At 41.4% G+C, this 57,671-nt stretch carries 52 protein-coding genes (1 of these 52 running past the window's edge); 33 read left to right on the forward strand and 19 right to left on the reverse strand.

Annotated elements, in window-relative coordinates; all coding sequences use genetic code 11:
* Positions 1 to 886 precede the first annotated feature (886 nt).
* From AB4128_RS04095 to AB4128_RS04160, 14 genes are all read left to right on the forward strand, one after another.
* Positions 887 to 1,342, forward strand: a complete 456-nt coding sequence (locus tag AB4128_RS04095; protein ID WP_055024974.1) for a hypothetical protein — start codon at positions 887 to 889, stop codon at positions 1,340 to 1,342.
* Positions 1,343 to 1,513: 171 nt separating this feature from the next.
* Complete coding sequence (gene tsaE / locus AB4128_RS04100) at positions 1,514 to 1,972, forward strand: tRNA (adenosine(37)-N6)-threonylcarbamoyltransferase complex ATPase subunit type 1 TsaE (RefSeq protein WP_192021586.1); 459 nt, start codon at positions 1,514 to 1,516, stop codon at positions 1,970 to 1,972.
* A gap of 16 nt (positions 1,973 to 1,988) precedes the next feature.
* The gene (locus AB4128_RS04105; RefSeq protein ID WP_055024964.1) at positions 1,989 to 3,296 is read left to right on the forward strand and encodes an N-acetylmuramoyl-L-alanine amidase; all 1,308 of its coding nucleotides are present in this window, start codon (positions 1,989 to 1,991) and stop codon (positions 3,294 to 3,296) included.
* Position 3,297: 1 nt separating this feature from the next.
* Complete coding sequence (gene mutL / locus AB4128_RS04110) at positions 3,298 to 5,241, forward strand: DNA mismatch repair endonuclease MutL (protein ID WP_372036983.1); 1,944 nt, start codon at positions 3,298 to 3,300, stop codon at positions 5,239 to 5,241.
* Positions 5,228 to 6,154: a tRNA (adenosine(37)-N6)-dimethylallyltransferase MiaA gene (miaA, locus tag AB4128_RS04115; RefSeq protein WP_082420008.1), complete on the forward strand. Its 927-nt coding sequence runs from the start codon at positions 5,228 to 5,230 to the stop codon at positions 6,152 to 6,154. The genes mutL and miaA overlap by 14 nt, the downstream gene beginning before the upstream one ends.
* Positions 6,155 to 6,242: 88 nt before the next feature.
* On the forward strand, positions 6,243 to 6,512 hold the full coding sequence (hfq, locus tag AB4128_RS04120; protein ID WP_055024962.1) for an RNA chaperone Hfq: 270 nt from the start codon (positions 6,243 to 6,245) through the stop codon (positions 6,510 to 6,512).
* 19 nt (positions 6,513 to 6,531) lie between these two features.
* Complete coding sequence (gene hflX, locus AB4128_RS04125; protein ID WP_080916805.1) at positions 6,532 to 7,851, forward strand: ribosome rescue GTPase HflX; 1,320 nt, start codon at positions 6,532 to 6,534, stop codon at positions 7,849 to 7,851.
* A gap of 33 nt (positions 7,852 to 7,884) precedes the next feature.
* Positions 7,885 to 9,042, forward strand: a complete 1,158-nt coding sequence (gene hflK, locus AB4128_RS04130; protein ID WP_055024960.1) for an FtsH protease activity modulator HflK — start codon at positions 7,885 to 7,887, stop codon at positions 9,040 to 9,042.
* A 3-nt stretch (positions 9,043 to 9,045) separates the two neighbouring features.
* Positions 9,046 to 9,936 carry a protease modulator HflC gene (gene hflC, locus AB4128_RS04135; protein WP_055024959.1) on the forward strand — a complete coding sequence of 297 codons (891 nt, stop codon included), beginning with the start codon at positions 9,046 to 9,048 and terminating at the stop codon, positions 9,934 to 9,936.
* 396 nt (positions 9,937 to 10,332) lie between these two features.
* Positions 10,333 to 10,923, forward strand: a complete 591-nt coding sequence (petA, locus tag AB4128_RS04140; protein WP_055024958.1) for a ubiquinol-cytochrome c reductase iron-sulfur subunit — start codon at positions 10,333 to 10,335, stop codon at positions 10,921 to 10,923.
* The gene (locus AB4128_RS04145; protein ID WP_055024957.1) at positions 10,923 to 12,137 is read left to right on the forward strand and encodes a cytochrome bc complex cytochrome b subunit; all 1,215 of its coding nucleotides are present in this window, start codon (positions 10,923 to 10,925) and stop codon (positions 12,135 to 12,137) included. Before petA ends, AB4128_RS04145 begins: the two co-directional genes overlap by 1 nt.
* Positions 12,137 to 12,880, forward strand: a complete 744-nt coding sequence (locus AB4128_RS04150; RefSeq protein WP_055024956.1) for a cytochrome c1 — start codon at positions 12,137 to 12,139, stop codon at positions 12,878 to 12,880. The genes AB4128_RS04145 and AB4128_RS04150 overlap by 1 nt, the downstream gene beginning before the upstream one ends.
* A gap of 95 nt (positions 12,881 to 12,975) precedes the next feature.
* Positions 12,976 to 13,605 carry a stringent starvation protein SspA gene (gene sspA / locus AB4128_RS04155; protein WP_055024955.1) on the forward strand — a complete coding sequence of 210 codons (630 nt, stop codon included), beginning with the start codon at positions 12,976 to 12,978 and terminating at the stop codon, positions 13,603 to 13,605.
* Positions 13,605 to 14,078 carry a ClpXP protease specificity-enhancing factor gene (locus tag AB4128_RS04160; RefSeq protein WP_055024954.1) on the forward strand — a complete coding sequence of 158 codons (474 nt, stop codon included), beginning with the start codon at positions 13,605 to 13,607 and terminating at the stop codon, positions 14,076 to 14,078. Before sspA ends, AB4128_RS04160 begins: the two co-directional genes overlap by 1 nt.
* Before the next feature lie 136 nt (positions 14,079 to 14,214).
* Here the strand turns inward: AB4128_RS04160 and AB4128_RS04165 are convergent, their stop codons facing one another.
* Complete coding sequence (locus AB4128_RS04165; protein WP_372036987.1) at positions 14,215 to 15,477, reverse strand: hypothetical protein; 1,263 nt, start codon at positions 15,475 to 15,477, stop codon at positions 14,215 to 14,217.
* Positions 15,478 to 15,658: 181 nt separating this feature from the next.
* Here AB4128_RS04165 and AB4128_RS04170 point away from each other — a divergent pair, with 181 nt between their 5' ends.
* From AB4128_RS04170 to AB4128_RS04200, 7 genes are all read left to right on the forward strand, one after another.
* Positions 15,659 to 16,231 (forward strand): aminodeoxychorismate/anthranilate synthase component II, encoded by a 573-nt coding sequence (locus AB4128_RS04170; protein ID WP_192023083.1) that lies wholly within the window; start codon positions 15,659 to 15,661, stop codon positions 16,229 to 16,231.
* A gap of 142 nt (positions 16,232 to 16,373) precedes the next feature.
* Positions 16,374 to 18,857, forward strand: coding sequence for a prolyl oligopeptidase family serine peptidase (locus AB4128_RS04175; RefSeq protein ID WP_192021583.1), 2,484 nt, complete (start codon positions 16,374 to 16,376; stop codon positions 18,855 to 18,857).
* Between the two features lie 144 nt (positions 18,858 to 19,001).
* Positions 19,002 to 20,144, forward strand: coding sequence for an HDOD domain-containing protein (locus AB4128_RS04180; protein ID WP_055024950.1), 1,143 nt, complete (start codon positions 19,002 to 19,004; stop codon positions 20,142 to 20,144).
* A gap of 337 nt (positions 20,145 to 20,481) precedes the next feature.
* A complete protein-coding gene (locus tag AB4128_RS04185) occupies positions 20,482 to 21,699 on the forward strand; it encodes an aspartate aminotransferase family protein (protein ID WP_055024949.1) in 1,218 nt (405 codons plus the stop codon).
* A 109-nt stretch (positions 21,700 to 21,808) separates the two neighbouring features.
* Entirely contained in the window at positions 21,809 to 22,828 is a 1,020-nt protein-coding gene (astA, locus tag AB4128_RS04190) for an arginine N-succinyltransferase (protein WP_055024948.1), read from the forward strand.
* A gap of 11 nt (positions 22,829 to 22,839) precedes the next feature.
* A complete protein-coding gene (gene astD, locus AB4128_RS04195; RefSeq protein WP_080916796.1) occupies positions 22,840 to 24,300 on the forward strand; it encodes a succinylglutamate-semialdehyde dehydrogenase in 1,461 nt (486 codons plus the stop codon).
* 66 nt (positions 24,301 to 24,366) lie between these two features.
* Entirely contained in the window at positions 24,367 to 25,167 is an 801-nt protein-coding gene (locus tag AB4128_RS04200; protein ID WP_372036990.1) for a DUF1338 domain-containing protein, read from the forward strand.
* A gap of 117 nt (positions 25,168 to 25,284) precedes the next feature.
* Here the strand turns inward: AB4128_RS04200 and AB4128_RS04205 are convergent, their stop codons facing one another.
* From AB4128_RS04205 to crp, 4 genes are all read right to left on the reverse strand, one after another.
* On the reverse strand, positions 25,285 to 26,637 hold the full coding sequence (locus AB4128_RS04205; protein WP_372036992.1) for an ATP-binding protein: 1,353 nt from the start codon (positions 26,635 to 26,637) through the stop codon (positions 25,285 to 25,287).
* Complete coding sequence (locus AB4128_RS04210; RefSeq protein ID WP_055024944.1) at positions 26,634 to 27,308, reverse strand: response regulator transcription factor; 675 nt, start codon at positions 27,306 to 27,308, stop codon at positions 26,634 to 26,636. Before AB4128_RS04210 ends, AB4128_RS04205 begins: the two co-directional genes overlap by 4 nt.
* Positions 27,289 to 27,636 (reverse strand): PepSY domain-containing protein, encoded by a 348-nt coding sequence (locus tag AB4128_RS04215; protein ID WP_055024943.1) that lies wholly within the window; start codon positions 27,634 to 27,636, stop codon positions 27,289 to 27,291. Before AB4128_RS04215 ends, AB4128_RS04210 begins: the two co-directional genes overlap by 20 nt.
* 86 nt (positions 27,637 to 27,722) lie before the next feature.
* On the reverse strand, positions 27,723 to 28,358 hold the full coding sequence (crp, locus tag AB4128_RS04220; protein WP_055024942.1) for a cAMP-activated global transcriptional regulator CRP: 636 nt from the start codon (positions 28,356 to 28,358) through the stop codon (positions 27,723 to 27,725).
* Between the two features lie 378 nt (positions 28,359 to 28,736).
* Between crp and AB4128_RS04225 the strand changes: the two genes are divergently transcribed.
* Together AB4128_RS04225 and AB4128_RS04230 are read left to right on the forward strand one after the other, a co-directional pair.
* Positions 28,737 to 29,528 (forward strand): tetratricopeptide repeat protein, encoded by a 792-nt coding sequence (locus AB4128_RS04225; protein WP_080916792.1) that lies wholly within the window; start codon positions 28,737 to 28,739, stop codon positions 29,526 to 29,528.
* A 255-nt stretch (positions 29,529 to 29,783) separates the two neighbouring features.
* The gene (locus tag AB4128_RS04230) at positions 29,784 to 30,203 is read left to right on the forward strand and encodes a hypothetical protein (protein ID WP_055024940.1); all 420 of its coding nucleotides are present in this window, start codon (positions 29,784 to 29,786) and stop codon (positions 30,201 to 30,203) included.
* Positions 30,204 to 30,431: 228 nt separating this feature from the next.
* Here the strand turns inward: AB4128_RS04230 and AB4128_RS04235 are convergent, their stop codons facing one another.
* The 3 genes from AB4128_RS04235 to AB4128_RS04245 all read right to left on the reverse strand — a co-directional run bounded on the left by AB4128_RS04235 (position 30,432) and on the right by AB4128_RS04245 (position 32,785).
* Positions 30,432 to 31,307: a phosphoribulokinase gene (locus AB4128_RS04235; RefSeq protein ID WP_055024939.1), complete on the reverse strand. Its 876-nt coding sequence runs from the start codon at positions 31,305 to 31,307 to the stop codon at positions 30,432 to 30,434.
* A 256-nt stretch (positions 31,308 to 31,563) separates the two neighbouring features.
* The gene (locus AB4128_RS04240; protein WP_055024938.1) at positions 31,564 to 31,818 is read right to left on the reverse strand and encodes a YheU family protein; all 255 of its coding nucleotides are present in this window, start codon (positions 31,816 to 31,818) and stop codon (positions 31,564 to 31,566) included.
* Positions 31,819 to 31,822: 4 nt separating this feature from the next.
* Positions 31,823 to 32,785: a hydrolase gene (locus AB4128_RS04245; protein WP_372036996.1), complete on the reverse strand. Its 963-nt coding sequence runs from the start codon at positions 32,783 to 32,785 to the stop codon at positions 31,823 to 31,825.
* A 180-nt stretch (positions 32,786 to 32,965) separates the two neighbouring features.
* Here AB4128_RS04245 and AB4128_RS04250 point away from each other — a divergent pair, with 180 nt between their 5' ends.
* The 5 genes from AB4128_RS04250 (at position 32,966) to arsJ (ending at position 38,068) form a co-directional block, all read left to right on the forward strand.
* Positions 32,966 to 33,466 (forward strand): TAT leader-containing periplasmic protein, encoded by a 501-nt coding sequence (locus AB4128_RS04250; RefSeq protein WP_372036997.1) that lies wholly within the window; start codon positions 32,966 to 32,968, stop codon positions 33,464 to 33,466.
* A gap of 45 nt (positions 33,467 to 33,511) precedes the next feature.
* Positions 33,512 to 35,101 carry a GMC family oxidoreductase N-terminal domain-containing protein gene (locus AB4128_RS04255; RefSeq protein ID WP_372036998.1) on the forward strand — a complete coding sequence of 530 codons (1,590 nt, stop codon included), beginning with the start codon at positions 33,512 to 33,514 and terminating at the stop codon, positions 35,099 to 35,101.
* A gap of 242 nt (positions 35,102 to 35,343) precedes the next feature.
* Entirely contained in the window at positions 35,344 to 35,682 is a 339-nt protein-coding gene (locus AB4128_RS04260) for a metalloregulator ArsR/SmtB family transcription factor (RefSeq protein ID WP_372037000.1), read from the forward strand.
* A 92-nt stretch (positions 35,683 to 35,774) separates the two neighbouring features.
* Positions 35,775 to 36,791 carry an ArsJ-associated glyceraldehyde-3-phosphate dehydrogenase gene (locus AB4128_RS04265; protein WP_372037002.1) on the forward strand — a complete coding sequence of 339 codons (1,017 nt, stop codon included), beginning with the start codon at positions 35,775 to 35,777 and terminating at the stop codon, positions 36,789 to 36,791.
* A gap of 47 nt (positions 36,792 to 36,838) precedes the next feature.
* The gene (gene arsJ, locus AB4128_RS04270; RefSeq protein WP_372037173.1) at positions 36,839 to 38,068 is read left to right on the forward strand and encodes an organoarsenical effux MFS transporter ArsJ; all 1,230 of its coding nucleotides are present in this window, start codon (positions 36,839 to 36,841) and stop codon (positions 38,066 to 38,068) included.
* 90 nt (positions 38,069 to 38,158) lie between these two features.
* Here the strand turns inward: arsJ and AB4128_RS04275 are convergent, their stop codons facing one another.
* Both AB4128_RS04275 and AB4128_RS04280 read right to left on the reverse strand, forming a co-directional pair.
* Positions 38,159 to 38,617 carry a DUF2390 domain-containing protein gene (locus AB4128_RS04275; RefSeq protein WP_055024931.1) on the reverse strand — a complete coding sequence of 153 codons (459 nt, stop codon included), beginning with the start codon at positions 38,615 to 38,617 and terminating at the stop codon, positions 38,159 to 38,161.
* Between the two features lie 154 nt (positions 38,618 to 38,771).
* Positions 38,772 to 40,679 (reverse strand): ABC transporter ATP-binding protein, encoded by a 1,908-nt coding sequence (locus AB4128_RS04280; protein ID WP_372037003.1) that lies wholly within the window; start codon positions 40,677 to 40,679, stop codon positions 38,772 to 38,774.
* A 133-nt stretch (positions 40,680 to 40,812) separates the two neighbouring features.
* On the opposite strand from AB4128_RS04280, the gene AB4128_RS04285 reads away from it, so the two are divergent.
* The gene (locus AB4128_RS04285) at positions 40,813 to 41,028 is read left to right on the forward strand and encodes a YheV family putative zinc ribbon protein (RefSeq protein WP_372037005.1); all 216 of its coding nucleotides are present in this window, start codon (positions 40,813 to 40,815) and stop codon (positions 41,026 to 41,028) included.
* 60 nt (positions 41,029 to 41,088) lie between these two features.
* On the opposite strand, the gene AB4128_RS04290 is transcribed toward AB4128_RS04285, so the two are convergent.
* The 8 genes from AB4128_RS04290 to sfsA form a co-directional block, all read right to left on the reverse strand.
* Positions 41,089 to 41,625 carry a hypothetical protein gene (locus tag AB4128_RS04290; RefSeq protein ID WP_055024928.1) on the reverse strand — a complete coding sequence of 179 codons (537 nt, stop codon included), beginning with the start codon at positions 41,623 to 41,625 and terminating at the stop codon, positions 41,089 to 41,091.
* Positions 41,626 to 41,913: 288 nt separating this feature from the next.
* Positions 41,914 to 42,759 carry a pantoate--beta-alanine ligase gene (gene panC, locus AB4128_RS04295; RefSeq protein ID WP_372037007.1) on the reverse strand — a complete coding sequence of 282 codons (846 nt, stop codon included), beginning with the start codon at positions 42,757 to 42,759 and terminating at the stop codon, positions 41,914 to 41,916.
* Positions 42,760 to 42,794: 35 nt separating this feature from the next.
* Positions 42,795 to 43,589, reverse strand: a complete 795-nt coding sequence (gene panB / locus AB4128_RS04300) for a 3-methyl-2-oxobutanoate hydroxymethyltransferase (protein ID WP_055024926.1) — start codon at positions 43,587 to 43,589, stop codon at positions 42,795 to 42,797.
* Between the two features lie 65 nt (positions 43,590 to 43,654).
* Complete coding sequence (gene folK, locus AB4128_RS04305) at positions 43,655 to 44,134, reverse strand: 2-amino-4-hydroxy-6-hydroxymethyldihydropteridine diphosphokinase (RefSeq protein WP_055024925.1); 480 nt, start codon at positions 44,132 to 44,134, stop codon at positions 43,655 to 43,657.
* A gap of 2 nt (positions 44,135 to 44,136) precedes the next feature.
* Positions 44,137 to 45,480 carry a polynucleotide adenylyltransferase PcnB gene (pcnB, locus tag AB4128_RS04310; RefSeq protein WP_372037009.1) on the reverse strand — a complete coding sequence of 448 codons (1,344 nt, stop codon included), beginning with the start codon at positions 45,478 to 45,480 and terminating at the stop codon, positions 44,137 to 44,139.
* Between the two features lie 186 nt (positions 45,481 to 45,666).
* Positions 45,667 to 46,539 carry a tRNA glutamyl-Q(34) synthetase GluQRS gene (gene gluQRS / locus AB4128_RS04315; RefSeq protein ID WP_144430188.1) on the reverse strand — a complete coding sequence of 291 codons (873 nt, stop codon included), beginning with the start codon at positions 46,537 to 46,539 and terminating at the stop codon, positions 45,667 to 45,669.
* Between the two features lie 239 nt (positions 46,540 to 46,778).
* Positions 46,779 to 47,222, reverse strand: coding sequence for an RNA polymerase-binding protein DksA (gene dksA / locus AB4128_RS04320; RefSeq protein ID WP_055024924.1), 444 nt, complete (start codon positions 47,220 to 47,222; stop codon positions 46,779 to 46,781).
* Between the two features lie 118 nt (positions 47,223 to 47,340).
* Positions 47,341 to 48,045 carry a DNA/RNA nuclease SfsA gene (sfsA, locus tag AB4128_RS04325; RefSeq protein ID WP_055024923.1) on the reverse strand — a complete coding sequence of 235 codons (705 nt, stop codon included), beginning with the start codon at positions 48,043 to 48,045 and terminating at the stop codon, positions 47,341 to 47,343.
* 381 nt (positions 48,046 to 48,426) lie between these two features.
* On the opposite strand from sfsA, the gene pepB reads away from it, so the two are divergent.
* Entirely contained in the window at positions 48,427 to 49,701 is a 1,275-nt protein-coding gene (gene pepB, locus AB4128_RS04330; RefSeq protein ID WP_080916766.1) for an aminopeptidase PepB, read from the forward strand.
* A 104-nt stretch (positions 49,702 to 49,805) separates the two neighbouring features.
* On the opposite strand, the gene thpR is transcribed toward pepB, so the two are convergent.
* A complete protein-coding gene (gene thpR / locus AB4128_RS04335; RefSeq protein ID WP_055024921.1) occupies positions 49,806 to 50,357 on the reverse strand; it encodes an RNA 2',3'-cyclic phosphodiesterase in 552 nt (183 codons plus the stop codon).
* Between the two features lie 220 nt (positions 50,358 to 50,577).
* Between thpR and AB4128_RS04340 the strand changes: the two genes are divergently transcribed.
* The 3 genes from AB4128_RS04340 to mrcB form a co-directional block, all read left to right on the forward strand.
* A complete protein-coding gene (locus tag AB4128_RS04340; protein WP_372037012.1) occupies positions 50,578 to 52,821 on the forward strand; it encodes a putative bifunctional diguanylate cyclase/phosphodiesterase in 2,244 nt (747 codons plus the stop codon).
* Positions 52,822 to 52,968: 147 nt separating this feature from the next.
* On the forward strand, positions 52,969 to 55,557 hold the full coding sequence (hrpB, locus tag AB4128_RS04345; protein ID WP_372037014.1) for an ATP-dependent helicase HrpB: 2,589 nt from the start codon (positions 52,969 to 52,971) through the stop codon (positions 55,555 to 55,557).
* 31 nt (positions 55,558 to 55,588) lie between these two features.
* Positions 55,589 to 57,671 carry the 5' portion of a penicillin-binding protein 1B gene (gene mrcB, locus AB4128_RS04350; RefSeq protein WP_372037016.1) on the forward strand. It continues 299 nt past the right edge of the window, so 2,083 of the gene's 2,382 nt are visible here — the first part of the coding sequence; it begins with the start codon at positions 55,589 to 55,591; its stop codon lies beyond the right edge, outside the window.

Below are 57,671 nucleotides of genomic sequence, written 5' to 3' on the forward strand. Positions count from 1 at the left end.
ACCTGATATGTCGCTCCAAACTTTCCCCATCTGTATACTCAAAGCAATCTATTCCAAGCAATATATTCTAGGTAAAATTTCCAAGCACAATGTCCAAATAAAAATAGCTCAGTTGCGCTTTAGCGTAGAGATACTTTTTTGTTGCCAAGGTATAGGTCATCAGTTCGAATCACTTTTTTGAACATATTAGGTCGCTCCAAACTTCCCCCATATGTATATTTCAAGCAATTTATTCCAGTAAAGTTTCCAAGCACAATGTCCAAATAAAAATAGCTCAGTTGCGCTTTTAGCGTGGTGATTCCTTCTTGTTGCCAAGGTATAGGTCATCAGTTCGAACCACTCTTTTTGAAAACATTAAGTCGCTCCAAACTTCCCCCATCTGTGTATTTCAAGCTATCTATTCCAAGCTATCTATTCTAGGTAAAGCTTCCAAGTAAAATGTCCAAATAAAAATAGCTCAGTTGCGCTTTTAGCATAGTGATACCTTCTTGTTGCCAAGGTATAAGTCATCAGTTCGAACGACTCTTTTTGAACATATTAGGTCGCACTAAAACTTCCCTTCGTAAAAATTCCAGTGCTTATCTCCAAACAAAAATGAATTAATGCTTTAACCTGTAAAGTGATCGCTATTTGATTGATGCAACATCAAGCCTTTTTTAGACGTAAATAGCGCATTTATGCCACCTGTTTGGTCACCTGTTTGATAGTGCCTCATATTTAGCAGAGTCACTTTGTTTATTTGTATTGTCTAATTTACCTGTCTTTTATATGTAAAATATGAGCTTGCTCAAGTATTCCTTTTTTATTTTCAACCATAATAAATACAAGCTTTTACAAATTAATTCTAAAAACTGCTGACAGAGCAGTTATGAGTGGAGTGTTTATTATGCGTATCCAACAACTAAGTGAGTTGCTTGATTTTATAGCTAAATCACGCTTAGACATGAAACAGCTTTATGGCCAATTGCATCGTAATGCAGACTCGACTCGAGTGAAAATGATGTTGGAATATCTTCAGCAGCACCAACAGCATGTTCATGATAGTATTGAAAATTATATCGATGAAGCGCCAAGCCGCATGTTAGATACATGGTATAAAGATATTACATTCGAAGACTTCAAAAAACGTTGTAACGAATCATTACTACCAGCAAATATGACTGAAGATGATGTGTTGGAGCTTCATTTAGATCTTGAAAACCGTCTAATCGCATTATTGGAAAAAACGGCAAATAGCACTGCCGTAACCGAAATTAAAGAAGCATTACTTGATTTGGTTAGAGTTGAGCAAACTCAGCAAAAAAGATTAGTGCATAGTGCTTTGCGAATGGATGATATCTAACAGTTATTTTTCCCATTTCGATTTTATGTTAATATTTTTAAATAGAGCCAGCTAGCAAGCTGGCTTTACTATTTTCAGCGGTTTACATTGCGTCAATTAATCACGGAGTGCATTATTCTGATTAAGATGACATTTTTATATGATTAATCCCCCAAGTGCTGGTAAGTTAACATGACTTCGATAAAAAAAAATCTCCCAGATGAACAAGCAACAATTGAACTAGGTTATGAGTTATCACTGTGGGTGAGTGCACCACTGGTTATCTATTTAACTGGAGATTTAGGCGCGGGTAAAACGACCTTAAGCCGTGGTTTGATTCAAAGCTTGGGGCACAAGGGCAATGTTAAAAGCCCTACTTATACACTTGTTGAACCGTATGAGTTAAAAGGGATGGATATTTTTCATTTTGACTTGTATCGATTGCTTGACCCTGAAGAATTAGAGTTCATGGGGATTCGAGATTACTTTACAGAAAAAAGCCTGAGTCTTATTGAGTGGCCAGATAGAGGCCATGGTTTGTTACCTGATGCAGATATTAGTATTCATTTGAGTTATCAAGGTGAACAGAGACAGGTTGAGTTAAACGGGTTGACACCTGCTGGGCAGCAAGTTGTCGCTAAATTAAAATAATAATGATTTGAGAAAAATGACGCGATTTTTTAGTTTTGTATTGCTATTTGGCTTCTCGTTAATTGTAGAAGCAGCGAATAAATTAGATAGTATTAGAGTGTGGGATGCACCAGACTCTACTCGAGTGGTATTGGATTTATCCCAAGCACCTGATTACAGTTATTTTTCATTGTCTAATCCTCAGCGCTTAGTGATTGATTTAAAGCAAGCCTCTACCAAGGTTAAGTTTGATGATATTGCTAAAAACAGCAAATTGATTAATAAAGTCCGTTTAAGTAAGCCTCCTAAAGCTGGTACATTACGCTTAGTCCTCGAATTGGCATCTCCTGTTAAAGCTAATTTGTTTTCGCTGACGCCAACTGCGCCATATGGAAATCGCTTGGTTGTTGATCTCGATAACTCAGCCAATAAACCCGCTGCTAAAAAACAGGTAGTTCAAACCAGTAAGCGTTCAAAAGATGTGATTGTCGCAATTGATGCGGGTCACGGTGGTGAAGACCCTGGCTCAATAGGCCCTAAAGGGACTTATGAGAAAAAGGTCGTTTTAGCCATTTCTAAACGGCTTGCACGCAAAATTAATGAAACACCGGGCATGAAAGCGGTGATGACTCGCAGTGGCGATTACTTTGTTAACTTAAATCAGCGCTCAGAACTTGCGCGAAATAGCCGTGCAGACTTATTACTATCTATTCATGCAGATGCATTCACTTCACCTCAACCTAAGGGCGCCTCTGTGTGGGTTCTGTCTAAGCGACGAGCCAATACTGAAATCGGTCGGGTATTTGAGGATAAAGAAAAACATTCAGAATTATTAGGCGGTGTAGGCGATATTATTCAAAACACTGACAGTGAGCAGTATTTGGTTATGACATTGATTGATATGTCCATGGATCATTCTATGGCTGAAAGTCACAGTATTGCGACCGATATTCTTGCTGGGTTAGGTAAGGTCACAAAGCTGCATAAAAATAAGCCTGAGTCGGCCAGTTTCGCAGTATTAAAGTCGACAGATATTCCTTCAATTTTGATTGAAACGGGCTTTATTTCAAACCCTAAAGAAGAGCGTTTATTGCTTGATGGAAACCATCAACAAAAATTAGCCAACGCTATTCACAAAGGTGTGGTTAACTATTTTGAGGCTAATCCCCCTTCAGGCACCATGTTTGCTAAGCAAAGCAATGTTAAACATACCGTCAGAAGTGGCGAGTCACTTTCAGTGATTGCCCAGCGTTATAAAGTCAGTGTGGCGAGTATCAAAAAAAGTAATAACTTAAAGTCCGATGTATTAAGAATTGGCCAAAAGCTGGTTATTCCGAGGGCGTAAAATGGCTATTCAAATTCTTCCTCCACAACTTGCCAACCAAATTGCAGCAGGTGAAGTGGTTGAAAGACCTGCATCAGTTGTTAAAGAGTTGGTAGAAAACAGCTTAGATGCAGGTGCAACCCGTGTTGATATCGAAATCGATAAAGGTGGCAGTAAACTCATTCGAATTCGCGATAATGGTAAAGGTATTGCCAAGGCGGAGCTTGCGTTGGCGCTTTCTCGCCACGCTACCTCAAAAGTACATTCTCTTGATGATCTAGAAGCTATTTTAAGTTTTGGGTTTCGTGGTGAGGCATTAGCCAGTATTAGCTCTGTTGCTAGACTCAGCCTAACATCTAAGCCTGCAGATCAAACCGAAGCTTGGCAAGCCAATGCGGCTGGCTCGCAAATGGATGTCAAAATTACTCCTGCAGCTCATCCAATTGGTACAACAATTGATGTCGTCGATTTATTTTTTAATACGCCAGCCAGACGGCGTTTTTTAAAGAGTGATAAAACTGAGTTTACTCATATCGATGAATGGCTGAAGCGGATTGCCATTGCGAGAACCGATGTACATTTTACCTTAACTCATAATGGTAAACTAATACGTCAATATCGCCCTGCGAATACTGAAATACAGTATAAACAACGGTTAGGACAAATTTGTGGTCGCAGTTTTGCTGAGCATGCCTTGCACTTGGCTTGTGAACATGACGGTTTGAGCTTAAGCGGATATTTACAAGCGCCAAGTGATACACAGGTGACCGATAGCTTTTATTTTTATGTGAATGGCCGATTGGTACGTGATCGCTTAGTAAATCATGCAGTCAAACAAGCTTTTGGACGTTTTGATATTCAGCATCAACCTGGTTATGTATTGATGCTTGAGATTGATCCTCATCAAGTCGATGTGAATGTGCATCCTGCAAAACATGAGGTGAGATTTCATCAAAGTCGGTTGGTTCATGACTTTATCTTACAAGCTTTACAATCTGTGCTGCAGCAAATTACAGAATTACAATTGTCACCTGAAAGCAATGATCGAAATAACGATAATCGCAATCATAGTAGCGACACCGTTTATACTCATGTTGCTGGTACTCATTCATCACCGGTCAATCAAGAATTGTCATCAAAGCCTGTTCAGCAACACACAGGTTCTCAGGCAAGTTCGTATTTGTCTGAAATAGAGCAGCAACAATCAACTGTTCAGCATCAACCTCGAGAGCAAAGTCGAAGTCAATATGGCAGTGTCTCAGTACCAGCTCAAGGCTATCAAAATAGTGGCGGGCAATATGGCGGTGGTGGTTCAAAAGCAGTCGATTCAGCGGAGATAACCCCAACAGCAATTGCTAACTATGGTCAATTACTGCAAACAGAACATGAAAATAGCTCATTAACACAAATTAATGAAGTTAATATTTCAGCGGTTTCTACCATGCCTCAGCTACTTGATGGCCGTTATTGGGTCATGGTAAAAGAACAGCAATTATTATTAATCGATATAGTCCAAGTTTCTGTTATTGTTGCTAAAAATGAAATATTCAAAAAGTTGAAAACCGGGTTGGTAGGGCAACCTTTACTCATGCCTGTGTCAATTCAAGCTGATGTAGATTGGAAAGAGTTACTTGTTGGGCGAGATATCTTACTAAGAAAACTGGGTTTAACCCTTTCAATTCGCTACCAACAGTTGATAATTAAGAATGTGCCCCCATATCTAAGAGATAGCCAGTTAGCCGTATTAATCCCAGAATTACTTCAATGGATTAAAGCTGATACGCCTACCGACGAAGCGTTAGCGTTATGGATTGCTCAGCATCAAAAGTCAGCTTTTCTTTCTGCATCGCAATTATGGCAACAGTATTGTCAGTTAAGTGATGAACAACAAGCTGCGTTATTATCAACAGCACAATCTTTACCGTGGCAAACTTGGCTAGAAGAGAATAAAAGTGAACCAAGCTAAACAACCCAAAGTATTGTTTTTAATGGGGCCAACAGCCTCAGGCAAAACCGCTTTAGCCATAGAGATGGCGCAGCACCATAACTGTGAAATTATCTCAGTTGATTCTGCGTTGATTTATCGGCAGATGGATATTGGTTCTGCAAAACCTGATGCCGATGAACTTGCATTAGCACCACATCGTCTTATCGACATTTTAGACCCGAGTGAGTCCTATTCGGCTGCCGACTTTAGACGTGATGCACTGCACGAGATTGAACAGATCATTGCCCGTGGTAAAACCCCATTATTGGTGGGCGGAACAATGATGTACTTTAAAGCACTACTTGAAGGTTTATCTCCTTTACCTGCTGCTGATGAAGCGATTAGAGCACAAATCTTAGCCGAGGCCGAAACCCACGGTTGGGATTTATTACATCAACAGTTATGTGATATTGACCCTGTGGCTGGTGAGCGTATTCACCCTAATGATCCACAACGATTATCTCGTGCTTTAGAGGTTTACAGAATAACAGGTAAAACCATGACTGAGTTGAGTGCAACTAAGTCACCAGCTTTACCTTATGATGTAGTGCAATTCGCTATTGCACCACTTGATAGAAAAGTATTACATGAATTAATCGCAAAACGATTTAAACTAATGATGCAACAAGGGTTTATTGAAGAAGTTCAGCGATTAAAAGAGCGAGGCGATTTACATTTAGACATGCCATCCATGCGCTGTGTCGGATATCGACAATGCTGGCAATATTTAGATGGTGAATTTGATCGTGATACTTTGGTAGAAAAAGCCACTGCTGCCACTAGGCAATTGGCGAAACGTCAATTAACATGGTTGAGAAGCTGGCCAGATTTACATTGGCTCGAAAGTGGTGCCAAAGGAAATTTAGTTACACTTATACAACATTCAGGCTAGATTAATCGCTGCTGCTGTATAATACTCAAACTAAACAATAAAACATTATTCAAAAAATTTGTTTTGAAAATAAAAAAAGGAAATTGAAATGGCTAAGGGGCAATCTTTACAAGACCCATTTTTGAACGCTTTGCGTCGTGAACGTGTACCAGTCTCAATCTACTTAGTGAATGGTATTAAGTTGCAAGGACAAGTTGAGTCATTCGACCAATTCGTTATTTTGCTAAAAAATACAGTGAGCCAAATGGTTTACAAGCACGCTATTTCAACTGTTGTACCAGCTCGTCCATTCAATGTGGCGACTCAAGGTACTCAAGCTGGTTATACTCAGCACGATGAAGCGCCTGCATCAGAATAATATTTAAGGAGTTTGCTACTTGTTTGATCGCTATGAAGCGGGTGAAACCGCGGTGCTTGTTCACATTGACTTTTCTGATGACGACCGCAGAGAAGACATAACCGAGTTACAATTATTAGTCGAATCAGCAGGTGCACGCTCTGTTGGTGTTATTACCGGAAGTCGACGTTCACCGGATCGAAAGTTTTTTGTTGGTACAGGTAAAGTTGAAGAGCTAGCTGCCATGGTAGCTGCTACTGAAGCGAATGTAGTGATTTTTAATCATGCTTTAAGCCCTGCACAAGAAAGAAATTTAGAACAAATATGTGAATGCCGCGTATTAGACCGGACAGCACTGATTTTAGATATTTTTGCTCAACGAGCGAGAACACACGAAGGTAAGTTGCAAGTGGAGCTAGCGCAATTGCGCCACATGTCGACACGCCTTATTCGTGGTTGGACTCACTTAGAGAGACAAAAAGGTGGTATCGGTATGAGGGGGCCGGGTGAAACCCAGCTCGAAACTGATAGACGTTTACTTCGTGGACGCATCAAGAGTATCAACCGTCGCCTTGAAAAAGTAGACAAACAGCGTGAACAAAGCCGTCGTTCTCGTAAACGCAGTGATTTATCCACTGTGTCATTGGTAGGGTATACCAATGCTGGGAAATCGACTTTGTTTAATGCGCTGACAACTTCTGAAGTTTATGCAGCAGATCAATTGTTCGCAACACTTGATCCGACTCTGCGTAAACTCGACCTGCCTGACGGTGCCGTTATCTTAGCGGATACTGTTGGGTTTATTCGTCATTTACCTCATGACTTAGTCGCAGCTTTTAAAGCCACACTGCAAGAAACTCGACAAGCTGACTTGTTATTGCATGTTGTTGATTGTGCTGATGAGAATATGACGGAAAATTTTGATCAAGTTCAAAATGTACTTGAAGAAATTGAAGCAGATACTATTCCACAGTTGGTGGTTTGTAATAAAATCGACTTACTGGAAGACTTCGTGCCTCGCATCGACTATGACGATGAGGGGATGCCTGAACGAGTTTGGGTATCTGCCCAAAAACAAATTGGATTTGAATTGCTGCTGCAGGCTGTCAACGAGCATATCGGTGAAGTCATTGTAGAGCATACATTGAAAATACCAGCTACGGCTGGGCATTATCTTGGTCAGTTTTATCGACTGGACGCGATACAGCAGAAAGAGTACGACGATCTGGGGAACTGTATTTTGTCTGTTCGTTTATCGGATGCCAATTGGCGTCGATTAACAAAACAGAGTCAAGGCGAATTAGAAACGTTTATATTTGAGACTTCACAAGAAGACTCTGATGTAAGCGTTACTTGCTAATAACATTTATTTCATCCACTTATGGAGTGCTAAATGGCTTGGAATGAGCCCGGTAACAAGGGAAAAGATAAAGACCCTTGGGGAAACAAAAACGGTAACGACAAAGGCCCACCAGATCTAGACGAAGTATTTCGTAATCTTTCTAAACGCTTTGGCGGTGGGAAAGGTGGTTCAGGTGGATCGTCAAGTCCTTCATTTAACTCAACCAGCATTATTGTTGTTTTAGTTATTGGTTTATTAGTGTGGGGCGCTTCAGGTTTTTACACCATTAAAGAAGCTGAACGTGGGGTCACCTTACGTTTCGGTCAGCATTCTGGCGAAGTTGGGCCAGGTTTACATTGGAAAGCCACGTTTATTGACGAAGTTTTCCCTGTAAATATTAAAGCTGTTCGTTCGATCCCTGCTTCTGGCAGCATGTTAACGTCTGATGAAAACTTAGTAAAAGTTGAACTAGACGTACAGTATCGTGTTGACGATGCATACTTGTATCTATTCAGTGCTGTAGACGCTAATGCAAGTTTAAGTGAAGCTACGGACAGTGCATTGCGTTATGTCATCGGTCATAACACTATGGATGACATCTTGACAACGGGTCGTGATGCAATTCGTCGTGATACTTGGGCTGAACTTGAGCGTATTCTTGAGCCGTACCAACTTGGTTTATCGATTCAAGATGTCAACTTCTTACCTGCACGTCCACCTGAAGAAGTGAAAGACGCATTTGATGATGCTATTTCTGCGCAAGAGGATGAGCAACGTTTCATTCGTGAAGCAGAAGCTTATGCACGTGAAATTGAGCCTAAAGCTCGTGGTCAAGTTGAGCGTATGGCACAGCAAGCAAGTGCTTACAAACAACGTGAAGTGCTAGAAGCTGAAGGTAAAGTTGCTCGATTTGAACAGTTGCTACCTGAATATCAAATGGCTCCAGAAGTGACTCGTAAGCGTCTATACCTAGATGCAATGCAAGAAGTCATGGCTGACACCAACAAGGTACTTATTGATACCAAGAACAATGGTAACTTGATGTATTTACCGTTAGATAAAATGATGGATAACCAAACTAAACGTACTGCGGTTGAGCCTGTTGTTGAAACACACGTTAACACACCGTCAAATAACTCGTTTAATTCATCGATGCCGCTTGATGGCCGTCCAACTCGCGAAGCTCGTTCTCGCCAAGGGAGGGACTAACTCATGGGTAGATTAGGACTTATAATACTCGTTATTATTCTTGGTATTGGTTTTTCATCTGTGATGATTGTGAACGAAGGCGAACGTGCCATTGTTTCTCGATTTGGTGAAATTCTAAAAGATAATGTCGACGGTAATTCGGTAACTCGTGTACTTAAGCCAGGACTTCACTTTAAAATCCCTGCGATTGATAAAGTTAAGTATCTTGATGCGCGTATCCAAACCTTAGATGGCGCTGCAGACCGTTTTGTGACTTCTGAAAAGAAAGATCTGATGGTTGATTCATACGTTAAATGGCGTATTAGTGACTTTGAAACTTTCTACCTATCTACTGGTGGCGGAAATAAAGTGACTGCAGAAGATCTACTTCAACGTAAAATCAACAATGATTTACGTACAGAGTTCGGTCGTCGCACCATTAAAGAAATTGTTTCTGGTAAACGTGATGAACTGCAAAATGATGCATTAGAGAATGCATCAGAAAGCTCTCGTGATCTAGGTATTGAAGTAGTTGATGTGCGAGTTAAGCAAATTAACTTACCAGCAAACGTCAGTAGCAGTATCTTCCAGCGTATGCGTGCCGAGCGACAAGCTGTTGCTAAAGAGCATCGTGCACAAGGTAAAGAGCAATCTGAAATTATTCGCGCCACAATTGATGCTGATGTAACTGTTAAAGTTGCAGAAGCTGAACGTAAAGCGTTAACCATTCGAGGTGAAGGTGATGCACTTTCTGCTAAAATTTATGCAGATGCATTCAATAAAGATCCTGAATTTTATGGTTTTTTACGTAGCCTTGAAGCTTACAAAGAAAGTTTCGCAGGTAACAGTGACGTAATGGTATTAGAACCTGATAGCGATTTCTTCAAATATATGAAATCGATTGACGGTAAATAAATACTGAAATCTGATAAAAAACCCGGTTTGTGCCGGGTTTTTTTATGTCTAGCGTTTTTCATTGAAAAAAATTGATTTTCTCTGCTTTAGTTAGCTTGATCAGTTATAACTAATTTAGATTGAAAGTATTTCATTAAAAATTATTCATTAACAATAACTTATAAAAATCACTCCTGCATTTAATGTCAAAAATGCGTTAAAAAGGCTGTGTGTTTTTTGTACGCCATAAAAAAAACATACAATTCCCGTAACTTAGTTGTGTGTTTTACTATGATCTGGTTCTAATTTTTCGCTATAATGAGCCCCGCCTCAAAGTATAGATTTAGCGATTAGTGATTCTAATGTTGCTAAGTTATTAAAATATAAGAATTCCAACACCCTCTGGGAGATAAGTGGATGAGCAATGCGCCAGTCGATACCGGACGCCGCAGATTCCTGACAGCCGCAACCGCCGTAGTAGGCGGAGCTGGTGCCGTCGCTGTAGCGGTGCCTTTTATCAAGTCATGGAATCCGAGCGCTAAAGCGAAAGCTGCAGGTGCACCGGTTGAAGTAAATATTAGTAAAGTAGAGCCAGGCCAGTTAATTCGTGTTGAATGGCGTGGTAAACCTGTTTGGGTTGTGCGTCGTACTGATGCCATTTTAAGTGAATTGCCTAAATTAGATGGGCAATTACGTGATCCTGCTTCTGAAGAATTACAACAGCCTGAATATGCAGCAAACCCTGCACGTTCAATTAAGCCTGAGTTCTTCATTGCTGTAGGTATCTGTACTCACTTAGGTTGTTCGCCAACTTACTTGCCTGATTCTTTTGGCGAGCAAGTCGAAGGTGTTACGGCTGGTTTCTTCTGTCCATGTCATGGTTCTAAGTTTGATATGGCTGGCCGAGTATTCCAGGGTGTTCCAGCACCATTAAACCTTGTCGTTCCTCCGCATCAATATGTTGATGATGGCACGGTACTTATCGGTGTAGATACGGGAGCTGCGTAATGGTTAAGAATATTGTTGATTGGATTGATGCTCGCATCCCAATGACGGCGACGTATAACCGTCACGTTGGTCAATATCCAACACCAAAGAACTTCAACTTTTGGTATTTCTTTGGTTCATTAGCATTGCTTGTTTTAGTTAACCAGTTGCTTACTGGTATTTGGTTAACAATGAATTATGTACCAACTGCAGAAGGTGCGTTTGCTTCTGTTGAATACATCATGCGTGATGTTGAGTACGGCTGGTTATTACGTTACATGCACTCCACAGGAGCTTCTGCTTTCTTTGTGGTGGTTTATCTTCATATGTTCCGTGGCTTAATCTACGGTTCTTACCAAAAGCCAAGAGAGCTACTTTGGTTATTTGGTATGTTGATTTTCCTCGTGTTAATGGCTGAAGCCTTTATGGGTTACTTGCTACCTTGGGGACAAATGTCTTACTGGGGCGCGCAGGTAATTATCTCATTGTTTGGTGCTATTCCATTTATTGGTGATGACCTGACATTGTGGATCCGTGGTGATTATGTCGTTTCAGGTGCAACACTAAACCGTTTCTTTGCATTGCATGTTATTGCACTGCCTTTAGTGTTAGTTGTATTAGTTTTCCTTCACTTAATTGCTTTACATGAAGTGGGTTCAAACAACCCAGATGGTGTTGAAGTTAAGAAGAATAAAGATGAAAACGGATGGCCAGTTGATGCTATTCCTTTCCACCCTTATTACACAGTGAAAGATATCATGGGTGTGGCCGGTTTCTTAATCGTGTTCTGCTATGTGTTGTTCTTTATGCCTGAAGGTGGCGGTTACTTCCTTGAAAAGCCAAACTTTGAAGCGGCTAACCCAATGAAGACCCCTGAACATATTGCTCCGGTTTGGTACTTCACACCGTTTTACGCAATTTTACGTGCGATTCCAGACAAGCTATTAGGCGTTGTCGGTATGGGTCTTGCGATTGCGGTACTGTTTGTACTTCCTTGGTTAGATCGCTGTAAAGTTAAATCTATCCGTTACCGTGGCTTAATACACAAGATTAATATCGCACAGTTTACCGTGTCTTTCTTAATCCTGGGTTACTTAGGTGCTGTACCAGCAACACCAACGTTAACAATTGCAGCTCGTATCTTTACACTTACTTATTTTGGTTTCTTCGTGGCACTGTGGGTTTACAGTAAAAATGAGAAAACAAAACCGGTTCCTACGAGGGTGACACACTAATGAAAAAGTTATTAATTGCATTAGTTGCATTGTTACCAACGCTAGCAATAGCGGCAGGTGGCAACAATGAATTTGTTAAGAGTCCAGAGCAGGCAATAAACCTTCATGACAATGAGTCGCTAGAACGTGGTCTTAATTTGTTCCAGCAATATTGTAGTGGCTGTCACAGTACTCAATATCAACGTTATGGACGAGTCGCTGAAGATCTAGGTATTTCTGTAGATGATATGCGTGAAAAGTATATGTTTACGGATGCTAAAATTGGTGAGTTGATGGAAAATGCAATTCCACCTGAAGATGCTGCAAAGTGGTTCGGTGCTGCCGCTCCTGATTTAACTCTGGTTGCTCGTGTACGTGGACAGGATTGGGTTTACTCATACCTAAAAGGTTTTTATAAAGATGAAAGCCGTCCATTTGGCGTAAACAATACCGTATTCCCACTTGTGGGTATGCCGCATGTATTGGAAGATTTACAAGGCATTTCAACACCTATCTACAAAACAGTAGAAGAAAATGGTGTAGAAGTACAAAAGCTAGTTGGTCTTGAACCTGCAACTGGCGGTAAATTAAATGCCGAAGAGTATGATCAAGCTGTGCGTGATATTACTGGTTTCCTTGCATATTCTGCAGATCCAGTGAAGCTTGAACGTGAAGCTTTAGGTTGGTGGGTACTCGGATTCTTGTTTATTTTCTTCATCATTGCTTACTTGTTGAAGAAAGAATACTGGAAAGATGTGCACTAGACACGAATAACGGGTAAAATACATTATTCGCATACTTTAAACGAGGGGCTTAGCCCCTCGTTTGTTTTGTTTTTTCCGTTTTCTGGAGGGTAACAATGGCTGTAGCTGCCAACAAACGCTCTATCATGACACTGTTTTCGGGTGCCGATGATTTATATAGCCACCAAGTACGTATCGTCTTGGCTGAAAAAGGTGTAACTGTTGATGTTTTGCAGGTAGAACCGAGTGAGAAGCCTCAAGAGTTACTTGATGTTAATCCATACAACTCAGTACCAACTCTAGTTGATCGTGAATTAGTTTTGTATGAATCTCGCATTATTATGGAATATTTAGATGAGCGTTTCCCTCATCCACCATTAATGCCTGTTTACCCTGTTGCACGTGGTCAAAGTCGCTTAATGATGCACCGTATTGATACAGACTGGTATGTACTAGTTGATCGTATCCGTAAAGGTGATAAAGCTGATGCTGCGCGTAAAGAGTTAACTGATAGCTTAGTCGCATTAGCACCAGTATTTGCTGAAATGCCATACTTCATGAGTGAAGAGTTTGGTTTAGCTGACTGTTACTTAGGCCCGCTATTATGGCGTTTACCTGAGTTAGGTATCAATTTAGATGTTCGCACATCTAAGGATATCCATGCTTATATGACGCGTATATTTGAGCGTGAGTCATTTAAAGCATCGTTAACTGAGGTTGAGCGCGAAATGCGCATGGGTATGTAATGAAAGCGATTACGCCTAACCGTCCATATTTGTTGCGGGCTTATTATGAGTGGTTGATGGACAACCACTTTACCCCACATGTTGTTGTGGATGCATTTGTACCGGGGACTCAGGTACCACAAGAGTTTGTTAAGGACGGTCAAATTGTTCTTAATATCGCAGGTGGTGCAGTAGGAAACCTACAAATGACCAATGAATTCGTGGAATTTAATGCACGTTTTGGTGGTGTACCTCAGCAAGTTGTTTTACCTATGGCGTCTATCGTTGCTATTTATGCTCGAGAAAATGGCGCAGGCACTGTATTTGATATGGAAGATGCTTACATGGCAGAAGATGAATCTTTAGATTCAACGCCTCCGCCACGTTCTTTCTCTGCAGTTGAAACAACAGAAAAAACTGAAACAACAGAAGAAAAACCTGCTGTTACAGCTGAAAAACCAAAAGGGCGAGCTCACTTAACGGTTGTTAAGTAATAGCATCTAACATATCAGTGTTTGCTATTTATTGCCCATGAGTTCATAAAAAAACCAGTCCCTAGAGACTGGTTTTTTTGTTATTGGACTTCATCATTTTTATTAGACTTAATCGTTTTGATTATTTGTGCTTAATCTACAAGTAATTATTGGCCAACCTTGTGAGCTTATAGGCCGTTTTCAAGCTGATATTTTCCAAGTTATCATTATCTGTCTCAAGCTGAAAGCGGCTAACAATGGCTAAGTAAGCCGTTAACTTGTCTGTATCTTGGTCGAGCGCTAACTGGGTAACAGGTTTGACTAAGGGCTGATAAGGATGCCTAGCATGCATGGTTTGCTTAATACCAAGTGGATCCCATTCAGTACAAAGGCTAATCGCTACCTTTTCATGTAAACGAATTAATGCTGCTTCATCTAATTGTGGCGTATCTAACGTAGAAACAATTGCGTCTAGCAAGTTTTCTGTGCCCTCTGCTATGCATTCTTCCGCACTCGGTTGGTCGATAAAACAAAACTCTCCAAGACTCATTTGAGCGTCCTGTGCAGATTCAACATCAAGGGATTTTTTACGACCTTGGTGCCAAGCAAAACTCACTAGAGGATAGTCTTGTTTTGCGGGGTTGTAATTAATACAAACCAGTTGCTCATTGATAATATCGGGGTAGGTGTCTTGGGGATAATGACCAATGACAACAGGGACCTTGAGTGCTGAGTGAGGGTGCAGCTCGGTTAGTGTCATGGTTGGGTAATCAAGACAGGTTGCAATGAGCTTATTTAATGGATGCTGAGAGTCAAAGGCGGCAGGCCAAAACTGTTGCGATAAACTGTTTGGCTGAGCATCATTTGATGCTACACCAGTGAGGTACGCATTAAGGCTTTTAATCACTTTATCATCCCAACAGGCATGGATTGCGCGTATGTGCCCAAAGTCCATGTATATTGGTAATGCCATAAACCAATCTACCCATTCAAATAACAGCGCTTGCGAGTGTTGTAATTCTTGATTGAATAATGGCGCACTAGAGGCTTCAAGGTAGGGATTATCAGTAATTGGGTGATGTTTACTCCAACCTATAACTTCATATTCGTGTTGCCCAAGTAAACAATAAGCATGGCCTTTATCGACCAATAATTTGACCATTTTTAACAGTGCTAAATGTTCAATCTCAGGCTGAGAGTCTGTTGACGCCGAATCACAATGATTCGAGTTTGCGTTGTGAGTGTGCTTTGCTAATAAATTCCCACAAAATACTAACTTCACAAATTGTATACTGGACTCGGGATCGTCAATATCGAAATCTATCTCAGTGAGTAACTCAGTTAATTTATCCAGACGCCCATAGACATCGCCAATAAAGTATAAGCTGACATTGCCGATTTCTTGTATGTGGGTTTGCATGTAATTTTAGTCCAAACAGGTAACGCATTTATTAAAAAGATTATAACCTAGCTACTCATCGTTACAGCCATTAAATTCTTAGTTGAGGCTAAAAGCTTAAGTGGAGAAAAAAGCTATGCTATTATCCGCCAATTCTTAAACGACTCATGTTTTATATGGCGCTTAATTGCCGGGACTCTCGATGCTGTTGATGATTGATAACTATGACTCATTTACCTTTAATCTGGTGCAATATTTCCAGCAGTTAGGTTATGACATCATCGTGAAAAGAAATGATGAAGTCACGATTAGTGACATTGAGGCAATTAACCCGAGCCATTTAATCATTTCACCAGGCCCTTGTTCTCCCAATGAATCAGGTATTTCGCTCGCTGCAATTGAATATTTCGCAGGAAAGCTGCCGATATTGGGTGTGTGCTTAGGTCATCAAGCTATAGCTCAGGTATTTGGAGCTAAAGTCATCAAAGCGGCCAGAGTAATGCATGGTAAAACAAGTGCTATTACGCATAGTGAAACAGGTTTATTTACTAAACTAAATCAACCCTTAACAGTAACTCGATATCACTCTTTGCTCGTTGAATCGTTACCGGAAAGCTTTGAATTAGATGCTTGGTATGATGATCCGGTCCATGGTCGAGAAATTATGGGTATGAGTCATAAAACGCTGCCGATTTACGGAGTTCAATTTCATCCTGAAGCGATTCTGACTGAGCAAGGTCATGAACTGCTGGATAACTTTCTTACGCTAAGCTAACTTCTGTTACAACTTTACTGAAAAATCCCCACAAATATTGTCATTATTTGTGATATAAAAGGCGAATAATAAAAGTACTTACCAAATGATTTAACGTTTAGGTGAGAATATTTCAGCCATCTTTGATGACAAGGGATTTAATATGACCAGGCTTCTGCGTAATGCGGCGCTGAGTGCATTATCAATTGCAATTATTTCAGGTTGCAGTGCTACAGCAAACAACAGTGACTCTTCTACAGTAACAAATCAATCAGCCAGTGCTTCAGTTCCATTAGCGATGCCACCACAAGCTGACAAGCCACTCACATTAAATCAAATTATGGCCAATCCTGATTGGATGGGTTTATTGGCTAAAAACGCTTATTGGGCAGACGATAGTCAATCAGTGTACTTCAATCGTCAGCAACACCAATCACCTATTGCTGATGTATATCAACAGGGTGTTAATGATGAGCAGGCTCAGTTACTTGGCTTAAATCAATTGCATCTTGCTGATCAAAAGCACGGTGTGCTTAACGCTGATAAATCAAAAAAAGCCTACCTTTATCAAGGCAACATTTTTGTAAAATCACTCGCTAATGGCGAAGTGAAACAATTAACTCGTCAGAACAACGCCATTAACTCAGTTCAGTTTTTAACAGATGGTGCACTTGCATATATGCAAGGCAATAGCGTGTTTAAATTACACCTTAATTCCGGTATGACTGAACAATTAGCTGATATTCAAATGGCTAAAGCACCAAAAGGTGTGGTTGATCCTGATACTTATATAGCAAAGCAGCAACATAGATTAATTGAGTATGTGGCTTTACAGCATTCAAAAAATAAAACCCGTGCGGAGTATGCTGAAGAACTTGCTGCAATAGATCCCACTTTTGCTGCTAAGACTTGGTACTTAGGTGACAACGAAAAAGTTAATCAGATGAGTTTGTCTGCAGATGGTCGCTACCTAGTGGTGTCATTATCTGATAAAAATTATAGCTGGCGTGCTGATCATGACATTATGCCTAACTATCTTGGCAAAGATGGTTATGTAGATGCCGTACCTGCGCGAGCACGTGTTGCTGAAGATAGTTACCCTGGTGAGCGTTTAGTTATTCTAGACCTTGTTGAGCATGCTAAAAAAGATGTCACAATCGAAGGCTTAACTGGTTTTGATGAAGATGTATTGGCATCGGTAAAATCAGAAAACGCAAAGGCAAAGGGTGAGACGTATAAAAGTAAGCCTGCGCCTCGAACTGTTCAGTTAATGCAAGATTGGGGTTGGGATCAAACTGCAATTCAATGGCACGATACTGACAATAAACTGCTCGTCATGATGGAAGCGGTTGATAACAAAGATCGTTGGATCGCCAGTGTTGATTTAAGCAATGGCAAGTTAACCACAGAGCATCGTTTACATGATGATGCATGGATAAACTATACCTTCAACCAGTTTGGTTGGGTAACAGGTACAAATAGTTTCTATTACTTATCTGAAGAAACGGGATACTCTCAGCTTTATGTTAAGTCTGAGGGCAAAACCACACGCTTAACGCAAGGTGATTATGTGGTTGATCAAGTCACATTGTCTCCTGATGCGACGCACTTATATTACCGTGCAAATAAAGAACATCCAGGAACATATAATGTGTACCGAGTTGAGTTAGCTTCAGGAAATACTGAGCAGTTAACACAGCATACAGGTACATTAGACTATGAGCTGAGCCCTAATGGTCAATCATTATTATTAACTGCGTCAACAGCGATTAAGCCCAACGAATTGTTTATCCAACCAATCGGTGGTGAAGCAAAGCAGTTGACCAATTACACCAGCAACGCATTTAGTCATTATGCATGGCAAGCGCCTAAAGTGGTTAAAGTACCATCGAGTCACGGTGCTAAAGACATTTATGCGCGAGTCTATGTGCCGCAAGGTTACGATGCTAATAATGCATCGAAATATCCTGCCGTTATTTTTAACCATGGTGCTGGCTATTTACAAAATGCCCACAATGGATTTTCTGGTTACTTCCGTGAGTTCATGTTCCATAACTTGCTGACTCAGCAAGGTTATGTCGTGATGGATATGGATTATCGTGGTTCAAAAGGCTACGGCAGAGATTGGCGTACAGCCGTTTATCGTAATATGGGACACCCAGAAGTCGAAGACTTAAAAGATGGTGTGAACTGGATGGCTAAAAATGCCAATGTTGACGCTGCTAAAGTTGGCACATATGGCGGATCGTACGGTGGCTTCTTGACCTTTATGGCGTTGTTTAATGAACCTGAGTTATTCCAAGCGGGCGCGGCTTTACGCCCTGTAACTGATTGGGCTCATTATAATGCTCCTTATACTTCTAATATTTTAAATACGCCTGATGTGGATCCGATTGCTTACGAACGAAGCTCACCGATAGAGCACGCTCAAGGATTAGAGAAGCCATTATTAATTATGAGTGGTGTGTTGGATGATAATGTCTTCTTCCAAGACAGTGTACGTCTAGTACAGCGTTTAATTGAGCTGGAAAAGCCGATGTTTGAAACGGCTATTTACCCTGTAGAACCACATGGGTTTAGACAGCCATCAAGTTGGTTGGACGAATATCGTCGTATATACAAATTGTTCGAGCAAGAGCTTAAATAATAGTTCAACTTAATTGATTAGCAAGGCTCCCTAATGGGAGCCTTTTTTATTAGTAAGACAGCTTTAATCGCTCAATTGTTACAAAATGAGGCCGATATCATTTATCATCACTCATAATTCGAAAAATCAGAAGGTTTAAGCACAGTGGCAGTGTCGGTAGCGGGCGGAGTAAGGCCCGGTAAAGTAATTGAAGTGGAACGTCGATTATATAAACAACTGATCGTTGGGAAAGAAAAACTAACCCAGCAGTTTGATGATCGTGATAAACAATTAGAAGATGATGCTAATAAGTTGGAAGTTGAGCGCCAAGCCATTAAAGCCCGCATGGAAGAACAAGCTAAAGCTCAGCAGATACTGGCACGGATTTCCCAACAATTGTCTAAAACTGTCAATAATTCGCTTGAGCATCAGATTAACTCACCACAACAAATGCTTGAACAATCAGGCATTGAAGAGTCTCAAGTGTTGTTATTGGACTTATTGCTGAATAAAGACCCTGATTTACGCCGCATACGTCCACTCGTGGAGAATATATCTTGGCTATATACTGACTTAGTTAACTTAATTAATAGTCCAGCCTCAAGCCACAGACGACCACAACGCTCTGAAGTTAAAGTCACTGATATAAAATTGGTATTGAACTACATTGGCATTGAAAACCTACAAGCTGTGATCCCATACTTTTGCCTGCGCAATTGGTTACCAAGTGGCAATGCTAATCTTATTTGGATTACGCGGAAATTATGGCGCTACAGCATGATGAGTGCGATTGCTGCTAAGGCTTTAGCTGTGCTACATGGAAAAAATGTAGCATTGGTTTACAGTGCTTCTTTGATGAAGCAGCTCGGTAGTGCGACGATTCTTAACTCCGCCGCGAGACAATTTGAGACGACATGGGGAACTTGGCTTAGGGAAACCAGTGCTAAAGGCGATAAGACGCTTTATGATGCTGTAATGGCCTCTGAATTCCCGTCAATGGATGTATTTGAGAAAGTGATGTCATATGGTGAGCAGCTTAATTGGCAAATACTGGATTTATTAGAGTTTGAAAATAGTAAATTAACAAAACTACTTAAAGAGCTCGATTTTAATTACCACTTTAGTGAGTTCTCGGCAGAGAGCGCAATTGTTGCAAAGGCCAGCTGTTATGCCAAAGTGCTTTTATTGGAGGAGTCTCGCCTAATTGATCCTCAAGAAAAGCGTATTATGTTCGATTATTATGAGTTTACCGAGCAAGAACTCATCAGACTGAAAGCGCAAAACTACCGCAAACTGGATCTTGTTTAATCGGCCTTATTTCGTATAAAGACTTGCTATTCGCCTGTGTATTTATTCATTTATGGTGAATAGCTAAGTAATTTTCATTCAAATAACTTTTTTTATGACTATTTATGCTCAAATTAAGCAGTATAAACACTTTGTATGCGCCTTTTTGTCATTCTTTATGCATTAATCATTTCGGTAATGAATAGTTAACAGCTAAAAACTGGTATTTTGATCACATTTTAGCTAATAATGTCCTTCAAGTAATACAAGCAACCGCTACAACACTAAACCAAAACCAATATAGATAGCGGACTAGAGTGATGTTTAGTCACTTATAAACCTAAAGGAACGAAAAGCAATGAGCGTTGAAATGAACTTAACACGTGCCCAATTTGATCAAGTTATGGTGCCTAATTATGCGCCTGCAGCTGTAATCCCAGTTCGCGGTGAAGGTAGCCGAGTTTGGGACCAAGAAGGTAATGAGTTTATTGATTTTGCTGGTGGTATTGCAGTGAACTGTTTAGGTCATTGTCACCCAGCATTGGTTGGCGCCCTCAAAGAACAAGGTGAAAAACTGTGGCACCTATCTAACGTAATGACGAATGAGCCTGCACTTGAACTAGCGACTAAGCTTGTCAATGCAACATTCGCAGAACGTGTTTATTTTGCTAACTCTGGTGCAGAAGCAAACGAAGCAGCCCTAAAATTGGCTCGTCGTTACGCACTTGAAAATCACGGTCCACAAAAAGATCAAATCATTGCATTTGATAAAGCTTTCCATGGCCGTACTTTCTTCACTGTGACCGTGGGTGGGCAAGCAGCTTACTCTGATGGCTTTGGCCCTAAGCCACAAAGCGTTACGCACGTACCATTTAATGACATCGCCGCATTAGAAGCGGTTATCTCAGATAACACATGTGCCATTATGCTTGAGCCATTACAAGGCGAGGGCGGGATCATCAATGGTGACCCAGAATTCTTAAAAGCAGTTCGTGCTCTAGCTGATAAGCATGATGCTTTAGTTATTTTCGATGAAGTACAAACTGGTGTAGGTCGTACAGGTGAGTTATTTGCTTACATGGGGACTGATATCGTACCTGACATTTTAACCAGTGCTAAAGCATTAGGTGGTGGTTTCCCAATTGCAGCAATGCTAACCACTGCAAAAATTGCAGCACATCTTAAAATTGGTACTCATGGTTCAACATACGGCGGTAACCCTTTAGCGTGTGCTATCGGTAATGCTGTCATGGACGTGGTTAACACACCTGAAGTATTAAATGGCGTTAAGCACCGTGAGCAATTGTTCCGTGACGGTTTAGCAGCAATTAACGCTAAATATAACGTATTCTCTGAAGTTCGTGGCCAAGGTATGTTACTTGGAGCCGTGTTAAACGAAGAGTATGCTGGTCGCAGTCGTGATTTCCTTGTTGCGTCTGTTGCTGAAGGTCTAATGAGCCTGATTGCAGGTGCTAACGTAGTGCGTTTTGCGCCGTCTCTTGTTATCCCTGAAGCTGATATTGCTGAAGGCTTAGCGCGTTTTGAACGTGCAGTAGCTAAAGTAGTAGCAGGTTAATCTATCTATTGGCGCAGCGTTAAGCTGCGCTTTTTAGTTTGGATTGCCAATGAAATGAAGTGAGTGTTGCTCATGTCATTTTTTATTTGGTTATTTCAAGGAGAGTTTGATGCTAATCATTCGACCAATTCGCGCCAGTGATTACGATGCTCTATACAAAGTAGCTGTTGAATCAGGCCACGGGTTTACCTCCCTACCTGTGAACGAAGAGCTATTAAGATCGAAAATCGCTCGTGCAGAAGCCTCTTTTGCCAAGCAAGTTGAAAAGCCTTTTGATGAAGGTTATTTGATGGTGCTTGAAGATCTTAAAACCAATGAAGTTGTCGGTACCTGTGGTATTGAAGCTGCCGTTGGAATGGAAGATGCGTTTTATCATTACCGCTTAGGTACTGAAGTGTACCATTCAAAGCAAATATCAGTGCGTAATGAAGTTGAAACACTCACCTTATGCCATGACTACACAGGCGCAGCAGAGTTATGTACGTTATTTCTCAATAAAGCTTACCGTCGTGGTTATAACGGTCGTATGCTATCTCGTTCGCGCTTTTTATTCCTTGCTCAACATGAGCAACGTTTTGGTAGCACAGTGATTGCTGAGATGCGTGGTGTAAGTGATGAGAAAGGCGACTCACCTTTTTATGAGTGGTTGCAAGACCATTTCTTAGGTATCGACTTTGTTGAAGCTGATTATTTATCAGGTTTGGGCAAAAAAGCCTTTATGGCTGAAATGATGCCAAGAAGCCCAATTCATGTGTGCTTATTACCTAAAAAAGCGCAAAAAGTGATTGGTGAAGTTCATCGTAATACTAAGCCCGCACTCAAACTACTGCAGGCTGAAGGGTTTAAATTTAGAAATTACGTCGATATTTTTGATGGCGGCCCGACAGTTGAATGTGCTTTATCTGATATCCGCTCTGTTCAACAAAGCCGTGAGCTGACCGTCAAAATTGGCAAAATGCCACATGCAGATCATCAATACATCGTCGCTAATACATTATTAGCGGATTATCGTGCGACTTCTGCACGAGTCTTAGTCTCTGATAAACATGACAATGTCACGCTTAGCCCTGAGTTGGCAGAAGCATTAAAAGTGGCAGCAGGCGATAATATTCGCGTACTAGAACTTTAGGACACAAACAAATGACACAATTTATTAAAGGCCAATGGTCTCATGGTGAAGGCCATGATGTGACTTCTGTAAACCCTGCAAATGGCGAGGTGATTTGGAGCGGTAAAACAGCGACAGCGGCCCAAGTTAATACAGCAATCGATGCTGCAAGAGCCGCACAGTTTGATTGGTTCATGTTAGGTTATGATGCTCGCTTAGCGATTGTTGAAGCGTATCGAAGTGAACTTGAAGCGCACAAAGCTGAATTGGCTGAAGTGATTGCTCAAGAGACAGGTAAGCCGCAGTGGGAAACAGCAACTGAAGTCGGTGCAATGATTGGTAAAATTGGTTTGTCTGCTGCAGCCCATGATAAGCGTACAGGTACAGAAACCAATGATATTCCGGCAGGGCGTGCTGTTCTTCGTCATAAGCCACATGGAGTTGTTGCTGTATTTGGTCCTTATAACTTCCCAGGCCATTTACCTAATGGTCATATCGTTCCTGCATTGCTTGCAGGTAATACCGTGGTATTTAAGCCTTCAGAGTTAACGCCAAAAGTGGCTGAAGAAATGCTTAAATTATGGGAAAAAGCAGGTTTACCACAAGGTGTGATTAATCTTGTTCAAGGTGAGCTTGAAACAGGTAAAGCATTAGCATCGCACCCTCAAATTGATGGTTTATTCTTTACAGGTAGTTCTCGTACTGGCCATTTATTGCATCAGCAATATGCAGGTCATCCAGGTAAAATTCTTGCTCTTGAAATGGGGGGGAATAACCCACTCATTATCAAGGATGTGAATGACACTAAAGCAGCCGTGCACGATATTATTCAATCTGCTTATATCTCATCAGGTCAGCGTTGTACCTGTGCCCGTCGTTTATACGTGCAAGAAGGTGCAGCGGGTGATGCATTGATTGAGCAGCTAATTAGCGCCATTAAGCAAATTAAAGTGGGTAGCTGGAATGCTCAACCACAACCATTTATGGGCTCAATGATTTCAGAAGGCGCAGCAAAAGGTATGGTTGCAGCCCAAGCGGAACTACAAGCCTTAGGTGGTCAGTCTTTAATTGAATTAACACATGTTGAATCTGGTACTGGTCTTGTTACACCTGGTCTGATTGATGTTACTGCCATTGCCGAACTGCCTGATGAAGAATATTTTGGCCCACTGTTACAGCTTGTAAGATACCAAGATTTTGACCAAGCGATTGATATGGCGAATAACACACGTTATGGCCTGTCTGCAGGTATTTTGGCTGACAGCCGTGAAGATTATGACTACTTCTTAGCACGTATTCGTGCCGGTATTGTTAACTGGAACAAGCAAATTACAGGTGCATCAGGATCGGCTCCATTCGGTGGCGTAGGTGCTTCTGGTAACCATAGAGCAAGCGCATTTTATGCTGCTGACTATTGTGCTTATCCTGTTGCTTCTGTTGAAGCTGACAGTGTGAGTTTACCTGCTAATTTAAGTCCAGGACTATCAATCTAGTATTGGGTGACGCTGACTTAAGGCAATGACTTTCGGTCATTGCCTTTTTTAAAGAAGGATTTTTTTATGCACACTGACGTAAATGCATTATTTGCTGCTCTTTGGCAAGATTACATTAACATGACCCCATCAGCAGACAGCATTCACCAATTGCTAAGCAAGGGTGAGCCGATCATTAATGATCATATTGCGCTGCGCACGTTTAACATTGCTAAAGTTAATTTGTCTGTACTGGCTGCACATTTTGAGTCAATTGGTTATGTAGCTTGTGGTGACTATAATTTTGAGCAGAAAAAATTAGTTGCTAAGCACTTTGAACATCCAGATCCTAATCAGCCAAAAGTGTTTATCTCTGAACTATTAGTTGAAGAGTTTAGCGAAGCTGCACAAACTATTATTCATGGTTTAATTGATCAAGTTGATGTTGCAGATACTAAAGCAGATAACTTCTTATATTCAGGCCGTCATTGGCAAGTCGATTTGGCCAGCTATAACACCTTACTAGCAGAAAGTGAGTATGCTGCTTGGGTGGCTGCGATTGGCTACCGTGCAAACCATTTCACTGTGTCAATTAACGCATTACCTGAGTTTGAAAAAATTGAAGCCGTTAATGAAGCGCTTAAAGGTGCTGGCTTTACATTAAATACATCGGGTGGCGAAGTGAAAGGCTCGCCAGAAGTGTTACTTGAGCAATCTTCAACAATGGCTGACCGCATGGTGGTTGACTTTGCTGATGGTGAACTTGAAATTCCAACCTGTTTTTATGAGTTTGCACGCCGTTACCCAATGGCAGATGGCAACTTATATACAGGCTTTGTGGCGGCATCTGCAGATAAGATATTTGAAAGCACTAACGCTGCTGGGTAAGTCATCGACATACCAACACGTGTAATAAAAAGCCCTGGTAGTGCACTATCAGGGCTTTTTTGTAATTTAACTTTGTATTGAAAGGGCTAGAAAAGCGATTCGGCTAATACAATAAGGTTAACTTAGCGTTTTGACTTTGGGGTTATCAAACACAATCGTGACACAAAGGCCGCCAAAGCGCGCTGAGCGACTAAATGATAAAGAGTAACCATACTGCTCTATAATCTCTTTTACGATAGACAGGCCAAGCCCATGACCCATTACGCCCTCATCTAACCGTTTCCCTCTGTTAGTTAGCTGGGTTAATTGGCTATCATTGACACCCGGACCATCATCTTCGATGTATAGCGTGAGCACTTGATTAATCGATTTTATTGTTAAACTAATATTTGATTCTGCCCATTTATAGGCGTTATCGAGTAAGTTACCAAATAATTCCATTCCATCTTCTCGATGGATAGGCAGTCGAGCGATATCTGCTTCAACCTGAATGTCGCAGGTAATACTCTTTTGATGATGAACCTTATCTAACGTTGAAGTTAACGCTTCAAAGTCTCGCGGAATGACCATCTGAGCCGCTGGCAACATATCACCAGTAATTCTGGCTGCAGTGAGCTTTCGCTCAATCATATTGCGGATTTGGTCTAACTGCTGCTGCATCGCTTCGGCTGCTTCAGGGTTAGACAGACCAAGCACTTCTACCTGTTGTTGCATCACGGCTAATGGGGTTTTTAATCCATGACTCAAATTACCGAGGTTATTTCGGCTACGTTCAATTTGATTGGCAGTGTAATCAAGCAGTTCATTGTAAGTTTCAGCGAGCGGCTTAATTTCAACGGGTATTTGATTAAGCTCAAGTGCATTAATTTCACCTTGGCGTAATTTAGCTAAGGAATCTTGGATATATTTAACCGGCTTAAATGATTGGCGTAAGATAATAAAAATACCAAAAATCATCGCTAATAACATAGCGATATTGATGGCCAATTTAGTGCCAAATACTTCACTGAAGACCCGTCTACCAATACTTAAATCTTGTGCCACAGTTAACGTGGCCACTTTATCACCGCTAGTTGAGCCAATGCCTATAGATAATAACTGCATGTCATTATTTTTGGGGCCTTTGGCTTGCCACACCCGGGTTTGATTTTGCGCTAACAGTTCAATATCAAGCTGAACATCCCACAAAGAGCGTGAGCGGATCACTTGGTTGTCAGAGTTGAATTGAAAGTAGCGACCTGAGTATGCGGGTTTGTAAAAGCTGGATAATTCATTCTGATCTATGATGATTTCGCCAGAGTTGATGTGACTGGCTAGAATGATGTGCTCTAAATCTTCTTCAAGACGATTGATGATGGAGTCGTGAAAAGCTTGTCGCAGCATGGACTCAAACAAAATGAGCCCAATAACTGTTGCAATAATAATGAGTCCGCTAAGCCAAAGACTTAGCTTACTGCGGATTGAAATCATTCTACGATGCCGTGAAAGATATATCCTTGGCCACGACGAGTTTCAATAGCTGTTTTACCGAGTTTTTTGCGTAAATGGGTCACGTAAACTTCGACCACATTAGACTCTTTTTCATCATCAAACTGGTAAAGTTTGTCGGTCAGTTGGGCTTTGGACAACAACTTTTTAGGCGACATCAGGAATATTTTTAATAGTCTAAATTCCATTGCCGTTAGCTCATAATGATTTTCACCGATGTGGACTCTTTGCTCAGCTTCATCAAGTGTAATGCCGCCATAGCTTAATTGTTTTGACGCGGTATTGAGTCGGCCATGGGCACGATGGATAAGTGCTTGCACACGTGCTAATAGCTCTTGCGCATGGAAAGGTTTTGCGAGGTAATCGTCAGCACCTGCATTGAAGCCTTCTACTTTCTCATGCCACTGACTACGTGCTGTCAGCATTATTACTGGTGTGTCGATGCCTTTTTCTCGCCAAGATTCCACTAGCGTTAGGCCATTACCATCGGGTAAGCCAATGTCTAAAATGACACAGTCGTATTGTGTTTCTTTTATTAGGTAATCAGCTTCAACAGCTTTGTCGGTAACATCGGTGACATAGCCAGCTTGTTTTAGTTGTTTTTCAAGCTCAGCAACTAAAAGGGTATTATCTTCAACGAGTAGCAGTTTCATTTATTTGGCATTCACTTGGTAGTTGGTCCATTGACTCTGGCATCCCATTTGTTGCATCGAGAAATAAATGGATGACATGCCCTTTTTTTAACTTTAATTGCAAATCATAACGCCATTTATCATCCTCTTGATAGAGGCTGGCATCAATTAATTCACCATCACAGTATTGTGCAAGTAAAGTAAGGGAATAATCAAGTGATTGAATGCTACCTGATGTGACCAAGCGCTGAACTTCGTCATGTTGAAGCTCATTTTTAATTGCGTGAGCGGGTAGGGAACTGAGAGTAGTTACAATAACGCTGATAAGTAGCACAGATAGCTGCCTCATCGGAAAGACTCCCATAAAAAAAGTGATAATTAGATTTACTAATTATCACTTTAATTAATCACCCTTAAATCAAGCTGAAGCTTAACTTAACGTGTTCCGTAAACCACTATAGTTTTACCGTGAGCCTGAATAAGGTTTTGTTCTTCAAGCATTTTTAAGATACGGCCAACAGTTTCACGTGAACAACCAACAATCTGACCAATCTCTTGACGAGTGATCTTGATTTGCATGCCGTCTGGGTGAGTCATTGCATCTGGCTGTTTAGCAAGATGTAATAAAGTCTGTGCAATGCGTCCTGCAACGTCTAAGAAGGCTAAGTCACCCACTTTTTGGCTAGTGCTTTGTAAGCGGTAAGCCATTTGAGCGGTCAACTTCATTAGAATCTCAGGGTTAACCTGAATTAACTGCTTGAATTTCTTGTAAGAAATTTCAGCAATTTCACAAGGTTGTTTTGCACGAACCCAAGCAGTACGTTCTGCTTGCTCTTCGAATAAACCTAATTCACCAATGAAGTCACCTTGATTAAGGTAAGAAAGGATCATTTCTTTTCCTTCTTCATCTTTAATCAATACTGCGACTGAACCTTTCACGATGTAGTAAAGCGTATCAGATTCTTCACCTGCGTGAATCAAGGTGCTTTTCGCTGGGTATTTATGGATGTGACAGTGTGAAAGAAACCACTCCAAAGTTGGATCAGGTTTAGGCTTGCCAATCAGAGCCATGTGTATTTCCTCGATTGATAAAATGAAAGTAAGGACTAGCTAATAAAGTAATTGTACTTGACTTATGTTTACAAAACTTTGATGAAGATCGAGTTTAACATTATGAAAAATGCTGCCAGTACACTATTTAACTTATTAAATTTAAAATTTATTTTTGCTACATTAGCTAACGATGTTCATCTAATTTAGTGCGGCTTAAATTATTTATCAAGTCATCTAAGCTGTTTTATTGATAAAGTTATCCTGTTTTTTGTTCCTATGTTTGAGTCATTTACAATATTTTGCACTTAGAATTCACTTTCCATTGTTGTAAAAACCGCAATTGATAGTTATTGTTAATTCGATTATCAAAGTGAAATCGATGTCGTAGAGGTTGAAGTGAAATATTCTCAGAAGCTAGTCAATCTAGGTTTAGCATGTTCGTTATTGTTCAGTGGCGCTGCTGTATTACCTGCCCATGCTTTTTCTATACCTGCTTCGCTTGAATCACAAGCTGCTAGCAAGTTGGTACATATTCAATTACGTGCTGCAGACGGAAATGCAGATGCGCAGTTCTTACTGGGCCTGATGAGCTTGGCTGGGCGATTTGTTGATCAAGATACCAGCCAAGGCCTTTATTGGGTTGAGCAAGCTGCATTACAAGATCATATTAAAGCACAACAGACGATTGCAGATTTATCCTTTGAAGGAAACTTATTACCCCGTGACTTGGCTGTTGCTGAAAAGTGGTACCAAGTCCTTGCAGAGCAAGGTGATTCGCGAGCACATTTTCGTCTAGGCTTTATTTACTCTGCTGGTGGCGATGGTGTTGAGCGTAATTGCGGCAGAGCATTAGAGCAATTTACCCAAGTAGGCGATGCTGTAGCACTGGGAAATGTGGCTTGGATTTTAGCAACGTGCCCTGAAGAGCAATACCGAGACGGTTCACGTGCTGTGGAGCTGTCGTTACAATTACTTGAAAATAACTCTGATGATCCCACTAACTTAGATAATCTCGCTGCGGCATATGCTGAGTTAGGCGAATTTGAACTTGCTGTGGATACACAGCAAAAAGCCATTGAAGCATTAGAGAAAAATCCAACGGTGGCCCAAAGTGATGAATTTATTATGCGTTTAGAGCAATATCGTCAAAAACAAGCCTATCGTGAAATTATCCCACTGATGAATTAAATTAAGCAGCACGAGTTCGAAAGCGATTGATTATCAGTGAGGGCATAGGCACAACACTCCAACTCTCTTTCAGAACATGATGAATTAAACGACCTAAGGGTCGTTTTTTTGTATCTGGTGCTAATTAGGTGCCACTCCAAATATGTACTTAGCGATTTTCCTCTGCTTTGAATCATTATTATCTATGATTAAGGCTGCACTTGTTTTATCTAAACTGGTTTTGATTGTCCTGCACGAAATCGTTAAGGAGTTGGAATGCCAAGTAATATGAAGCTTTATCAACTCACCGTTATTTTCAGTGTGCTGTTTTCGCTTATGGGGTTTTCTTACAATGTATGGCGGATGGAAATAACAGAGAATAATAGTAATGTCAGAACGGCTTGTTTTGAGATGCTATTAGAACTTGCTGAAGTTCAACAGTTAGTATACGCAGCACATTATGACAATAACCTAGAACAAGGAAATCCACGTGTAGGCTGGGTTAAGGTTGGACTTATTGCTGATTTAAGTAGCCTAACCAATCAAGCGGTTGCGAAGGAGTCTGTCGAATTAACTCAAGTTTGGTCAACTCAGTGGCATTCAATGCACGATGATGAACAAGCAGCCAGTCAAATTGTAGAGCAGGTAGATAATGTCCGTGAAGAAATTAAACGCTTATTAGCATCATTAGATTAGGTTTCGTGTAAATTTAGTATAGTCGAGCATGAAGAGGGTTTGCTGATATGCCCAAGTGCGCTAACAGATAAAGATGGGGGAATTAACACCCATGAGCACATCAACTATCGTTCTTTCGCCTGAAATCCCGATAGCCAGAATGATAAGGGCTATGGCTTAAATCAAGCTTAACAGCAACAACTTATTTACTCATTTCAATATTAGACTTTACCATTGAAACAGAGAGTACTATTCATTCTCGGCTGTCTTCTTGTTCATTAAGTCTTTAATTAACGGGGTTAAAATCAGCTCCATAGCTAATGACATTTTGCCACCTGGCACGACTAAAGTATTCACTCGTGACATAAATGCCCCTTCAATCATGCTTAGGTAATACGGGAAGTCGACATTATTTATATCGCGAAAACGAATAACGACAAAGCTTTCGTCTAAGCTTGGGATATCTTTTGCGCTGAACGGATTAGAGGTGTCTACCGTGGGTACCCGTTGAAAGTTAATATGCGTACGAGAAAACTGCGGCGTCATATGTTTAATGTAATCGTCCATGCTGCGGACAATAGACCCCATGACTTTTTCACGGCTATGACCTCGATCAGAGGTGTCTCGAATGATCTTTTGAATCCACTCGAGATTGACGATAGGCACCATGCCAATCAATAAGTCCACATGTTTGGCAACATCAGCATCCTCTGTGACAACACCACCATGTAGTCCTTCGTAATAAAGCATGTCGGTGTTTTCTGGTAACGGATGCCATTGGGTAAATGTACCAGGCATTTGATTGAATGGGACAGCTTCATCAAACGTGTGAAGGTAACTACGTGTTTGTCCTTGACCTGTTTCAGCATAACTTTGAAAGCACTCTTCAAGTTTGACGAAATTATTGGCTTCTGGCCCAAAGTAACTGATATTACGATTTTCAGCTTGAGACTTGCGGATCAATACTTCCATTTCTGCACGGGTGAAATTATGAAAGCTATCACCTTCAATAAAAGCAGCATTAATGCCCAATTGACGAAAGATGTGGGTAAATGCAGTCGTGGTCGTGGTTGTGCCAGCGCCTGAAGAGCCTGTAACAGCAATAATGGGATGTTTTGTGGACATTTATCCTACCTAGATCAAACGTGAAAATTAGTTAAAGTTCTGAGACAGTTTACGTGTTGTCGATCTGCTCATCGTTAACACTTTCATGATTAAACTCGAAGAAAAACAGACTCTATTTATACGGGCAGAAACCTTTTAGGTCAATATTATACCAATCAAAATGAATATCTAAGCAGTCGCTAATGTATAGATTTTGAGCCACTGTTATGATTTATCTAAGGTTTAAATTGCAAAGGCATACTGAGCATGGCGAAGTTTAATCAAAGTCCGCCGTAGGGTAAATAATCTGATCTTTATGTCTTATAGCGATTGACTCATCATCCTCGCTGTACTCGACTTTTAATTCACCTTGTTTCAGTGACTGTTTGCATTTTTCAATGGCCAACTGAATTTGGTCATCATCTAATTGACCAAATGAACCATCCTCTACCTGAGTGAATAAATACTCTTTTATAAGGTTGTTGAGCGTATCTGGTGGTAACTGTTGTAAGGCTTCAAAAGGGATTAGCATAGGGTTAACTCGTCATAAAAGAGATGATTCTGGATTCTAAATAGTACTTAGGTTTCCAGGGTGTGCCGCCACAAATAAAACCGACGTGACCACCGTGATGATGAAGCTCGTATTCTACATGCTTTGATAATTCATCCTCAGAAGGGATCACTGCATCAGTCATAAAGGGGTCGTCTTTAGCGTGAATAATCAATGTGGGCTTTTGAACATGCTGCAAAAATGGCTTACCGCTAGCACGTTGATAATAGTCAAATACATCATTAAAGCCATGCAGAGGCGCAGTGACTTTGTCATCAAATAAATGAAATGTGGTTAATTTATCAATCTCATTAGCAGTCACAGGCATGGAACTCGTTAAGTGTTGTTGAGTGAGTTTTTCCTGCATTTTTTGTTGTAACTGCTTGATTAAATGTTGCTGGTAAACTGTTGAAAATCCACTTTCTAGTTTTTTAGCACAAGCTGCTAAACATAAAGGCGCAGAAACAATAACTGTTTTGTCTAATTGGCTTTGATGACCATGCTCACCTTGATATTTAGCTAATACATTTCCACCCAAACTGTATCCTACTGCTAATAATGGTGAATCAGGGTAATGACGTTTTAATTGGGATAGTGTGAAGTGAATATCTTGAGTATCACCGCTGTGATAGCTCCTAGCTAAACGGTTTGGCATACCTGAGCAGCTGCGATGGTGATGCACAACAGCACACAATTGATGATCATTGGCCGTTTGCAACATTCTGCGGACATAATGTGAGTCACTACTGCCTTCTAAACCATGCAAAATAACTAAAATCGGCTTGCCATTAACCGGTGTCGCTAACCAGTCTAAATCAATAAAATCGCCATCAGGTAACTCTTGTCTTTGACGTTTTAACTCTGGTTTGTCCACTTTGGTGAATACAGGTAAAATCGTTTGAATATGGGAGCTTACGGCCCACCAAGGTGGCATAAAACGCTTTTTCATAGGGTTATTTTATATACAGTGGTTTGTTAATATTCAAACGTGTGTTTAAATGTTGATTGAGTTCACTTTAGCATAGTTGCTTTTAAGGCAACAGATTTGGCGCGTTTCAATCAAGCCAAGAGCTTTTGAAAATGCGAGTGCACAACTCAGTAGGTAGGCAATGTCAATAAAGGGATGATAATGAAAAGAAGAACCTTTTTAACTGGAGCATTTACTGGTACCGCGGCACTGGCATTAGGCGTGAGCTTGTATACACCAGAAGTGAGTGATAGCCCTGACGACACACACCGTTTGCTATTTAGTGTGCTTATCCCTGTATTTATGGACGGAGCATTGCCAGAAGTGGCTAACTATCGTGAGGCATTTTTAAATCGAACCATTAATGCGATTAACCAAACGATTAGCGTGCTACCCACTGAGCAACAACAAGAATTATCTCAGTTATTATCAATGCTTGAGTCTCGCTTTGGCTTGCTGATTTTAACCAGTAGCATCACGCCGCTAATGTTAAGAACCCCGGCTGAGTTAAACGATATGTTAGAACAGTGGCGCCACCACTTTTTAGATATGATGCAGATAGCTTACATAGGGCTGCGCGAATTGATTGTATCGAGCTACTACGCCTGTCCCGAACACTGGGGGCGATTACATTATGCAAAACCCACCTTTCTTGATGCATAACCTATTTGATTGCAACAACAATAACAACAGATCCTGGAGTATCAAATGGCAGCAAATATTGTCGATCCAATCATCACTGGACTAAATGAAGGCTGGCAGCATATTGATGCCAACTTACTGACAGAAGACCAACATTTTGAAGCTGATGTTGTGATTGTTGGTACTGGTGCTGGTGGCGGAACCGCGGCTGAAATTCTTACCGAAGCCGGTTTAAAGGTGATCATGATTGAAGCGGGGCCGCTTAAATCTTCACAAGATTTTGATATGGAAGAGCGCACTGCTTACCCCAACTTATATCAACAAGCAGCAGCGATGAAAACCTCTGATAAAGGTATTGGTATTTTTCAGGGACGCAGTGTTGGCGGCTCAACCACGGTTAACTGGACGACTTCAATTCGAACTCCTGAAAATGCATTGGCTTTTTGGGAGCAAGAAAAATCTGTCAAAGGACTTTCATCTCAAAGCTTATTGCCTTGGTTTGAAAAGATGGAAGCAAGACTGAATATCAGTGAATGGCAATTCCAGCCCAACTTGAATAACGCTGCATTAAAAGAGGGCTGTGAAAAACTTGGATGGGAATACACTGTCATTAAACGCAATGTTAAAGGCTGCTGGAATACAGGTTATTGCGGCATGGGGTGTCCAGTCAATGCAAAGCAGTCGATGTTGGTTACAACCATTCCCAGTGCGCTAGCTCATGGTGCAACCTTGATTTCAAATGCTAAGGTTGTTGATTTAGCACATAAAGCGGATAAAGTTGACAGTCTCACTGCCCACTCTTCCAACCGCGGCAGTAAGCTCACCTTTAGTGCAAGACATTATATTTTAAGTGCTGGCGCGATACATACGCCGACAATTTTGATGCGGGCAAAGACTCCAGATCCTCATCAATTACTGGGTAAAACCTTTCTACACCCGACCTTATTATCGGGAAGTATTTTTGACAAACAAATTGATGGCCACAGTGGTGCGCCTCAGTCTATTTATTCTGATGAATTTGTATGGCGCGACGGTGCAGCAGGCGAAATGGGCTATAAATTGGAAGTGCCGCCGATTCATCCTGTGTTAATCGCATCTAAAACTATCGGCTACGGGCGAAGTCATGCAGAGTTAATGACCCACTTTAATAATTTACAGGTAATGATAGCGCTTGTAAGAGATGGCTATTCTGCAGATAGTGTTGGTGGACAAGTTAGGTTAACAGATTCAGGCTTTGCATTAGATTACCCGCTTGAAAAACCATTTTGGGACACCGCAAGACGTGCTTTTGCGACTATGGCAGAATTGCAGTTTGCTGCGGGCGCACAAAAAGTGTTGCCAATAAATGATGGCGTAGGGATGCAATTAAGCTGGAAACAAGCTAAAGAGACCATTGCGACTATGGACATAGGTTTATTAAAAACCATTGTGGCATCTGCTCATGTCATGGGAGGCTGCGCAATGGGAGAAGATAAAAGCATCTCAATGATTAACAGTGAAGGCCAGTCTCATTATTTCGAAAACTTATCAGTTATGGACGGCTCAATGTTCCCAACTAGCTTAGGCGCAAACCCTCAGCTATCGATTTATGGCATTGTTGCAAGAAATGCTACTTTATTGGCCGAACGATTGAAGCCGACAACGCCTAGTGTATAAATGAGCTATTTCATGTGAATAAAAACCGATGCCATTGCGTCGGTTTTTTTATATCAAAACAATGAGTTAATTCGATGCTTTTAACGTAGGTTATCAAACCATTTTTATCTAGCTAAAAAAGTACGTATATGGAATTGCATATATGCGTTTATCCATATATATTGTCGGCATATTATTTGATTTAACTGTGCGGCTTTTATCATCCATTTCTAGGATATGAGCCAAGTGGTGAGAGAGTGCTTATGCAACCCAATGTCTTTTTTAAATGCCTAGCTGATGAAACTCGCCTACGCAGTTTACTCCTTATTTCTGTTAATCATGGACTGTGTGTGTGTGAGTTAATGGCCGCGTTAAATGATAGCCAGCCGAAGATTTCTCGCCATCTCGCTCAGCTACGAAAAGAAGAACTGCTTGTTGATAGACGCCAAGGTAAATGGGTTTATTACCGAGTAAATCCTCAACTACCGCAATGGATACAAACTATGATTGCTCAAACTGCTGAGTCTAATAGTGAATTTATTGCCAATGATGTAAAACGATTGGCCGAGATGCCTAATCGACCTAATGAAATGTGCTGCTAACGTTGCTTAACGCACATGCAGCGCAATGATGAATACACTGGGCTGTAAAACCAACACGACAAATTACGATGAATGAATTAAGAAGGTGACTTATGACAATTAAAGTAGGAATTAACGGTTTTGGCCGTATGGGACGTTTATCTTTTCGTGCTGCGTTTGATTGGGAAGATGTTGAGTTTATCCAGATTAACGATCCTGCTGGTAATGCTGCGACGTTAGCGCATCTGGTTAACTTTGATTCTGTCCATGGTCGCTGGGAACATGAAGCTATCGCCAATGATAATGTTATTGAGGTTAATGGTCATAAAATCACTTGTACAGCGAATAAAGCGATTGCAGATACCGATTGGTCTAAATGTGATGTGGTGATTGAAGCATCAGGTGTGATGAAGACCAAAGCAAAATTACAAGCTTATTTAGATCAAGGTGTAAAACGTGTTGTGGTTACTGCTCCAGTAAAAGAAGACGGTGTGTTAAATGTCGTTATGGGCGTAAACCACCAAGATTACGATAAAGCTATTCACCCGATTGTTACCGCTGCATCATGTACTACAAACTGTTTAGCACCAGTGGTTAAAGTGATTCATGAATCACTTGGGATTGTGCATGGTTCAATGACAACGATTCATGACATTACAAACACCCAAACAATCCTTGATGCACCCCATAAAGATTTACGTCGTGCAAGAGCGTGTGGCATGAGCCTTATTCCAACAACAACGGGATCGGCTACGGCAATCACTCATATTTTCCCTGAATTAAAAGGGCGCTTAAATGGTCACGCTATTCGTGTGCCATTAGCCAATGCTTCAATTACAGATTGTGTGTTTGAAGTGAGCCAAAATACCACGGAAGCGGAAGTTAACGCATTATTGAGTGAGGCTGCAGCAGGCCCTCTAGCGGGGGTGCTGGGTTATGAAACAAGACCACTTGTGTCTATTGATTATAAAACTGATCCTCGTTCAGCAGTTATTGATGCTCCATCGACCATGGTGGTAAATGGTACTCAAGTAAAATTATACGTGTGGTACGACAATGAATGGGGCTATGCAAACCGCACCGCAGAGTTAATGCGTTTAGTGGGTTTACAAGATAAAGCTAACTCCTAGTCAATTTGGGAGCGGATAGAGTAAACAGGGTTATTCCGATGTCTTTTATGACTAAATTGGCAAATTTGCCTAGTGAAATAAAACAATACTTAATTGTGACCGGCAACTATTGGGCGTTTACATTAACTGATGGCGCCTTGCGGATGCTGGTGGTGCTGCACTTTCATGGGCTAGGGTATAGCCCGATTGAAATTGCGATGTTGTTTTTGTTTTATGAAATTTTTGGTGTTGTGACTAACCTAGTGGGTGGCTGGTTAGGTGCGAGGGTAGGATTAAATCGCACCATGAATATCGGCCTTGGTATGCAAGTGATTGCATTATCAATGCTACTCGTTCCTAATGAATGGTTAACTGTCGTCTGGGTGATGGCAGCGCAAGCTCTATCTGGTATTGCAAAAGACCTGAATAAAATGAGTGCTAAAAGTGCCATTAAAACACTCGTACCAGCTGGAGCGGAAAGTAAGCTTTATCAGTGGGTCGCCATTTTAACTGGTTCTAAAAATGCCTTAAAAGGAGTCGGATTCTTTTTAGGTGGTGCATTATTGAGTCTATTTGGTTTCCAAGTTGCTATTTTGATTATGGCGCTGGCATTGTTGTTGGTATGGATCTTCAGTGTTGTTAGTTTAAAAAGTGAAATGGGTAAGGCCACAGCTAAGCCGAAATTTACTGAGATTTTTTCTAAAAGTAGCACGATAAACTACCTTTCTGCCGCAAGATTATTCTTGTTCTCTGCTAGAGATGTTTGGTTTGTCGTAGCCTTGCCAGTGTATTTAGCCAGTCAGTTTAATTGGGATCATTGGTATGTAGGAGGGTTTTTAGCGACATGGGTTATCGGTTATGGCGCTGTGCAATCTTTTGCTCCTTACTTTACTGGTAAAAAGCAAGGCAAGGTGCCGGATGGTAAAAGCGCATTTGTTTGGGCTGGGATATTAGCTGTAATTCCTGGATTGATTGCTTTGGCTTTGGTGTCAGACTGGCATAGCCAAGCAGTATTGATCGGTGGTTTATTGATTTTTGGCGGCTTGTTTGCGGTTAATTCGTCGATGCATAGCTATTTAATTGTCAGCTATGCAGATCAAGACGGCGTGTCACTCGATGTTGGTTTTTATTACATGGCAAATGCCATGGGTAGACTGATAGGCACATTGTTGTCTGGTTGGGTGTTTCAGCAATACGGTTTAGAAGCGTGTCTGTGGATTTCAAGTGGATTTATTGCATTGGCTGCAGTGATTTCATTGAAGCTACCACAACATCAACCTATGACACAAAAAACCTAATCGTTAAGAAGGTAAAGCTAAGAATTTAGGCTAGATATCTTTAATAAACATTTTGCTGGTTATTGAGAAGCGATAACCAGCAAAATGATGTTAAGCAGATTGCAGACCGGTAAAGTAGTCAGCATCAATACCAAATAAACACAAATAATTGTCCGTGTTATAGGTGTCATTGTCATTGTTAACAACCACGCTAACACCTTCTGCTTCAAACTGATTCAGCTTTTTAAGCAACATTTGCTGGGTTTTTCTCTCCATCATGAGCTCGATATCCAACATCTGTTGATACTCCCCCGGTTGCAAATAGGTTTTTGCTAGGCGGCGTAATTTACGATAAGGCGAAACCACTTTGGTATCCCAATCTTCAATAGTTGCAGCTAAGCTTTCCCATTGAGCGAGCGCTAAAGGGTGCTGCTGTTGGTCGAGATATTGAGCGAGTAAAAGGAGATTAATATTGACCTGATAATCGTCTTGCACGCTAATATAGCTTAAACGATGAGTGGCGTAACGGTTATCACAATCACGCCAAAGTAACGAATTAAACTGTTGCACTGGCTATTTCTCCTTAAATATTAGCGTCCATCAATAGGGCTTGTTCCTGTTTACTCTAGCCCTGTTGTAAATTGGTACTCCATTGCTTGAATGACGTTATGTGATTCAAGTGGGGGCTGACAGTGTTAACCCCCCAATAATACTGATAACTTAATTAGCTAAGCGTAAATTCTTGTTCAATAACTTCGATTTGCTCTTGTAGCTCTAGCCAAGTCATTTCACTTTCATCCATCGCTTGAGTCAGTTCTGTTCGTTCATTGAGCACTTTCGTCATTTTAGCTTTATTTTCAGCTTCATACAGTGAACCATCTGCCAATTCTGTTTCAAGCTCACTTAAACGACTGGTTATTTTTTGCTGTTGAGTTTCAAGTTTGATTTGTTGCTTACGTAAAGGCGATACCTTTTGTCTCAACTCTGCTTCTAACCTTTTTTGCAGCTTTTTATCGACTGCTGGCTTTACATTATTATCATCTGAAACCGGTTGTGCAGCTTTTGCTGCATCAAGTAGCCATTGATGATAGTCGTCTAAGTCGCCTTGGAATGGTTTAACAGCGCCTTGGTCTACAAGGTAATAATCGCTACAGCTTAACCGTAAAAGATGTCGATCATGTGACACGATGACCATGGCACCTTCAAAAGTTTGCAAGGCCATTGTCAGCGCATGGCGCATTTCTAAATCAAGGTGGTTGGTGGGTTCATCTAATAGCAAAACGTTTGGTTTTTGCCAAACTAATAGCGCTAATACCAGGCGGGCTTTTTCACCACCTGAAAATGGTCCGACAGCAGACAAAGCCATATCACCATTAAAGCCAAATCCACCTAAGAAGTTGCGTAATTCAAGCTCTTTGGCATTTGGCGCTAATCGCACCATATGTTGCAATGGGCTATCATCCAAACTTAAAAATTCGATTTGATGCTGAGCAAAGTAACCAATATTTAGCCCTGGGTTAGGCTGATATTTACCTGTTTTCGGCGCTAATTCTCCAGTAAGCAGCTTAATTAAGGTCGACTTACCTGCACCATTGCGCCCAAGTAGGCCAATACGAGCCCCAGGCACAAGGTTGAGCTTTACTTCACTTAGAATTGTTTTATCACCGTAACCAATAGAAACATTTTCCATGGTCACTAGCGGATTTGGCAGGGCGTCTGGCTCACGAAACGCCATATGAAATTGGCTGTCAACTTGAGAAGGCAACAGGTTAGCCATTTTTTCTAAGGCTTTTAAGCGGCTTTGAGCTTGTTTGGCTTTGCTGGCTTTATACCTGAAACGATCAACAAAAGATTGCATGTGGGCACGTTCTTTTTGTTGACGTTCAAATGCGGCTTGTTGCTGTGACAAGCGTTCAGCACGAATACGTTCAAAGGCACTGTAATTACCTTTGTAATAGTTAAGCTTTGCATGCTCAACGTGAACAATTTCATCCACAATACCATCAATAAAGTCACGGTCATGACTGATAAGGATCAGTGTGCCTTGATATGCTTTAATCCAACCTTCAAGCCAATACATGGTATCTAAATCTAAGTGGTTGGTAGGTTCATCGAGAAGTAAAAGATCAGAGCGACATAATAAAGCCTGTGCTAAGTTAAGTCGCATACGCCAGCCACCTGAGAAACTTTTTACTGGGCTACTTTGTTCTGTTTCACTAAAACCTAAGCCCGCTAATAATGCCCCCGCTCGTGATCGGATTGCATAGCCACCAATGGCGTCGATTTTGCCATGGATAAGCGCAATGTTATGACCATCATTATCTTCTTGTGCTTGATTGAGTTGAGCCTCAAGTTGTCTAAACTCAACGTCACCATCAAGCACGTATTCTAATGCTGAGACTTCTAATGCAGGCGTTTCTTGCGCTACAGTCGCAATTTGCCAGCCTGCTGGAAGGCTAAAATCACCTTTATCGAGTTGTAAGTTACCTAAAATCAAGGCCAACAATGAAGACTTACCGGTTCCGTTTGCGCCTACTAGGCCAACTTTATGACCAGGGTAAACGGTGAGATCGGCGTCATCGAGTAAGGTTTTTGTTCCACGGATGAGCTGGGCTTGACTGATGTTAATCATGAATAGCAACTTGATTGGTGATAAGACAAAAAGTGCAGGGATAATAGCGTAATTGATAGTTTTTTAATACCAGAGCGAGACTGGATTAGTACAACTATGGCAAAATAATGATATTGAATTGATAAATGTGTAGATGAAAAATAATAAAATTATGACAAAAATTAAGAAACGCTTTGTAGCTGGGGCTAAATGCCCTAAATGTCATGCGCAAGATAGCATTCAGTTATTTAAAGAAAATGGGATTGAAACTGTAGAATGCACAGATTGTGATTATCGTGAGCAACAAACTGAGGCGAAAGTTGCCAAAAAGGCCACAGGTGATGTGATAGGGGTCTTTAAACCTGATTAAGTTTTCAAGATGACAATGCTTAAATGTGAGAAAAGTAAAGGCTAACGGTCTAAGAGTTCGTTAGCCTTCTTCTTTGGCTAGAGCGCCATCATTGGCGCTTTCAGCAAGAATTTTGTTTTTGTGTTCGATGAGCACGATGATGACATGACGGTTATTTTTCATTAACTCATCAAAGCGATGATTAATTTCACCTAAATCTTCCACATAATCTGGATCATCTTTTTCTTTTTTATGCCAGTAACGATTTCTATCTAGCTTTTGTATTTCGCTTGCACGTAAAATTTCAAAATAGCTATTTTCTTGTTTAAGGCGATACACCTCACTATCGAGCAACTGGATCAGTTTCTCTTTTGAGATGGTTTCTTTTTTCAATAGTGCTTTTAACGGATCTTCTTTTAATACGATTTTGTCAGAATCGACTTCGGTTGTGATACCTAATTCATATTCAATTTTATGCTGACGAAATTCTTTCGGACAGACCGTTTGGCTGAAGGCAATTTTGTTGTCCTTCATACACTTATATATTGTATTTGCAGAGGCAAACGTCGGCCCCATAAATAATACAATCATCAATGTTAGTAGTAGTCTAATTGGCATGCGGCCACATATCCTTTTGATAAACAAATATCCTTTTAACACCTTTTGTTAAAAAATATATCCGTTGCTTACCGCTAGTTGGCCAATATCCATTGGCTCTAGAAGTTTGTAAATCATTATAGTCGGTTGTAACAATAATGTAGGTATACTTTTTTACTATGGCCTAATTTTAACGAGAAAACCAGTTTTTTGACAGTAGATTTTTTATTGGCACTGAAGAACTTTGCTTTAAATATGTAAGACTTAGTGAAAAATCAGCTAAGTCTTACAGGGCAAGTGGTGAATAGATTAACGTTGGAAAGTGAGGTTATCGATTAATCGTGTGTTGCCAAGGTAGGCGGCAGCTAAGATAACAAGGTGTTTATCATCTGCAGTCGCAATGGCTAAATTGGCAGCATTTCTTATTGAAAAGTAATCTATTTTAAAGCCTGCTTGGATCAACATGTCAGCGGCTACTGCCTCGCTTTCAGCGATTGTTTTACCATCCATAACATGTTGCGCAGCTGCATCCATGGTCCGTTTAATAGTGGCAGCTTGATGTTTTTGCTCTGTCGTTAGATAGCCATTTCGCGAGCTCATCGCTAAACCTGAGGCTTCACGTATTGTGTCAATGCCTACAATTTCAATCGGTAATGATAAATCTTCAGCCATAGCAGTGATGACCATTAACTGTTGGTAATCTTTACGGCCAAAAACGGCGATATCAGCTTGAACAATATTAAATAACTTACAAACGATAGTAGCGACACCACGGAAGTGACCTGGTCGACTTGCACCGCAAAACTCATCACCAATATGAGGGACTTCTACGAAGGTTTGTTGCGCTAACCCTTTAGGGTAAATAATGTCTGGTGTGGGGGTGAACAAGAGTTCCGCGCCAGCGGCTACCAATGCTTCACTATCTGCTTGTAACGTTCTTGGATAGGCATCTAGATCTTCGTTTTGACCAAATTGCATAGGATTAACAAAGATTGATACGACAACATGATCCGCACGTTTTAGTGCTTCAGTTACTAAGGTAATGTGACCTTTATGAAGGTTGCCCATCGTTGGCACAAAGGCAACGGTATCGCCTTGCATGTGCCACTGTTTTACTTGCGCTCTAATTTCAGCAATGTTCGCTGTGGTAATCATTGATATTGACCTATAAACGATTAAAGAGTGCGTTATTAATTAAACGCATGTTCGTCAGCTGGGAATGTACCATTAGCCACTTCTTCAATGTAGGCTCTTACTGCTGCTCGAATTTCACCAGTTTGTTGTAAGTAATTTTTAGAGAACTTAGGGATGTAACCGCTAGAGATCCCAAGTACATCATGCATAACAAGGATCTGACCATCAGTATCACGTCCTGCTCCAATCCCAATGACAGGAATCGTTAGCGCATCAGTGATACGTTTTGCTAGCGCACTAGGGATGCATTCAACAACCAATAACTGAGCGCCAGCAGCTTGAAGTGCTAATGCATCATCGACCATTTGTTGGGCTTTGTCTTCTTCACGGCCTTGAATCTTAAAGCCACCAAATACGTGTACTGATTGAGGCGTTAAGCCTAAGTGTGCACAGACTGGAATACCGCGCTCAGTCAGCATTTTCACACTTTCTAGTAGCCATTCACCGCCTTCAAGTTTGACCATGGTTGCCCCTGCTTGCATTAGGGTGCTGGCATTGGTCATGGTTTGTTCTGGCGTGGCATAACTCATAAACGGCATATCAGCGATCAGTAACGCTCGCTTGCAACCTCGATTAACACTGGCTGTGTGATACGCAATATCATTGACTGTAACAGGTAGAGTGTCGTTGTGACCTTGAAGTACCATCCCTAATGAGTCGCCAACCAACAAAACGTCGATGCCTTCATTATCAAATGCGCCGGCAAAGCTCGCATCGTATGCGGTGAGTGCGGTAAATTTCTTACCTTCTTGTTTGAATTTGATAAGGGTTGAGCTAGTGACTTTTGACATAATAAACTCTTAAAAGTTATTCATATTCAAGTTATCGATTTGCGGTGCGTATTGCTAAGTGCTGATTAAAGTTGGACTAATTCAGCCCGCATTTCACTGGTAATTAAGTGTGTTAATTCAGTATTACAAGGCAGTATTAATTGCGGATTAATGTCTGCCAATGGAATGAGTACAAAACTGCGCTGTTTCATGCCGTAGTGGGGGACGGTGAGCCTTGGTGTGTCAATGCACTCTTGCCCATAAAGCAACAAGTCAAGATCCAATGTACGAGGCCCCCAGCGGACTTCTCTGACTCTGCCCTGGGTATTTTCAATATGTTGTAAGGCCTCAAGTAAGGCCATGGGAGTCAAGTTCGTGTTAAAGCTTGCTACCCCATTGACATAATCTGGCTGTTCTACATCACCCATAGGCACAGAGCGATATAGCGGCGAGATGGTCACCGCATTATTTTCTGCAATGGTTCTTAACGCCAGTACCGCATCTTCAAGTTGTTGTACTGGGTCATTAAGGTTTGCGCCTAACGCCACATAGACTGTGGTGCTCATGATTAACCTTTGTTAGTCGGTTTTACTTCAGATGAACCTGAGTTATCTGATTTAGGCTTTGGGCGACGACGTTTGCGCTGATGGGCGTTTCTGTTGCGGCTAGGGCCTTTTTTATTACTGCTTTTAGCAATGTCAGAGCGCTCTGTTTCATCTGCTTCAACAAATGATTTCCACCATGTCGCAATTTTCCCGATATTGCCACCTTCAGCTTCACCACGTAACAGCAGTAAGTCATATGCAGCGCGGAACTTAGGGTGCTCAAGCAGTTTAAAGGCACGAGTGCCTTGGCTTCGCTCAAGACGCAGTTGTAATTGCCAAATATCTTTAGCGGGAGTGCTAAATCGACGTGGGATACTGATAGTGCGGCATTGCTGCTCCATCACATCACCCATCGCGGCGACGTGCGCATCGTAATGGCTTAAACCACTTTCTAGGGCAATATCATCAGCACGTTGTTTTAATGGATACCATAATAACGCTGCATAGAAAAACGCTGGAGTAACAGGTTTGTCTTGGCTAACACGTAAATCGGTATTCGTCATTACAGCATTAAGCATTTTGGCTGTATTGCCGTTTGGCTGCTCTTTTATCAGTGCTGAAATTTGCGGGAATAATGGCTGAAATAAACCGAAATCACGCATCATGTCGTAGTTAGCTTTTGCTTTTCCAGCAAAGAATAACTTGAGTACTTCTTCGTACATTCTTGCGGCTGGGATATCTTTTAATAATGGCGCTAATGCGTTAATGGGCTCAGCCGTTTTGGGCTCGATACTCATATCGAGTTTTGTCGCAAAACGAACCGCGCGTAGCATTCTGACAGGGTCTTCACGATAACGGGTTTCAGGATCGCCTATCAAACGTATGGTACGGTCATCAAGATCGCGAATACCGCCGCCATAGCTGTGAATAGAGTAATCGCTGATGTCGTAATAAAGTGCATTGATGGTAAAGTCACGACGCTCTGCGTCTTCATCAATTTCGCCATAGACGTTATCACGCAATAAACGGCCTTCAGCATTCGATTTCGAAATCTTATCATCAGTTTCACCGTGATGACCACGAAACGTTGCCACTTCAATGACGTCACGGCCAAACACAATATGCGCTAATCTAAATCGACGACCAACGAGTCGGCTATTACGGAATAATTTTTTGATCTCTTCAGGGGTCGCATTAGTCACGACATCGAAATCTTTTGGTTCCATACCTAATAAAATATCGCGAACACCACCGCCAACTAAGTAAGCTTTATAGCCAGACTTGCTGAGTCGATAAAGTACTTTAAGTGCATTTTCACTGATTTGACGTCGAGAGATTGTATGGGCATCTCTGGTGACAATGTCCAAGCGAAGACCGTCATCTTGAACTTCTGGTTCATTGACAGGAGTGGATTTATTGTCTTCAAACAGTTGTCTGCAGAATTGACTAATACGGCGAAAAATAATACACCTCGAACGATACGATTAATGGTTAGAATTAAATGGTTAAAAATCTGGCGGCTATGATATACCAATTGTAAGCTAATGAGTATATCACTGCGCTATCAGAATCTCAGATACTTGAGGAATATCGGCTATCTTAAATTGTTCGATAGCTTGTTTTAGCATGATATCGACATTATCGGTATCAACCTCTGCTTGACCTAAAAACCTCAAGGCGGCGTTAATACTGGCCTGAGGGTGTTTTACATCGATAGCATTCGCATAATTCTGTTTTGATAATTTAAAGCCAGGCTTGGTACAAGCAAGGGGTAAATGCAACCAGCTTGGTGAAGTAAAACCAAGAATATTATTCATACTCAATTGTCTGCAACTGGTTTCTAGCAAATCAGAACCACGAACAATTTCAGTGATTCCTTGAAAAGCATCATCGATGACTACAGCAAGTTGATAGGCAAATAAGCCATCGCTTCGCTTAATAATGAAGTCTTCACCAGCAAAATCATCACCTACGCTAACGTCTCCCATCACAACATCGTGAAATTGACTCACTTTTGCATGATTGCGAATACGAATCGCACCTTGGGTTAACCTAGGTGATAGTGAGCCACAACGACTGTCATAAGTGCCACCCATTAACCCAATTTGTTTACGAGTACATTGGCAATAGTATGCTTGGTCATTGCTAAGCAATTCATTAATATGCCGTTGATAAACTTCGCTACGATCACGTTGAAATAACGCTGTTTGATCCCATTGTAAGCCATAAGCTTCAAGTGTTCTGAGTATGTCATCACTCGCACCGGCAACTTCTCTTGGGGGATCAATGTCTTCGATTCTGACTAACCATTGGCCCTGCTGATGTTTTGCTCTTAAAAAACTGCCCAGTGCAGCGATAAGTGAGCCAAAATGTAAAGGGCCAGAAGGGGAAGGGGCAAAGCGGCCAATGTAATCTGGTGAGTTCACGACAAAACCCTTAATTGAAAGCGAAATATTGAACACATTAAGTTAGCAAAATCATTATCAGAAAGGGTATTGAGCCTTTCTTATTGTTGCCCATTATTATTGCTATATATGTTTAGAAGGGCGTTCAGTACAAACTGATTTTGGCGTGGAAGTCGATAAAAAATACCAAAACAAAGGGCGAGAATAATCTCGCCCTACGATCTGATAAGCTGAATATACAGTTCTCAGTGGTTGCTGTATTAGCCAGCCATTTGCTTTTCTTTGATCTCTGCAAGTGTTTTACAGTCGATACATTGATCAGCAGTTGGACGAGCTTCAAGACGGCGAATACCGATTTCAACGCCACAAGAATCACAGAAGCCGAAATCATCTTCTTCAATTTTTTGCAGTGTTTTTTCAATTTTCTTAATCAGTTTACGTTCTCTGTCACGAGCACGTAATTCTAAACTAAACTCTTCTTCTTGGGCTGCGCGATCAACTGGATCTGGGAAGTTTGCAGCTTCGTCTTGCATATGGTTCAACGTGCGATCAACTTCTTCACGTAACTGGTTACGCCAAGCTTCTAAAATCATTTTAAAATGACCACGTTGCTCTTCACCCATATACTCCTCACCAGCTTTTTCCTGGTAAGGTTCTACACCTGCGATAGCGAGTACGCCGAGTTTTTTGGTGCCTTCAGGCATAACGCATCTCCTGTAATAATTAGCGATTTATGTGCGTCGTAAAATTTATGGCCGCTATCTATAGCAGAAACTCTATAGCGTGGCAAACTATTTGATTAGTATTTTTTTCATTTTTGAACTAAACAATAACTTTGCATGAACGGGTAATGATACTTGAGGTTGCTGAGATTTCAGTTTGATAAGCTAAAACTTCAACGCCGCTATTGACCGCTTGTTTAAGTAATAATGCATATTGTGGATCGATATGCTCTGCCGCTTGAACGAGATTAATGCCTGAATGCTGAACGACAAACAATAACACTGCTCTATGACCTAGACTAACCATATGCATTAGCTCACGCAAATGCTTTTGCCCCCTAGCTGTGACAGAATCAGGAAAATACCCTACTGTTTGCTCTAATAATGTACAACTTTTCACTTCTACATAGCACAGCGGCTGTGTGTCATCACTTAGTAAAATATCTATTCGGCTATTTTCGTCACCGTATTTTACTTCTCGTTTAATGTTGGCGTAACCCGAAAGCTCAGTGATTACACCTGATTTAATCGCCTCTTCGGCTAAGGCATTAGCACGTCCTGTGTTAATACCGATTAAGTGCTGCTCTGGCGTAGCGCTGATTTCCCAAGTATGTGGGTACTTACGCTTAGGGTTGTCAGATGTAGAAAACCAAACGGTTTCACCTGGGAATAAACAGTTTTTCATTGAGCCAGTATTTGGGCAATGAATGGTAATCTCACTACCATCTTCTAGTTTTACATCAGCTAAAAAGCGTTTATAGCGTTTGAGTAACGTTCCTTTTTGTAAAGGTGGGGTAAAGTCCATAAGAAAGTGTGCTCCAGGCAATAAAGGGCTGATTGGGAGTGCTGAGTGATTTGGAGTGAATGCATACTGGCATCATCACTTTCACTTTATTTAGGCAAAGGTTATATCATGGGCTTGTATGACTTCAACTACTATTCATGGGCGCATAAGTAAGAGCGAATGCTAGGGTGGTTTTACTGTGAGTGGCTATTTTTAGCAGTACATTCTTATTAACAATTAATATTAATTTTTGTGCTGGTTTTAGTCTCGTTTCATTACCGATTTACAGTACACTTAGCCCATTGGAAACAAACGTTACAATGTAAGAACAGCACAACAACGATTAAAAAACTAAACAGCACTAAAAAAGAACAGCACAAGCAGAATAATAAGGACAAAATAATGCAAATAATGACCGTTGCCCTAACACAAGATGCGCCACAAAGCCTTTGGGGCAAAGCAAGTGTGACTTATCAAGGTAATCAAGCGTTAATTCATTTAACTGATTCAGATGTACTTCGCCAGGTACAAATGGCGGCTCGAAAAATTCGCGCTCAAGGTGTTACAAGTGTCCAGCTTGAAGGTGAATTATGGAATATTGACTCTCAGTGGGCTTTCTCTCAAGGTTTTACAACGGCAAGAGGCGAGTTTGAAGTACGTTGGTGTGGCGATGAAGCGACTCAAACCACATTAACCCATCGTTTCGAAGCAGCTAGCTTTGCGCGTATGTTAGTCAATGAGACACCAGAAGAGCTGTCACCAGTGGTACTCGCCAATCATGCTGCTAATTGGTTAAAAGCGATTGGTGGCGACAATGTCAGCTACGAAATTGTTGAAGGCCAAGAACTACTTGAAAAGCAGTGGATTGGTTTACATGCTGTTGGGCGTGGCAGTGAGCGTCCACCTGCAATGTTAGTGTTAGATTTTAATCCGCTTGGTGATGATGCACCTGTTTCGACAGCGTTAGTCGGAAAAGGCATCACATTTGATTCTGGTGGCTACAGTATTAAGCCTTCTGTTGGCATGTTAGACATGAAGTGTGACATGGGCGGTGCTGCAACTGTCACTGCGGCACTGGGCTTGGCAATGAAAGCCGGTTTAAATAAACGCGTTAAGTTGTTCTTATGTTGTGCGGAAAACCTAATTAGTGGCCATGCTTATAAATTGGGCGATATTCTGACTTACAAAAATGGCGTCACTGTAGAAGTCGTTAATACTGATGCAGAAGGTCGTCTTGTTTTAGCGGATGGTTTGCAAGCTGCATCAGACACTGGGGCTGAATTGATCATTGATGCTGCTACGCTAACTGGCGCTGCTGTGATGGCAGTGGGTGATAATTATAATGCGATATTCTCGCCACAAACTGAAACCTTACAACGTGTGCAACAAAAAGCTGCTGACGTTTCTGAAAATGTTTGGCCATTACCGTTAAATGAATGGCACAAAGATATGTGTCCTTCTCCTTTTGCTGACACAGCTAACAGTCGTGCTATGAAAGGTGGTGGAGCAGGTGGTGCATCTAATGCCGCAGGCTTCTTGTGGCGCTTTGTCACGCCGGGAATGAATTGGTTACACATGGATTTAGCCGCGGCTTACTCATCTTCTGATTCAGCGTTATGGAGCGCAGGCGCGACAGGGCATGGTGTACTTACTATTGCCGCTTTACTAGAAGAGTAAATTCGATAGTGTCGTATTGACGCTAATAAGATAAAAAAGCCGCAATATTGCGGCTTTTTTATTGGGCTTTCATCAAAAGTGAACCACTGGAACAGCAATTGAACTTATGGCGTAAGAGGCCAGTGCTGAATCGGTAGATACTTAACCCCACCAGGCAAATTGAGGGATTCAAATAACGTCAGTTGTGTTGCTGTGACGGTAATCGGTGCCTTTAATAAGAATGGAAAACTTGTTTGCTCACTTGGTAAGGTGCAATGTCTAAATAAGCTTACATGGGGTCGGTAGTCGTGTTGACTTTGCATAAGGCCTAATTCTTTTGCCATATTCTGTAATTGGTTAGCTATGTAAGATAGCTTATCAACAGCCATCCCCTCTGCACAAATCAGCTTAGCTTGTGGCCAATGAGCAATATGGGGCATTGATACGGTAAAAGCATGAAAGGTTTCTGCTTCAATTAAGCGGCTAAGTGCAACCCTATCAGCCAAGCTTGTATTTCCTAAAAAAGCGGCAGTGATATGAAAGTTCTCTTTTGCTACGGTTTTAGCTTTCTGAGCGACTAACGGCTTTATGAAGGTTTGCTGTGCCTTTAATTCATTGGCGATTGAATCACCAACCGAAAAACCGACAAAAGTGCGTTTGTTAACACTTTTAGACATTAGTCCATCCTTATAAATATCTTGAATCAAATTGTATCGCTTGCGGGTCGCTAATGGGGTAATTTAGTTACTAAATACAATTAATTTAATGTAAAAAGTTGTCGTTTTTAATCTAAGATTAATGCAAGCAGCACAAAATCCATTGAATTTATCGAACATGAGGTTGGATAAATCTTAGCAATAATGAGAGCTACATTGCCAAATATTAATGAGTCGCATAATGGTTGATAGCGAATTTAAATCGGTATGGGTCAGTGAACAATCATCTGAATTAAGTCGCTTTTTATCATCAGAAAAAGTCACAGAAGAAGTTGAGCGATTAACGCAGAAACTAGACTGTGACGGCGTAGTGATCGTACTGTCTCAAATATCAGAACACATCACCAGTGACTGTGTTGTGCAAGCCAATGCTTTAAAAGTGTATGACTCTGATGCGCAAACAGCAGAGTTACTCGGCTTATCACTCGCTTCTTATCCTGACTTATGTGAGCAACTCTTATTGAATAACCATAGTGGGTTATTTCCTCATTGTGACCAAACTGAACATGATGATTTACATTTTTCAGCGCCGTTAGTGGATGGACTCAATCAATTTTGTCACTCTTTAGCTAAGCCGATAAGACTATTGATTAATCATGTGGCGCAAATCGGTCATACTCGGCTGTGTCTCATCCCTTATCAACACCAAGCTAATTGGTCGGTATATGCTACTGGTGGAGATGATTGCCAGTTTTATCTCACTAATGAATTTGCGCTAAAGCTTTGCTCACATGCAGAGCTCACTCGAGTATCAGAATTACTGCAAAATAAAGAAATACAATACCTTGAGTTATTCCAACAATTACCTGTAGCGTGTGCGCTGATTGGTACTGACAATAATGTCAGTAATCAAAATCATGTCGCCAGTCAAAGCCTGCCTTTTACCATAGGTAAAAGTCTATTTTCTGTGATTAATTCAGATGATCATTTATTGCTTGAGGATTGTTTACACATCGTTAGAGAAGGCGCACTACACCAATCTTGGTGTGAACTGCCCTTGATCGTTTCAGGTGTTAAGCACTGGTATAAAATGAGTTTTTGTCGTGCTCTTGATATTGAGCATCGACTACTCATGATGGTTGAAGATATTTCTGAGCGATATCGTTTAGCAGATGAACTGTCATTTCAATCAAATTATGACCCACTAACAGGCTTACCTAATCGGGTGCAGTTTGAGGCGATGCTCGAAGAAACCATAAATGAGAAAGATAGGTTACCTGCTTGTGTTGCGTTTTTAGATCTGGACCAATTCCAAGTCATTAACGATGTCAGTGGACATCAAGCGGGTGATGAATTGCTTTGTCAGGTATCCAAGCGCTTGAGTCTTCTGCTTCGTACTGGGGATATTGTGGCCCGTTTAGGCGGCGATGAGTTTGGTATTTTAATGTATCACGCCGATAAAGCCTCTGCAGAGCAAGTGGCTAGCCGGATTTGTCAGCAACTCTCAGAGCATGAATTCATATGGGGGGAGATCACTCATAACGTCAGTATGAGTATGGGCATGTCCGAGCTTAACTCCCGCTCAGAAGACATTTATAGCGTCATGAGTCAAGCTGATGCCGCTTGTCGGATTGCGAAAGAAGATGGCCGAAATCGCTGGCACTTTTACAGTAAAAATGATCCGCAAATGCACCAGCTTTATAATCAAATGCTAGCGTCTGTGGATATTATCTCGGCATTAGCGCTTAACCAGTTTGAGTTATTTTTCCAATTGATAGAGCCGCTGTCTTCTAAAGATACTGGCATTCATATGGAAATTTTACTGCGGATGGTTCAAGAAGATGGCCGCTATGTTTCTCCTGGAGTATTTTTACCTGCAGCTGAGCGCTATAACCTCGCATCTCGTATCGATCGTTGGGTTATCGACAATTTGTTGAAGTGGGGCTCAAGGCATATGGAGATCTGGGACGACCTTAACATGGTTTCACTGAATTTATCTGCAGTGTCTTTATCAGATAGTAAATTCATGAGCTGGCTTGAAATGCGCTTAATGGTTGAACCTGAATTAGTTGATAAATTATGTTTTGAAATCACTGAAACCGCCGCAGTTAGCCAACTTGAACAAGCCACAGCCTTGATTGATTTGTTAAAACCGCTTGGTTGTAAACTTGCGTTGGATGATTTTGGTTCAGGTTTCTCAAGCTTTGCTTATTTGAAGTGCCTTGATGTAGATTACGTCAAAATTGATGGTCAATTTGTTGTGAATGTATGTGATGATCGCAGTGACAAAGCCATTGTTTCTGCTATTTGCCAGCTAGGTAAAGACATGGATTTTGAAGTGATTGGCGAGTTTGTTGAAAATCAAAACATCGGACTTTTATTGCGTGAATTAGGTGTAGATTATGCTCAAGGTTACGCGATTGGTAAGCCGACACGATTAATGGAACTAGATTCTGGGCTAAGACAACCTTGGCTGATCGACTGAATATAGGCCCAGTGAAGCTGCGAAAACTTATCATATCAACCTTTTCTTTATCATATGGCGAAGACATAACACAATCCTTGTTGAGATAGCATCAACAAGCGATTGTGAGTAAACTGACTTCAGTATTTTCTTGTGTAAGTTATTTTTTTGAGCCAATTACCTATTCAAGCCTTGTTCGAGCCACTGCAACAAGCGCTATCAACACATCGTCAAATTATTCTTGAAGCCCCTACTGGAGCGGGTAAGTCAACGGCATTGCCATTGGCTATGCTCAGTTGGTCAAGTATTAACGGCAAAATATTGATGCTTGAACCAAGGCGAGTCGCCGCTCGGAGTGTGGCACATTTTATTGCTCAATCATTAGGCGAGAAAGTAGGTGATAGCGTTGGTTATCGTGTTCGAGGTGACACTAAGGTTAGTCGTCATACCCGCTTAGAAATAGTCACCGAAGGTATACTCACTCGTATGATCCAGCAAGATCCAGAGCTCAATGGAATTGATGTGATCATATTCGACGAAATTCACGAACGCCACTTACCTACCGACCTTGGTTTAGCACTTACCCTAGAAGTACAAGATTCCTTAAGGGATGACTTAACCCTTATCGCAATGTCGGCGACGTTAGCTGGCTTGCCGCTTCAGCAGCTTATGCCTGAGGCGACACTATTGGTCAGTGAAGGTCGTAGCTTTGATGTTGAACAGGTTTATCGACCTGTGACTCGGCAACAACCATGGCTAGAACACATGGCCAATGTGATTGCAGAATCTGTAAAAACCGACTCATCACATGTGCCGCAGCAATATCAAATGGGCTCTATCCTCGCCTTTTTACCCGGTAAGGGGGAGATCAATAAACTGCAGCGTTTATTAAGTCAAAAGGTTGATACACAGGTATTTCTTCTATGCCCTCTTTACGGTGACCTGACGCCAGCTGAGCAAGATAACGCAATTGCTGGTGCACCGAAGGGCAAACGTAAAATCGTGCTGGCAACCAACGTGGCCGAATCTAGTTTAACTATTGATGGAATAACCATTGTTGTCGATAGTGGCTATAAGCGAGAAGCAAGCTTTAATCCTCGTAGTGGTGTGAGCCGACTATCTCTTAAACGTATTAGCCAAGCTTCTGCTATCCAACGTGCAGGTCGTGCTGGACGACTTGCTCCAGGTTGTTGTGTGCGTTTATGGGCGCAAGAAGAACAAAGCCGTTTATCTAAAGCAGAAGCGCCTGAAATCAGTGTCAGTGAATTAACCACCATGGCATTAGAATGTGCTTATTGGGGGGAAAGCAATATTGAAAACTTACCACTGCTTACTACGCCGCCCGCAATTCATCAACAAACGGCGTGGCAGTTATTAACGCAACTTGAGCTTGTGGATGCTAATCATAAAATTTCGCCACATGGCAAAGCGGCTTATGAGTTAGGCTGCCATCCTCGGTTAGCACATATGCTATTGCAATCGACTGTATTGGCTAAGACGCAAAAGCAACCGGAGTTAGTGTCGCTGGCGTGTTTATTAGCTGCGGTGTTAGAAGCTCGTGGGCTACCGAAAAAAGGCGTCGATATTAGCCAGTATCTACCACTAGCTACGCAAGGTTTGATGGCGGCACAAGTTAACAAATGGCAAACGTCATTATCAGTTTCCTCAGACATTAAACAACTTGCTCGTGATGCTGCAAGTCGTGATATCAGCACATTACTCGCTTTGGCATATCCAGATAGAATTGCTCAAGCTCGTGGTAAGCAAGGATTTAGGCTTAGTAACGGTACTGGGGTAACGATTGATATTGAAGATAATATGTCGACCCATGAATGGCTTGTTGTGGCCGACTTTCAAGAATCTCAAGGGCGCAATGCTGGGCGGGTATATTTAGCTGCTGCGATAAACCCCGAGCACCTTAAACATGACTTAGGTTTGCTTATATCCGAACATAAAGTTTGTGAATGGGACGAAGCAAAAGGACGGTTTTTTGCTGAAAAGCAGCAGAAAATTGGTGAACTTATTGTGAGTCGCTCGCTTGAGTCTAACGTTGATTCAGATTTAATTGTCCAAGCGCTAATCAACCACATTCAATCTAAAGGGTTAAGTATTCTTAACCTTGATGAGAGGTTTTATCAGTTACAATGCCGAGTAAAACTTGCGCAGTTATATGCACCAGAGTATGACTGGCCATCGTTAGAAAGTGCTGATTTATTAGCGACATTATCTGAATGGTTAGCACCGTATTTAGTCGATGTTAATTCGATTGCTAAATTACAAAAACTGGATATATTGAGCCAAGTTAAAAACTTATTAACTTGGTCTCAGCAGCAAACCTTAAATGAATTACTGCCGACTCATTGGAAAATGGCGACTGGGACATCAGCGCCTATTCATTATCAAATTGACGAAGCGAGTGATAAAGGCTGCGAAGATATCGATCAAGCGTCAGATGAAGTATTAGCAAGTCATTCGGTTCGTGGCCGTGCTTTATTACGGGTAAGGTTGCAAGAGGCATTAGGTTTATCACAAAGTCCATTACTGCTTCATGGTAAGCTGGTGGTTACCATGGAGTTATTATCACCTGCGCAGCGTCCAATAGCGTTGACTGCAGATTTAGCCAGTTTTTGGCAAGGGCCTTATGTTGAAGTAAAGAAAGAAATGCGAGGCCGATACCCTCGTCATTTATGGCCAGATGACCCAGCCAACACGACAGCAACTAAATTTACTAAAAAGAAAACGCCAGGCTTAAAGTAATAGCCAAGGACGAAATAGAATTACGCAAATTATGACTGACAGAATAAAAAAGCCAACGGCAAGAAAAGACTCGTCTAAAAAGGCTCCAGCTAAAAAGGCACCTGCTAAAAAATCATCGCCCAAGAAACCTGGTGTAAAACGAGTTAATCCCAAAAAAAATAGCCGCTCGAAATGGAAAACGCTTTGGTCATTTACGTGGAAACTGGGTTTAATCGGTTTGGTTATCGTTAGCTCTTACGGTATTTATCTCGATCAAATCATTGCCCGAAAATTTGAAGGTCAGAAATGGCATTTACCAGCCCAAGTATTTAGCCGCTCAATGGCGATTTATCCAGGCGCTGCCATTAGCCATCCGCAATTATTGTCAGAGCTTAAATTACTGGGATATCGTAAAGTCGCTAACCCAAGGCAAGTCGGTGAATTTTCTGCATCAAGCAGCAAAATAGAATTATGGCGTCGACCGTTTTTACACCCCGAAGGCGATCAAGTTGCTCAGCGAGTGATGATTTCATTTGATAGCCAAGGTGTGTCATCGGTGCAGCGTATGTCAGACAAACGCCAAATGGCCGTATTTCATTTAGAGCCTGTATTGTTAGATAGAATTTTAGCTTCAGGTGGAGAAGATAGATTATTTGTGCCAACAGAAGAGATGCCGCAAGCCATTGTAGATGCACTGATCCTAGTAGAAGATCGCAGTTTTTATGAACATCATGGCGTTAACCCATTTGCCATAGCTCGTGCTGCTATCGTTAATATTACCGCGGGGCGCACCGTTCAAGGTGGCTCAACCCTAACCCAGCAATTGGCGAAAAACTTCTTCTTAACCAGTGAACGCTCGATTGTACGTAAGATCCGTGAAGCGTTAATGGCGATCATTATTGATTTTCGATACAGCAAAGATGAAATCCTCGAAGCTTATTTAAATGAAGTTTATATGGGGCAGGATAAATCTCGTGGCGTACATGGTATGGGATTAGCTTCGCAGTTTTATTTTGGTCGCCCGATTGCAGAGCTCACTGTTTCACAGCAAGCATTTTTGATCGCAGCAATTAAAGGGCCTTCATATTACAACCCATGGCGCTCACCAGAGCGTGCGCAAAATCGACGTGACTTGGTACTTCGTCTACTGATGGAAGACGACAAGTTAAATGTTGAACAATACAAAGCCGCAGTTGAATCACCTCTAGGCTTGCGTGACTTTAATAAATCGGTACATCAAAAGTTACCAGCCTTTTTTGCCGTGGTTAAAAATGAACTACGCAGTCGATATGGCGATAGTTTATTACAACAGTCAGGTGTGAAGGTCTACACCACGTTAGATCCTATGGCACAAGATGCAGCTGAAAAAGCCGTGGTTTCTACCATGAAAACGCTGGATGAAAGAGCGAAAAATGTGCAAGTGGGCATGGTCGTAACAGATAAGTACACGAATGGGATTGCCGCTATGGTAGGTGACAGAGTACCTAGCTTTGATGGCTTTAATCGTGCTGTTGAAATCCGCAGGCCCATTGGCTCGTTAGTTAAACCCTTTGTGTATGCCACAGCATTACAACAAGGTCACAAATATAACTTGGCATCTCCAGTGGCAGATAAACCGATTACCTTACAAAACGGTCAGGGTAAGACGTGGTCACCACAAAATGTCGACAAAGTGTTCAGAGACGAAGTGCCATTACTAACAGCCTTTAAAAACTCGATGAATGTCCCGACGGTGAACGTCGGGATTGAAATTGGCGTGGATAACGTAGCTAAAACCATGAGTAGTGCAGGCTGGAGTGAGACGATCCCTCGTTATCCTTCAATGCTACTAGGGGCTATTAATGGCTCTCCATATATGGTTGCCCAAGTTTATCAAACCATTGCCAATAACGGTCGTTATCGTCCATTAAGCTCGATTACTGCTGTGTTAGATACGAATAACCAGCCGTTAAAAGTGAGCCGTGAAAGCGCAACACAAGGACTAGAACCCGCGACTGACTTTTTAGTCCAATATGCGATGAATCAGGTGGTAAAAAATGGTACCGCAAAACGATTAGGCCAAGCGTTTCCTAATGTGGATTTAGCGGGCAAAACGGGTACCAGTAACGATAGTCGAGATTCTTGGTTTGCAGGCT

The sequence above is a fragment of the Shewanella sp. 10N.286.52.A9 genome (assembly GCF_041468985.1).
Classification (GTDB): Bacteria; Pseudomonadota; Gammaproteobacteria; order Enterobacterales; family Shewanellaceae; genus Shewanella; species Shewanella japonica.

Bases quoted from the DNA above. Each gene is read 5' to 3' on its own strand.
- astD (WP_080916796.1), top strand. From the start codon at position 22,840: ATGACACAATTTATTAAAGGCCAATGGTCTCATGGTGAAGGCCATGAT.
- AB4128_RS04215 (WP_055024943.1), bottom strand. From the start codon at position 27,636: ATGAGGCAGCTATCTGTGCTACTTATCAGCGTTATTGTAACTACTCTC.
- AB4128_RS04160 (WP_055024954.1), top strand. From the start codon at position 13,605: ATGAAAGCGATTACGCCTAACCGTCCATATTTGTTGCGGGCTTATTAT.
- AB4128_RS04340 (WP_372037012.1), top strand. From the start codon at position 50,578: ATGGTTGATAGCGAATTTAAATCGGTATGGGTCAGTGAACAATCATCT.
- folK (WP_055024925.1), bottom strand. From the start codon at position 44,134: ATGAGCACCACAGTCTATGTGGCGTTAGGCGCAAACCTTAATGACCCA.
- AB4128_RS04165 (WP_372036987.1), bottom strand. From the start codon at position 15,477: ATGCAAACCCACATACAAGAAATCGGCAATGTCAGCTTATACTTTATT.
- AB4128_RS04265 (WP_372037002.1), top strand. From the start codon at position 35,775: ATGACAATTAAAGTAGGAATTAACGGTTTTGGCCGTATGGGACGTTTA.
- hfq (WP_055024962.1), top strand. From the start codon at position 6,243: ATGGCTAAGGGGCAATCTTTACAAGACCCATTTTTGAACGCTTTGCGT.
- hflK (WP_055024960.1), top strand. From the start codon at position 7,885: ATGGCTTGGAATGAGCCCGGTAACAAGGGAAAAGATAAAGACCCTTGG.
- tsaE (WP_192021586.1), top strand. From the start codon at position 1,514: ATGACTTCGATAAAAAAAAATCTCCCAGATGAACAAGCAACAATTGAA.
- AB4128_RS04240 (WP_055024938.1), bottom strand. From the start codon at position 31,818: ATGCTAATCCCTTTTGAAGCCTTACAACAGTTACCACCAGATACGCTC.
- pepB (WP_080916766.1), top strand. From the start codon at position 48,427: ATGCAAATAATGACCGTTGCCCTAACACAAGATGCGCCACAAAGCCTT.
- hflC (WP_055024959.1), top strand. From the start codon at position 9,046: ATGGGTAGATTAGGACTTATAATACTCGTTATTATTCTTGGTATTGGT.
- AB4128_RS04290 (WP_055024928.1), bottom strand. From the start codon at position 41,625: ATGCCAATTAGACTACTACTAACATTGATGATTGTATTATTTATGGGG.
- sspA (WP_055024955.1), top strand. From the start codon at position 12,976: ATGGCTGTAGCTGCCAACAAACGCTCTATCATGACACTGTTTTCGGGT.
- AB4128_RS04250 (WP_372036997.1), top strand. From the start codon at position 32,966: ATGAAAAGAAGAACCTTTTTAACTGGAGCATTTACTGGTACCGCGGCA.
- AB4128_RS04260 (WP_372037000.1), top strand. From the start codon at position 35,344: ATGCAACCCAATGTCTTTTTTAAATGCCTAGCTGATGAAACTCGCCTA.
- mutL (WP_372036983.1), top strand. From the start codon at position 3,298: ATGGCTATTCAAATTCTTCCTCCACAACTTGCCAACCAAATTGCAGCA.
- petA (WP_055024958.1), top strand. From the start codon at position 10,333: ATGAGCAATGCGCCAGTCGATACCGGACGCCGCAGATTCCTGACAGCC.
- AB4128_RS04230 (WP_055024940.1), top strand. From the start codon at position 29,784: ATGCCAAGTAATATGAAGCTTTATCAACTCACCGTTATTTTCAGTGTG.
- AB4128_RS04095 (WP_055024974.1), top strand. From the start codon at position 887: ATGCGTATCCAACAACTAAGTGAGTTGCTTGATTTTATAGCTAAATCA.
- AB4128_RS04200 (WP_372036990.1), top strand. From the start codon at position 24,367: ATGCACACTGACGTAAATGCATTATTTGCTGCTCTTTGGCAAGATTAC.
- AB4128_RS04245 (WP_372036996.1), bottom strand. From the start codon at position 32,785: ATGAAAAAGCGTTTTATGCCACCTTGGTGGGCCGTAAGCTCCCATATT.
- AB4128_RS04185 (WP_055024949.1), top strand. From the start codon at position 20,482: ATGAGCGTTGAAATGAACTTAACACGTGCCCAATTTGATCAAGTTATG.
- AB4128_RS04205 (WP_372036992.1), bottom strand. From the start codon at position 26,637: ATGATTTCAATCCGCAGTAAGCTAAGTCTTTGGCTTAGCGGACTCATT.
- AB4128_RS04105 (WP_055024964.1), top strand. From the start codon at position 1,989: ATGACGCGATTTTTTAGTTTTGTATTGCTATTTGGCTTCTCGTTAATT.
- AB4128_RS04280 (WP_372037003.1), bottom strand. From the start codon at position 40,679: ATGATTAACATCAGTCAAGCCCAGCTCATCCGTGGAACAAAAACCTTA.
- panC (WP_372037007.1), bottom strand. From the start codon at position 42,759: ATGATTACCACAGCGAACATTGCTGAAATTAGAGCGCAAGTAAAACAG.
- thpR (WP_055024921.1), bottom strand. From the start codon at position 50,357: ATGTCTAAAAGTGTTAACAAACGCACTTTTGTCGGTTTTTCGGTTGGT.
- AB4128_RS04175 (WP_192021583.1), top strand. From the start codon at position 16,374: ATGACCAGGCTTCTGCGTAATGCGGCGCTGAGTGCATTATCAATTGCA.
- AB4128_RS04210 (WP_055024944.1), bottom strand. From the start codon at position 27,308: ATGAAACTGCTACTCGTTGAAGATAATACCCTTTTAGTTGCTGAGCTT.
- AB4128_RS04235 (WP_055024939.1), bottom strand. From the start codon at position 31,307: ATGTCCACAAAACATCCCATTATTGCTGTTACAGGCTCTTCAGGCGCT.
- dksA (WP_055024924.1), bottom strand. From the start codon at position 47,222: ATGCCTGAAGGCACCAAAAAACTCGGCGTACTCGCTATCGCAGGTGTA.
- sfsA (WP_055024923.1), bottom strand. From the start codon at position 48,045: ATGGACTTTACCCCACCTTTACAAAAAGGAACGTTACTCAAACGCTAT.
- AB4128_RS04170 (WP_192023083.1), top strand. From the start codon at position 15,659: ATGCTGTTGATGATTGATAACTATGACTCATTTACCTTTAATCTGGTG.
- AB4128_RS04285 (WP_372037005.1), top strand. From the start codon at position 40,813: ATGAAAAATAATAAAATTATGACAAAAATTAAGAAACGCTTTGTAGCT.
- astA (WP_055024948.1), top strand. From the start codon at position 21,809: ATGCTAATCATTCGACCAATTCGCGCCAGTGATTACGATGCTCTATAC.
- AB4128_RS04150 (WP_055024956.1), top strand. From the start codon at position 12,137: ATGAAAAAGTTATTAATTGCATTAGTTGCATTGTTACCAACGCTAGCA.
- AB4128_RS04145 (WP_055024957.1), top strand. From the start codon at position 10,923: ATGGTTAAGAATATTGTTGATTGGATTGATGCTCGCATCCCAATGACG.
- crp (WP_055024942.1), bottom strand. From the start codon at position 28,358: ATGGCTCTGATTGGCAAGCCTAAACCTGATCCAACTTTGGAGTGGTTT.
- AB4128_RS04255 (WP_372036998.1), top strand. From the start codon at position 33,512: ATGGCAGCAAATATTGTCGATCCAATCATCACTGGACTAAATGAAGGC.
- arsJ (WP_372037173.1), top strand. From the start codon at position 36,839: ATGACTAAATTGGCAAATTTGCCTAGTGAAATAAAACAATACTTAATT.
- panB (WP_055024926.1), bottom strand. From the start codon at position 43,589: ATGTCAAAAGTCACTAGCTCAACCCTTATCAAATTCAAACAAGAAGGT.